The organism is Myroides sp. LJL115 (genome assembly GCF_054871665.1).
In genome coordinates, this window is the sequence record NZ_JBTXLS010000004.1 from 57,672 (window position 1) to 102,037 (window position 44,366).

The 44,366-nt window shown below is 32.8% G+C and carries 34 protein-coding genes, 3 tRNA genes and 1 riboswitch (1 of these 38 only partly in view); of the genes, 12 read left to right on the plus strand and 25 right to left on the minus strand.

Translation table 11 applies throughout. The features are described 5' to 3' along the window. A protein-coding gene (locus ACYSNX_RS01950) for an ABC transporter ATP-binding protein (protein WP_461753011.1) crosses the window boundary here: on the minus strand, positions 1–133 show its start. The gene continues 830 nt to the left of window position 1, outside the view; 133 of the gene's 963 nt are visible here — the first part of the coding sequence; its start codon is at positions 131–133; its stop codon lies off the left edge, out of view. 332 nt (positions 134–465) lie between these two features. Here ACYSNX_RS01950 and ACYSNX_RS01955 point away from each other — a divergent pair, with 332 nt between their 5' ends. The 4 genes from ACYSNX_RS01955 (at position 466) to ACYSNX_RS01970 (ending at position 5,532) form a co-directional block, all read left to right on the plus strand. Then, positions 466–2,256 carry a hypothetical protein gene (locus ACYSNX_RS01955; RefSeq protein WP_461753012.1) on the plus strand — a complete coding sequence of 597 codons (1,791 nt, stop codon included), beginning with the start codon at positions 466–468 and terminating at the stop codon, positions 2,254–2,256. Between the two features lie 448 nt (positions 2,257–2,704). Next, a complete protein-coding gene (locus ACYSNX_RS01960) occupies positions 2,705–3,451 on the plus strand; it encodes an outer membrane beta-barrel protein (protein WP_461753013.1) in 747 nt (248 codons plus the stop codon). Positions 3,452–3,465: 14 nt separating this feature from the next. Next, positions 3,466–5,142 (plus strand): S41 family peptidase, encoded by a 1,677-nt coding sequence (locus ACYSNX_RS01965; RefSeq protein ID WP_461753014.1) that lies wholly within the window; start codon positions 3,466–3,468, stop codon positions 5,140–5,142. A gap of 305 nt (positions 5,143–5,447) precedes the next feature. After that, positions 5,448–5,532, plus strand: a tRNA-Ser gene (locus ACYSNX_RS01970). A gap of 190 nt (positions 5,533–5,722) precedes the next feature. On the opposite strand, the gene ACYSNX_RS01975 is transcribed toward ACYSNX_RS01970, so the two are convergent. Both ACYSNX_RS01975 and ACYSNX_RS01980 read right to left on the minus strand, forming a co-directional pair. Continuing rightward, positions 5,723–5,977 (minus strand): Txe/YoeB family addiction module toxin, encoded by a 255-nt coding sequence (locus ACYSNX_RS01975; protein ID WP_461753015.1) that lies wholly within the window; start codon positions 5,975–5,977, stop codon positions 5,723–5,725. Next, positions 5,978–6,232 carry a type II toxin-antitoxin system Phd/YefM family antitoxin gene (locus ACYSNX_RS01980; RefSeq protein ID WP_461753016.1) on the minus strand — a complete coding sequence of 85 codons (255 nt, stop codon included), beginning with the start codon at positions 6,230–6,232 and terminating at the stop codon, positions 5,978–5,980. It abuts the gene before it with no gap. Between the two features lie 1,090 nt (positions 6,233–7,322). Then, a riboswitch (cobalamin riboswitch) is annotated at positions 7,323–7,516 on the plus strand. Between the two features lie 155 nt (positions 7,517–7,671). Here ACYSNX_RS01980 and metE point away from each other — a divergent pair. Then, entirely contained in the window at positions 7,672–9,975 is a 2,304-nt protein-coding gene (metE, locus tag ACYSNX_RS01985) for a 5-methyltetrahydropteroyltriglutamate--homocysteine S-methyltransferase (protein WP_461753017.1), read from the plus strand. Positions 9,976–11,044: 1,069 nt separating this feature from the next. Here metE and ACYSNX_RS01990 read toward each other — a convergent pair. Together ACYSNX_RS01990 and ACYSNX_RS01995 are read right to left on the minus strand one after the other, a co-directional pair. Then, on the minus strand, positions 11,045–11,674 hold the full coding sequence (locus tag ACYSNX_RS01990) for a hypothetical protein (protein ID WP_461753018.1): 630 nt from the start codon (positions 11,672–11,674) through the stop codon (positions 11,045–11,047). Positions 11,675–12,115: 441 nt separating this feature from the next. Continuing rightward, positions 12,116–12,613: a hypothetical protein gene (locus tag ACYSNX_RS01995; protein WP_461753019.1), complete on the minus strand. Its 498-nt coding sequence runs from the start codon at positions 12,611–12,613 to the stop codon at positions 12,116–12,118. A 750-nt stretch (positions 12,614–13,363) separates the two neighbouring features. Between ACYSNX_RS01995 and ACYSNX_RS02000 the strand changes: the two genes are divergently transcribed. From ACYSNX_RS02000 to yfdV, 3 genes are all read left to right on the plus strand, one after another. Next, a complete protein-coding gene (locus ACYSNX_RS02000; RefSeq protein WP_461753020.1) occupies positions 13,364–15,082 on the plus strand; it encodes a nitrilase-related carbon-nitrogen hydrolase in 1,719 nt (572 codons plus the stop codon). A 564-nt stretch (positions 15,083–15,646) separates the two neighbouring features. Continuing rightward, complete coding sequence (locus tag ACYSNX_RS02005; RefSeq protein WP_461753021.1) at positions 15,647–16,780, plus strand: cupin domain-containing protein; 1,134 nt, start codon at positions 15,647–15,649, stop codon at positions 16,778–16,780. A 105-nt stretch (positions 16,781–16,885) separates the two neighbouring features. Further along, positions 16,886–17,854 carry a transporter YfdV gene (gene yfdV, locus ACYSNX_RS02010; protein ID WP_461753022.1) on the plus strand — a complete coding sequence of 323 codons (969 nt, stop codon included), beginning with the start codon at positions 16,886–16,888 and terminating at the stop codon, positions 17,852–17,854. Positions 17,855–17,943: 89 nt separating this feature from the next. Here yfdV and ACYSNX_RS02015 read toward each other — a convergent pair whose 3' ends face one another. From ACYSNX_RS02015 to ACYSNX_RS02025, 3 genes are all read right to left on the minus strand, one after another. Beyond that, the gene (locus ACYSNX_RS02015) at positions 17,944–18,552 is read right to left on the minus strand and encodes an alpha-ketoglutarate-dependent dioxygenase AlkB family protein (protein ID WP_461753023.1); all 609 of its coding nucleotides are present in this window, start codon (positions 18,550–18,552) and stop codon (positions 17,944–17,946) included. Between the two features lie 185 nt (positions 18,553–18,737). After that, entirely contained in the window at positions 18,738–19,580 is an 843-nt protein-coding gene (locus ACYSNX_RS02020) for a methylated-DNA--[protein]-cysteine S-methyltransferase (RefSeq protein WP_461753024.1), read from the minus strand. 255 nt (positions 19,581–19,835) lie between these two features. Next, entirely contained in the window at positions 19,836–20,066 is a 231-nt protein-coding gene (locus ACYSNX_RS02025; protein ID WP_461753025.1) for a hypothetical protein, read from the minus strand. 985 nt (positions 20,067–21,051) lie between these two features. On the opposite strand from ACYSNX_RS02025, the gene ACYSNX_RS02030 reads away from it, so the two are divergent. Beyond that, complete coding sequence (locus tag ACYSNX_RS02030) at positions 21,052–21,432, plus strand: lipocalin-like domain-containing protein (RefSeq protein ID WP_461753026.1); 381 nt, start codon at positions 21,052–21,054, stop codon at positions 21,430–21,432. Positions 21,433–21,531: 99 nt separating this feature from the next. Here ACYSNX_RS02030 and ACYSNX_RS02035 read toward each other — a convergent pair whose 3' ends face one another. The 8 genes from ACYSNX_RS02035 to ACYSNX_RS02070 form a co-directional block, all read right to left on the minus strand. Further along, complete coding sequence (locus ACYSNX_RS02035; RefSeq protein ID WP_461753027.1) at positions 21,532–21,750, minus strand: heavy-metal-associated domain-containing protein; 219 nt, start codon at positions 21,748–21,750, stop codon at positions 21,532–21,534. 111 nt (positions 21,751–21,861) lie between these two features. Further along, positions 21,862–22,812, minus strand: a complete 951-nt coding sequence (locus ACYSNX_RS02040) for a cation diffusion facilitator family transporter (RefSeq protein ID WP_461753028.1) — start codon at positions 22,810–22,812, stop codon at positions 21,862–21,864. Positions 22,813–22,934: 122 nt separating this feature from the next. Continuing rightward, on the minus strand, positions 22,935–25,346 hold the full coding sequence (locus tag ACYSNX_RS02045; protein WP_461753029.1) for a heavy metal translocating P-type ATPase: 2,412 nt from the start codon (positions 25,344–25,346) through the stop codon (positions 22,935–22,937). 91 nt (positions 25,347–25,437) lie between these two features. Continuing rightward, positions 25,438–26,001 carry a helix-turn-helix domain-containing protein gene (locus tag ACYSNX_RS02050; protein ID WP_461753030.1) on the minus strand — a complete coding sequence of 188 codons (564 nt, stop codon included), beginning with the start codon at positions 25,999–26,001 and terminating at the stop codon, positions 25,438–25,440. Positions 26,002–26,306: 305 nt separating this feature from the next. Further along, complete coding sequence (locus ACYSNX_RS02055) at positions 26,307–27,317, minus strand: LLM class flavin-dependent oxidoreductase (RefSeq protein ID WP_461753044.1); 1,011 nt, start codon at positions 27,315–27,317, stop codon at positions 26,307–26,309. A 226-nt stretch (positions 27,318–27,543) separates the two neighbouring features. Further along, a complete protein-coding gene (locus ACYSNX_RS02060) occupies positions 27,544–28,077 on the minus strand; it encodes a GrpB family protein (RefSeq protein ID WP_461753031.1) in 534 nt (177 codons plus the stop codon). Positions 28,078–28,437: 360 nt separating this feature from the next. Beyond that, positions 28,438–29,319, minus strand: coding sequence for a hypothetical protein (locus ACYSNX_RS02065; protein ID WP_461753032.1), 882 nt, complete (start codon positions 29,317–29,319; stop codon positions 28,438–28,440). A 471-nt stretch (positions 29,320–29,790) separates the two neighbouring features. After that, a tRNA-Pro gene (locus ACYSNX_RS02070) sits at positions 29,791–29,865 on the minus strand. Positions 29,866–30,034: 169 nt separating this feature from the next. Between ACYSNX_RS02070 and trxB the strand changes: the two genes are divergently transcribed. Both trxB and ACYSNX_RS02080 read left to right on the plus strand, forming a co-directional pair. Continuing rightward, entirely contained in the window at positions 30,035–30,976 is a 942-nt protein-coding gene (trxB, locus tag ACYSNX_RS02075; protein WP_461753033.1) for a thioredoxin-disulfide reductase, read from the plus strand. Between the two features lie 295 nt (positions 30,977–31,271). Then, positions 31,272–31,346: transfer RNA gene (locus tag ACYSNX_RS02080), tRNA-Pro, on the plus strand. 170 nt (positions 31,347–31,516) lie between these two features. Here the strand turns inward: ACYSNX_RS02080 and ACYSNX_RS02085 are convergent. The 9 genes from ACYSNX_RS02085 to ACYSNX_RS02125 form a co-directional block, all read right to left on the minus strand. After that, complete coding sequence (locus tag ACYSNX_RS02085) at positions 31,517–32,707, minus strand: serine hydrolase domain-containing protein (protein WP_461753034.1); 1,191 nt, start codon at positions 32,705–32,707, stop codon at positions 31,517–31,519. Positions 32,708–32,774: 67 nt separating this feature from the next. Beyond that, positions 32,775–33,812 carry an ACR3 family arsenite efflux transporter gene (gene arsB / locus ACYSNX_RS02090; RefSeq protein WP_461753035.1) on the minus strand — a complete coding sequence of 346 codons (1,038 nt, stop codon included), beginning with the start codon at positions 33,810–33,812 and terminating at the stop codon, positions 32,775–32,777. A gap of 3 nt (positions 33,813–33,815) precedes the next feature. Next, entirely contained in the window at positions 33,816–34,430 is a 615-nt protein-coding gene (locus ACYSNX_RS02095; RefSeq protein WP_461753036.1) for an arsenate-mycothiol transferase ArsC, read from the minus strand. Positions 34,431–34,445: 15 nt separating this feature from the next. Continuing rightward, on the minus strand, positions 34,446–34,898 hold the full coding sequence (locus ACYSNX_RS02100; RefSeq protein WP_461753037.1) for a DUF6428 family protein: 453 nt from the start codon (positions 34,896–34,898) through the stop codon (positions 34,446–34,448). A 62-nt stretch (positions 34,899–34,960) separates the two neighbouring features. Then, complete coding sequence (locus ACYSNX_RS02105) at positions 34,961–35,290, minus strand: ArsR/SmtB family transcription factor (protein WP_461753038.1); 330 nt, start codon at positions 35,288–35,290, stop codon at positions 34,961–34,963. Between the two features lie 233 nt (positions 35,291–35,523). Continuing rightward, entirely contained in the window at positions 35,524–36,084 is a 561-nt protein-coding gene (locus ACYSNX_RS02110; RefSeq protein WP_461753039.1) for a hypothetical protein, read from the minus strand. A gap of 179 nt (positions 36,085–36,263) precedes the next feature. Further along, positions 36,264–37,394 carry a LuxR C-terminal-related transcriptional regulator gene (locus ACYSNX_RS02115; protein WP_461753040.1) on the minus strand — a complete coding sequence of 377 codons (1,131 nt, stop codon included), beginning with the start codon at positions 37,392–37,394 and terminating at the stop codon, positions 36,264–36,266. 86 nt (positions 37,395–37,480) lie between these two features. Beyond that, positions 37,481–38,698 (minus strand): LuxR C-terminal-related transcriptional regulator, encoded by a 1,218-nt coding sequence (locus ACYSNX_RS02120; protein WP_461753041.1) that lies wholly within the window; start codon positions 38,696–38,698, stop codon positions 37,481–37,483. Between the two features lie 203 nt (positions 38,699–38,901). Next, positions 38,902–39,792 (minus strand): HAEPLYID family protein, encoded by an 891-nt coding sequence (locus tag ACYSNX_RS02125; protein ID WP_461753042.1) that lies wholly within the window; start codon positions 39,790–39,792, stop codon positions 38,902–38,904. A gap of 333 nt (positions 39,793–40,125) precedes the next feature. Here ACYSNX_RS02125 and ACYSNX_RS02130 point away from each other — a divergent pair, with 333 nt between their 5' ends. Then, positions 40,126–44,190, plus strand: coding sequence for a glycoside hydrolase family 2 TIM barrel-domain containing protein (locus ACYSNX_RS02130; RefSeq protein WP_461753043.1), 4,065 nt, complete (start codon positions 40,126–40,128; stop codon positions 44,188–44,190). Positions 44,191–44,366 lie beyond the last annotated feature (176 nt).

Below are 44,366 nucleotides of genomic sequence, written 5' to 3' on the forward strand. Positions count from 1 at the left end.
ATAAAGTACTTTTCCCACAGCCGCTTTCTCCAATTAAAGCCACGTGTACGCCTTTTTCTAAAACTAAATCAATATCTTTTATGATGGTTTTCCCGGGTGTATAACTAAACGATATATTCTTAAGTACTAACATTATTATTTTTTATGAGATACAAATATAATAATAATAACATATTTGAAAACGAAACTAGATTTTAATATCTGTTTTTTTATCCTAGCACTACTATTTTACTACATTTTTATAAAAGCATTGTATTTTTCTTGGTACTTGTCTATGCATTTCTCTACTATAAAATTCCCACTAAAAACACCAAATATCAAAGGTTAGAGCAAATTATAAATTACAAAAACACACCTATACACTTCAAAGCAAATACATTAAAGAAAGCAATTATCCTATGATTTATATCAAGGTTAAAACTATTTTTTAATCCAAACTTACCGAGATTTTAAAAAACTACACCCATGAAAATACCCATGCAATCTTTTCACATTCCTGTAATGGGATTAGCCTATACCATTGATACTCCAATACGAGTAGCCCAATATGGAATCTCTTCTGTGGTTTCTGTAATGGACGATGAACTTATGGAGCAACTCAATTGTTTTTACAGTGAAAAATTCAAATTACCTTATGAGAAAATATCCAGAAAAGTGGAAGATTTCAGAGCTAAAAGAATAACTAATTACCTTAACACTCTAGATACGATTGTAAAAAAGAACATAGAGTCTTTAAAGCAGAACTTATTAAACAACCCAGGGTCCATTACAGACTTTATTGGAATGTTACCTAAGAGTTCTGTAATAAAGGAGCATCTTCAAAAGTACATAGATGGTCATATTTGCTCTAGAAAAATCAAAGATTTTTTAGATACCCACTTACACGGAGGAGATATCGATGTAAATATTATGACCAAAGTAGATAGACAAGCTTTTGATAAAAACACCCCCTTACCTACTTTATACAATGATGCGCATGCTGCTTTAAGGGGATATGCCCAAAGCAATCTGCAATCTAGTGTTGTTTTATCGGCTGGAATGAATCCTAAATTATTTTCTTATTTTGAATCTTTCCCCGACTTTTTCCCGAGTGAAAAAGGAGAGCTCAACAAAAAGATCGTACTTAAAGTAAGCGATTACCGTTCTGCTTTATTACAAGGAAGTTATTTAGCAAAAAAAGGATTATGGGTAAGCGAATACAGAGTGGAATCTGGGTTAAATTGTGGAGGACATGCCTTTGCAACCCAAGGCTTTTTACTTGGGCCTATCTTACAAGAATTTAAAGACAATAAAGAAAAGCTTCAAGAGACTATTTTTGCCCTTTTACAAACGGCATTAACCCAAAAAGGGTTAAGAGTACCAACCCATAAAATGCCAATTAAAATATCTGCTCAAGGTGGAGTAGGAACAAATGCCGAGCATCAACTTTTACTAGACTATTACAAGGTAGACTCCGTGGGTTGGGGTAGCCCCTTTTTATTAGTAGAAGAGGCTACTTCGGTGGATAAAGCAACTAGAGAGCTTTTGCAAAATGCACAAGAGAAGGATCTTTATTTAAGCAACTACTCTCCTTTAGGCATCCCCTTTAATACCATAAGAGGCAGTAGTAATGATTTCTATAAAAACCAACGTATAAAACAAGAAAAACCAGGCAGCGCGTGTACGCGTAAGTATCTTGCTTTAGATACTAGCCATGATGCAAAAGGACTTTGTAGTGCTTCTTCTAAGTTTCAGAAAATTGCCCTAGAAAAGCTCGAGGCGCAAAGAAAAGAATTTAGCCTAATGGTCTATCAAAACAAAAAAGAGGCCATCACCCAAAAAGCCTGTCTTTGTATTGGATTATCTAACCCTAGTTTAATGGAACATAACCTTGATATCAAAGGTCAAAAACAAGGAGTGGTTATTTGTCCTGGCCCTAATATGGCTTACTTTAATCAACAAGTAAGCTTAAAGCAAATGATTGAACATATCTATGGTCAAAGGGATCTTATCAATCACCCCAATCGTCCCAACTTCTTTATCAAAGAGCTTGGAATGTATGTAGATTACTTTAAAGAAGAATTAAAAAATACAAGCCCCGCTGATACTAAGCAAAAAGCAAAAAAACTACAAAGCTTCAAGGACAATCTGCTCCAAGGCATTCTATATTACCAAGAACTTATTCAGCACAATGTGGTTTACTTTGATAAACAATTACAAAGTAGCATACAGGCCTTATCTAGCTATAAGAAAGAATTACTACTTATAAATTTATAAACAACTCTATTAAGCCTTATATAACTTATAAAGGATTAATGCTTTATAAGACTTCCCTCTATTTATTTAAAATAGAGGGATTTTTTGTTTTAGCAACTAGTCTTTTATATGGATTGAAACTGCATAATAATCTGCATATGTTTCTTTAAAAAACACTCCTTTTTGAAAGCTCTTTCAACTTATATACCAAAAAAGTTTCTTGATGCAATTATACCTTAAACTTCAAATTAAAATAAAGTAGCAAAAGACCAACTGCTTAACACAAAAACAAACAATCTTTACTATTTAAACAATAAATAAGTAAATAAAATACATTTTAACCAAAAAATATCACAATAACAACTTACATACATTTAAATTACGAAACAGATAAATTAACTTTATGTTAATTTTAGTTTAAAATTAAGTAAAATTGTACTATTTTGGAGTAATCAAAAAATAGTAAATTATGATTTCTTCAAAATTTAGTGGGCTAACCGCTATTATTCTGTCTGTGTTCAGCTTGTCAATGCATGCACAAACACAACCAAATGATCAAACAGATCAAAAAGCCAAGCGCTTTAAAGTTGGGCTAGATGCCGGGTATACTAATACCTCTTTAAGTGCAAATATTTCTAACCTTATAGACTCTAAGTACACTTCAAGAGGAGGTTTTGCTATTAACACAAGCTTTGAGATGAATGTGTATAAAGACCTCTTTGTAGCTTCTGGTATTTCTTATATGCAAAGAAACTACGACTTTGAAAGAACTAATTCGCGTGAAGGTTGGCATTCAAAGTACAATAATGATTTTATCTCTGTTCCTTTATCTATTGGAGGGTATCTATTAAACAACCCTTATACCTCAGATGGAGTTTGGATTAAAGTTGCAGGAGGAATTTACGCAGAATATTGGGCTAAATCAAAAGTAAAAGGTACCTACCCTTTATTTGCTGAATTACAACCTGATGGAAGTTTCCCATTAGTGGATGCTTCAGAGAAATATGACTGGAAGAAAAATGAAAACCAATACCATAGAATATCTATGGGATTACAAGGGCAAATCCAACTCGGATATTCCATTAAGGAACTTGACTTTTATGCAGGCTATAGTTACCTGCATGGTCTAACAGACACCTATAAATATGATCATCCAGGGTCTAAAGTAGTAAGAAACACTTACATGGTTACTTTAGGAGCAGCGTATAAATTTTAATAAAATCATCGACAATGAGAAGAATAAAACATAAAATAGCAATCGTAGGGTTTTCCCTTTTAGCCTTATCCTCTTTAACGGTATTAAATTCTTGTTCTAGTGATGATTCTACCATTACAGACCCAAGAAGATTTACTGCAGCAGATGTACAATCTTACGAGGATTTATTTGTAGTATTTTGGAAAACAATGGACCAACAATACAATTACTTCTATGAGCAAAAAGAACAAGGTATGGATTGGGATGCTATATATAAAGAGTATTTACCAAAATTCGCAGCCCTAAAAACTTATGGAAGACCAGATGAAGACGACGGACAAATTAACGAGGATTACCTAACAGCAGAATCGTATTTTGAACAAATTATCGACCCTATCATCGACCAACACTTTAATGTAAAAATTCAATTTCCTGCAACTAATAAAAATATTATTAGAACAGTTACTTTCTATGGAGGTATGTTAGCCGAAACAAGACCAACTAATTATCCTTTCGCTCCGAAGTTTAACTATATGGTAAACAGGGTTGACAAAGATGCCTTTGTATTAAACAATGCAAACTTAGGTATCATTGCTGGTCACTTAAAAGCAAACCCTGAAATTTTCTACTTGACCTACAATCAATTTAACGTAACAAGTACTTTACAAATAGCTTTAGCAGAGAATTATTTAAATCCTGACCCTGGAAATGCTTTATTGTTAACCCAAGATATTTTAAACGCTTTAGAATCTTTAAAGGCAATTGAAGACCAATCAGTAAGAGAAAACATCAGAGATATTACCTTTGGTATTTTAGAGACATATAATTCTTATCCTAATACGGAAGTTTTTGCAAATTATATGGCAGAGGTAGCTAAATTCAATGCTACAGAAATTGTAAGTGACGAACTTATGATAGCTGCTCAAAGAGCCTATGTAGCTTATATGCAATTACCACAATTCAATACTATTGGTCCTTATGGACCTTCTTATAATGCTCAAACAGCAGATTATGTAGGCGATTTTATTGGATTGATGACCAATCACGTAAATTTCGGATATAACTTTACCCAATTCAACAATGGTCTTGTTCAAGTATTAACCAGAGGGGAATTTTACCAAGTATTCTTAAACCCTTTACATAAAGGAGATATTAAGAAAATTGTTATTGACTTACGTTCTAATGGCGGCGGAGCTGTAATTGATGCCCGATTTATTTCAGATAGATTTATTACCACTAGTGAAGTATTTGCTTACCAAAGAACAAGAGAAGGTAATGGTAGATTTAATTACACGCCTTGGGTAGAGGCTACTACACATCCACATGAATTTGGAATACCTGCAAATATTCCTATTGCTATCTTAACAGACAAAGGAAGTGCAAGTATGTCAGAGATTACAACGTTGATGCTTAAGTCTCAAGGAGATCAAGTTGTAAGTGTTGGAGATTATAGTGCTGGTGCAACTGCTGGTTTAGGAACAACAGACGACTTCAACGGTGGTACAAGAGATGCAATTGCAGGAGGAAAACTATCTTTCTACATGCCTCTTCTAGCAATGAAAGATGCTAAAGGAGTAGTAGTAGAGGGAATTGGAATTAAACCTGAGTTCCCTGTAACTCCGTTAACTCCAGAGGAAATGTCTCAAATGAACTCTGTTGATTTTGATGACAAAGTATTAAATCAGGCAATTGAATACTTAAACTCTAAATAATTAAAACTAAAAATAAGAGATGGATTTTCCATCTCTTATTGTTTTTATAGAGTTTTTATCATAATTCTTACTACAATTAAAGTGGTAAGCTTATAAAAAACCGGGAGTTACACTATTTAGATTACTTATTAGAAGAGAAAACCATGCGCTTTCAAATTTTATAAAAAAAATTATAAAATTAAGTTCCTCATATAAAATAACTTACAATACCACCTATTAAAAAAATGAATTTTATTTGATTTTAGTCTTGTATAGTGCTATAAATATTATATATTTGCACCCAGTTAGACCAAAGGTATAACCTTGGAGAAATGGCAGAGTGGTCGATTGCGGTAGTCTTGAAAACTATTGACTGTAACAGGTCCGGGGGTTCGAATCCCTCTTTCTCCGCAAAGAAAAACCGATAACAATTGTTATCGGTTTTTTTTATGTCAATAAATTATTAATATTCCTGTCTAAAGTTTGGTTACGAATCACATCTCACCTGTGCACTTTGATTAGAATACATAATTAGATATTACGATCTACACCATTTTGGTATACTTTTGCTAGAATGTCAAGTCATAGTTTAACAATTTAATCAGTAATGAAAACGGCACTTTGCTATTAATATTTGTCCATCTTCATACCTATAAATTAAACGATGTTCCTCATCAATTCTACGTGACCAAAAACCAGAGTATTTATGCTTTAATGGCTCTGGTTTACAAATTCCCGTAAAAGGTGTATGTGAAATATCTTTTAATAAATCATTGATTCGCTTTACTTTTTTCTTATCAGTCTTTTGCCAAAATAAATAATCTTCCCAAGATTCATCTACGAAAATATATTTCATTTATTCTTCTATTAATTTTTTTTCAAAAGACTGATTAGTTTTTAATTTTTCGATAGCTGAATCAAGCCTTAGTTCATTGATTCGCGAAGATAGTTCATGATTTGTTGCCATTAACGAATTGTATTCATCTAACGACATAACAACAATCCCAGAATCTTTTCCCCTGTTGATAATTAAGGTTTCAAAATTCTTTGAAACTCTATCTAAATAAGATTTTATATCTTTTCTAAAATCTGACACACTTGCTACTAACATAAACTTGTATTATATTTTGTACAAAATTAAGTACATTATTTTGATTTACAAAATATATTTTCAATTCTTATTTACCAATAATCATATCTTAATCAATAATTTACATTACTTTTTAATCAAATTCTTCTTAGGTCTTTCTCACAACGATTTAGATTACTACTATAGTAAAGTAACCTAGTAGTTTAGATACACACAGTCCAAAAGATCCGTCCTCCCCTACCCTGTTTTGTTTCAACAAAATAATGTATAATCATTTTATCAAAAAAAGCTTTCCTATTTGCAACAAATCTTGGTTAGCATCTCTAAAGTCACTTAAACCATAAATAGGTTCTTAACCTTGCTTTGGTGCCCAAGGTGTATCCTCAGGTTTGGGATATAAGTCACTATTAAAAGTAATGCTTTGCTTTTACTCTACTTATATCTACACCTAAAACACTCATTATATTAATTACACTTTGCTTTATTTTTCATCTATTTTGTAAGAACTTTATTTTTCTTTTTTTATCTATTACTTGACTTTTATAAGCAGTAAAATAACCTACACAAATTAATTTACTTACAATAAAACAAAAATATATATTCAAAGAGTTGGTAAAAGCCCTTTAGTAAACTACTTAGCAATTCAATTTTTTAAGTATAAAACAATACAATTATAGAAACCAAAACTACTAGAAAACACCTACTAAAAAATACAATAAACCTAAATATTTCTGTTTTTATAATCCCTACTTCTCTCTCATTTTAGTTGCTGTTCATCTTGGACTGGAATACTTAGCTGTTTCTTAGGTATTACTATTTACATATTCACGTGGATTACAAAGGAAAAAACACTATCATTATTTTAAAATCAACTAAATTCATCTAAATATCCTATCAAATGTTCCATATAATCAATTATCCACTCTCTAACACAAAGGGATTTGATAGAATTTTTATCTTTCAAATAGATAAAAATAACCTTTAAAAAGAAAAATATTTTTAAATAGAAATTTATATAGTAATTTATCCCTAAAAAGAAAGAACCTCTTGGAATATTACCGGTTGTCTCTACATTTGAAATAGAACTTTAACCAATTCATATTGTTCTTTTAAATACTTCTCTCAACAAGGTTTTACTTAAGGTAGATTAATAGGGAATCGTGTGCAAATCACGAGCTGTCGCGCAACTGTAAGTAACCATAGAAAAGTTTTTATCCTAATAATCCACTGTTTTATTGTACTAAAATGGGAAGGGGGGATAGGAATGTTATAAGTCAGGAGACCTGCCTTTGTTGAATAGATTTAGCTTTCGCGAATTTAAAGCTTGAAATCTCATGGGAACATACTTCTTATATATTACCAAATATATAAAAGTACCCATATGTCTATTTTCAGCCTTGTAATTCGTTTGCTATTAAAAGAATGATGAATTTATTATTCATCCTATAATTTATTACAAAATGAAAACACACAATCTTGGTTACCCGCGTATTGGTAGTCAACGTGAACTAAAAAAGGCCTGCGAACTTTATTGGTCTGGACAAACTAACTTAAATCAGCTACTTGTTACAGGAGAAAATATCTGTAAATCCAACTGGAAACTTCAACAAGAGGCGGGATTAGATCTAATTCCTTGTAATGATTTTTCTTTTTATGACCAGGTTTTGGACATGAGTTTAACCCTTGGTGCAATACCTGAAAGATACAAAGAAATTGCCTCTAATAAGAATATTTCTACTTTAGAGCTATATTTTGCAATGGCACGTGGTTATCAAAAAGACCATATAGATATTACAGCAATGGAAATGACTAAATGGTTTGATACCAATTATCATTATATTGTACCTGAATTCACTAAAGACCAATCTTTTAAACTAAGTTGGAATAAAATTTTCGAAGAATTTGACAATGCAAAGAAATCTGGTATTAATGCTAAATGCGTGATTATCGGCTTGGTTACCTACTTACTATTAGGTAAAGAAAAACAACAAGACTTTGATAAATTAGATTTAGTTGATAATCTATTGCCTATTTATATTGAAATACTAAGTAAACTACAAGACCAAGGAGCTAAGTATATCCAATTTGATGAGCCATTTTTAGCTTTAGATATTTGTGATAAAACAAAGCAGGCTTATGAAAAAGTGTACAATAAACTTAAAGAATTATTCCCTGATTTAAAATTCATTATAGCTACTTATTTTGAAGGTCTTGAAGATAACCTTGACTTAGCCACTAGTCTTCCTATTGATGTCTTACACCTTGATTTGGTAAGAGCCGCTGAACAGTTAAATCAAGTGATTGATAAAGCTGGTGAAAAACTAATTCTGTCTCTTGGGGTTGTAGATGGAAGAAATATTTGGAAGACTGATCTTGAAAAATCACTAAACATTATTCAAGAAGCTAAAAATAAATTAGGTAAAGAAAGGATTTGGATTGCACCTAGTTGCTCTCTACTTCATAGCCCATGTGATTTGGATCTAGAAAACACATTAGCGCCTGAAATTAAAAATTGGCTTAGTTTTGCAAAGCAAAAAACAAATGAAATTATACTTTTAAAAGAGTTAGCTACTGACAACAAAGAAGAGAAAATCCTTCTGGCTTTACAAGAAAACAAAAAAGCATTGCAAAGTAGAAAAACCTCTACTTTAATTCATAATAAGGCTGTTAAACAAAGAGTAGAAGCTATTACGGCTAAAGATTCTCAGCGTGAAAATGTTTTTGCAATAAGAAAATTAATACAACAAAAAGTACTTAATTTACCTTTATTCCCAACCACAACTATAGGCTCGTTTCCTCAAACAGCACAAGTAAGAACTTGGAGAGCCAAGTATAAAAAAGGAGAACTGTCCAAACAACAATACGATGAGTTACTTAAAGAAGAAACCAAGCGAACTATCGATTGGCAGCAACAAATTGGTATTGATGTCCTTGTTCACGGAGAGTTTGAACGAAATGACATGGTGGAGTATTTTGGAGAACGTCTTGAGGGGTTTGCATTTACAAAAAACGGCTGGGTACAAAGTTATGGAAGTCGTTGTGTGAAACCTCCAATTATTTACGGTGATATTTCTCGCGAAAACCCTATGACAGTATACTGGTCACAATATGCCCAATCCATTAGTGAAAAATGGGTAAAAGGGATGCTAACTGGGCCTATTACTATTTTACAATGGAGTTTTGTGCGTGATGATCAACCTCGTTTACAAACCTGTCAACAAATTGCATTGGCTATACGTGATGAAGTTATTGATTTAGAGAAAGCTGGTATAAAAATTATTCAAATAGATGAACCTGCTATTGCAGAAGGACTTCCGCTACGAAAATCCCAATGGGATACCTATTTAAAATGGGCAGTGGAGTGCTTCCGTATTTCGGCTTCTGGAGTGAAAGATGAAATTCAAATCCATACTCATATGTGTTATTCGGAATTCAATGATATTATTGAACATATAGCTGCAATGGATGCCGATGTTATTACTATTGAATGTTCCCGCTCTCAAATGGACTTACTAGATGCATTCTATAAATTTAAATATCCTAATGAAATTGGACCAGGTATCTATGACATACATTCCCCAAGAATACCAACTAAAGAAGAAATGATTAAGTTGCTAGAAAAAGCCCAAAGAGTAATTCCTGCTCAACAATTATGGGTAAACCCAGACTGTGGATTAAAAACACGCCATTGGGAAGAAACTCAGAAAGCACTTGTTGAAATGATAAAAGCTGCCAAGGCCATAAGACAAACAGTAGAAGTTTAACCTTTTAAAACAACTAAATAAAATAAGCCATACTATTAAGCCTGCTTGGTTGCACAAGCAGGTTTTTTTATTTAACAATCTTCTTCTTGGATCTTATGCAACATTTTCACTCCATAAATTAGTATTCAACCAGGCACTGAAACAGCCCCTTTCTAAGACGAAAACTTAAAACAAGAGCTACACTATTGAAAGCAATTACTTTAAATAGTGCAGCTATTTGTCTTTATATTTACCTGATTTGTCTATATTGCCACCTCAGCAATCTTTGTCCTTAAACCATTAGTCTAGTTTATATGATTTAATTATCCCTAAGGATAATATCCAGGGTAAGGTTACTAATTTGCTAGACTTTCTTTTGTTCATAATGAACTAATAAATAAAAGCAATCTAATAGAACAACAACTGAGTCGCCAATTAAACTATTTATACAACTTTTATTAAAAACATATACGCTATCTCTAATACTGCTGCAGTAGAGCCCATCTGGCTTTTCTTTGTCTTTCAAATACTTCTTAGACATAATTCCAGAGCTTGATATTATAAACCCTAGTATACTTACTAAGTTTAGAAAACTAAGATAATTGGATATCTATTTTTTAAAAGCACTTATTGCTGAAACAGTTTTATTGGTTATGGCACAAGAAAACATGAGGATATATTTGATTACAATAAGGGTGCGAATATATACCAATGTTCTACTGACACCTAGCCATTAGAAAGTCAAAACACGAACAAAAAAACGTAGCTAATAATTTAGTAACTACCTATTATTTTCATATAGAAAAATATAAAATTTGCTTGTTAAAAGAAGGGTATTGTAAACTAGGAGGTAAACCAAACTTTGTTGAATTAATATTAAAAGTCAAACGTATCAAAATCAATTAGAATTCTAAAACTCAGAAGACTTCAAGTACCAATATAATCTAGAGGAAAAAATGCAGAGTTAAAGAATGTACATGATTATAAGTAATCGGGCTCTTATAGCCTTTCTTGCAAAAAAATGTTAGGAATCAACACAATTTTTATCGCAAATTTTAAAGAATATTCAAAATGGTGAATACTCCTTGTCCTATTCACCTAATGCTTTATCTACTATACCAATTAACTCCTCTGGCGTTAAAAAACTATGCATAAACTCCTGTAGGTTTCCCTCATAGGTTATTTCACAAAAGAATTCTTCATTATCTGTGCCAAAGACAGTTGGATTTTCTTGATTTGGATCTTCTAAGCAAATATAGTAGTGATCAGGAAAACCGTAACTATAAAATAGCTGTATCATTGTAGGAGTTTGGGTTCCACTTATTTTTTCAATTGGGCTTAAATTGACAACTTCCGGGTCAGAGAAATCTTGGTTCCACTGCTCATAATCCTCTGTCCCTTCTTGAAAAGGAGTGAAAAGCTTCGAAGTCCAAAACATCTGTCCTCTACCTTGTTTTGTATCAACAAAATAATGCTTAAGCATTTTATCAAAAAAAGCTTCTCTATCTGTTTGTATCAAATCTTGGTTAGCACCTATAAATTCACTTAACCCGTAAATAGGTTCCTGATCTTGCTCTAATGCCCAAGGTGTATCTTCTGGTTTTGGATATAAAACGCTATTAAAAGTAATGCTTTGAATATCTTCTTGTAAAGATCTTCCCTTTACTCTACTTATATCCGCACCTAAAGCGCGCATCCTATCTAGTATTATTTGTTTCATTTTGTCTTGCAATTCTTACGATTGTAACTTTTGTTATTTGCAGTTATATCCCTTATAAATCCCCTTACTTAAATGCTTTTAAAAAGTAAGCTTTCTATAAAAACCAATGACACCCAGTTTACATCTAATAACCAACTTATCTATAGGTGTTGCTAATCTACAGTTCTACAACATTTTAACCCCTTTGAATATCCCCTTATTACCTAAGTAGATTATTGGACTAAATATAAAAACACTGCTGTTATTGCACAACAAATAGATAATAAAAATGATGTAACACTCTATTGGTTGCATTCTAAAACTTCTATTTGCTTTTATCCAATACCTAGCTATAGACCTTTTTGTATTGAAACCCAATTATATCTTCCATTTATTATAAAATAAAATGAGCCCGGTGTCCTACCGAGCTCATTTTATTTTAAATTCCAATATAAGCGATGCTTAACTGTTTTTTATTCTTTTATATGCGCGAATTAATTCTTTTAATTGGCGATTTGAACTAACATCCACGTCTTTATCCGATAAGAAATGCTTAAAATTAAAAGTACTTCTATAATTTTTAACTAGGATCTCTTGATCAATGGCTAAAAGTTCACTTCTTAAATGTTGCTTCTGCTCCTCTATTGAACCAAGCAACTGAAATTTATCACCAAAATCTCTTCTAAATGTATTAGTATTAAACGGAATTGAGTTTAAAATTTGCATTTGTTTCTTCGATTTTAGGTCTAAACTAGCAATGATTTTTACTGCAAGTTCATCAATTTCACTCTTTGACAAAAGATCTAAATTTTCAGGAAGAAACGATTCGAATTTTTGTTTTTTCGTCTGTTTTTTGTGATTGGTCATTTTTTCCCCCATTGTAATAGAAATAATTCCACTTCCAAAACATTTTTCACAATTGCTATTAAAGCCTTGACAGCTACAAATTTCAGATCTCATTTATTTTGTTGTTGTTTTTAATATTTATATAAGTATATAATTCATTTGTAAAGTAAATCTAAAGTTGTATCCCTACATAGCCATTCACTAGTTAACAAACACAATAATGTTTGTTTATTGCTAAAACACAATAGGTATACATTTTTGTTTTTAAGCCCGTTCTACGTTTATAAGTTTCCTTAGAAACATTAAATATATGCTTGGGATTTACAAATGTTATAAGGGGCAAATATACAACAAATCAAATGGAGTAAATACTGTTTTATTGGCGATGATTTTTTTCACTAATCCGATATTTCTACCTATCTCCTTTTAATTATTTCAACCTATCTCCTTTTAATTATTTCAACCTATAAGAAGGCTATCCCCACTACCCTAGTACACCTGGTTTTATTTATACATTCCTTACAATACCCTTTACTACTTTACACTTATATATAGATTCACATAAACACCTATCATTATTATGTACTTTTAAGTTAATTAAACTTTTATTTTAAAATATTTTATACATATATTTATATAAAATTATTATAATAATATACTTGTAATATTAACAATTAACAGCTAGGTAGAAAGATACATACACATAAGTCGACTAATGAAGAGATTTCCAATTTGATTGCATTGCTTTTCTCTATAAATAGAAAAAGCAATGCAATAAGGTAAAATTGCCATTGATTAAAAGGTGATTTTGATGTGTACTATTTTAGTTAGGTAAATACTCATATATAACCATAACATCGAACAATGAAAGATCAAATTACAGTTGCAGCAGTGGACTTTGTTCCTGCTTGGGGAAGTGTACAGACCAATATCTCCAATTTAGTACAAGCTGTGGAAAAAGTTGCCCAGCAAGGCGTAGATTTTGCCGTTTTCCCTGAAACTGCACAAAGTGGCTATCTATTTACAGATAGTGAAGAACTAGCTCCTTTTCTAGATACTATTCCAGGAAAAACAACAGATGCAATTTTACCTTTATTAAAAAAGTATAATATGTATATGAGTGTTGGTATAGCTGAAAAAGATGCTCAAACTAATATTCCATACAACTCTGCTGTTTTAATGGGTCCTGAGGGAATTATTGGTACCTACAGAAAAATAGGATTAAACTCTCAAGATCGCAAAGTTTTTGGACCTGGAAATACAGGCATCAACGTATTTGACACTCCTATTGGTAAAATTGCACTACTAATTTGCTATGATGATACTTATTGGCAATATGCCAGAATAGCCATGTTAAAAGGTGCCCAAATTATAGCTTGGCATTCCGTTTCTGATCGCGTTATGCCAAATGCAAGTGTAAAAGAAAAACTAGGGGATCACTCCACTGTTGCTCACGTTCAACATATGAGCGCTTTAAACGGAGTGTGGGTAATAGGAGCCACAAGGAGTGGTATTGAAACAAATCCAAACAATAATAGTCAAGTATACTACAATGGAGGCTCTAGTATTTGGAATCCTTCGGGGGAGAAAATCGCGCAAGCACCTGTAATTGGTCCAATAGTACTACCAAATGGATTACATGGAATATATACAGCTCAAATTGATGTTTCTAAGGCCGATACAGCCAGAGAAAGAATTCTTAAACGTCGCCGCCCACATTTATACAACCCATTATTGGCCTTACACCGTGTACCCACAGATGCTAATGCCAGTACAACTGTGGTAGAAACTAGCTTAAAAGCTATACAATGGACAAAATCACAAACAAAACTTTCTAGCATTGAGGTGCAAAAACAAGAATTAGTGGTTTTACCAGAGTTTGCAGGCTTTGAATACACAGATGACCCTACTATTATAAAAAGTAAGGCAGAGAGCAAAGATGGGCCATTTGAAAAGCAACTTTGCCAAATTGCCCTTAAAGGACAGGCCTTTATAGTGGGGAGCTATCCAGAGGTAGATAATGGTAAGTACTACCATACTATAGTACTAGGAGATCCTAGTGGAAAAATTATAAGTAGATACCGCGTAACACATTTAAATGAAAGAGATGCTAAATGGGCTAGCTCTGGAGAAGAAATGGTAGTTACACCAACTAGTATTGGAAGAATTGCACTTGCTGCAGCTTATGAATTAGAAATTTCAGAAGTTGGTGGAATGCTTTGTGCTTTACGTGCAGATGTCTTAGCAGCCCCGGCTGGATTACCATCAACATTAAAGGTACAAATTGATAAAGATCTTTATTCTATTGCAAATCCACCAACAGGTAAAGCCGATTATTTTTCTTACGCCGCTGCAACCCTTAATCAAATGTGGGTAGTTTGTGGAGGTAGATATGACAATGAATTTACTTCTTGTGGTATTTACGGTCCGGAGCCTGTAGTTTTCACACCAACTCTTTTAGCAGAAAAACAAAAAGAGACTGTGCAGTCCATCTGTCAGATTCCAGCTCCTTATACTTGGATTAATCAAGATCAACTAATAGCTGGTCAAGCAGCAATTTGGTTTCCAATTATTGTCAAGTAAGCCGTTTACTCATTTTTTTACTCCAAGAGGATATTTAAGTAGTTAAAGGCTATGAACGGTAAAATTTACTTGTAAAAACAAATTAGAAAGAATACCTAAATCCAGAACGATTATGTATGATACCCCATTAATAAAAGCACAAATTATATTACTTAATGGTAAAGACAACAAAAATACAAATCCCCTAGAAGGCTATAAAGCATCTTCTAATATAGGTAATTGAAAAAAACTAAATACGTCTTAGTTAAATAGAGTTAGGAAAATAAAAACTCTAACTATCAAGTTTTCAATATTTAAGCAAACACTATATATGTACAATTAGAGCTAAATAGTTTTATAGAATACGTCAATAAAAAAAAAATTCAATGTTTTATTAAGACAATTTTATAGTTGAAACTACTAAAATATATAAGGAAAATATACAATTAAGCTAATAAATAAACTATATTTTTATTTTTTCACATTAATAATAATTAATCATCAAAATATTTTGAATCTATTTCATTTTTACTTATTTTAGTATTTCATTAACGATTCGAAAATCATAAAATTTATATTTTAATTATGAAAAACAAACAACCTATTCGCGGAACAAAGGGTGCAGATATTATCGGACCACGTAATCTTGCTGTTGAAGATAAAAACCCAGATATTTTTTTACCTCCTGAAACAGACAGTGGTGGAATTCCAAACTTAAAGTATCCATTTGCAATGGCTCATAACCGTTTAGAAGATGGTGGATGGGCTCGTGAAGTAACCCAAAGAGAAATGGGAAGCTTAAAAGAGTTAGCTATTGTAAATATGCGCCTTCCAGAAGGAGTTATTCGTGAACTTCACTGGCATAAAGAAGGAGAATGGGCATATGTATTAAAAGGAAAAGTAAGATTCTATTTAGTAGACGATCAACGTAATGTACTAATTGAAGATTTAGAAGAAGGAGACATCTGGTATGCACCTCCAGGATTCCCACATGCTATTCAAGGATTAGAAGGAGAAGGAACAGAGTTCGTTTTAGTATTTAGTGATGGTAACTTCTCTGAAAACCAAACATTATTAGTAACAGAACTTTTTGCTCATACTCCTAAAGAAGTTTTAGCTAAAAACTTTGGAGTGCCTGAGTCTGCATTTGATGGTATCCCTGCAGGTCAAAAATATATTTTCCGTCTTCCTGTTCCAGGACCTTTGGAAGATGCTCGTAAGGAATTAGGAGCAGTTAATTTCACTAGCAAATATGTATTTAGAGCTTCTAAAGAGGCTAAGAACAAATTTGAAGGTGGTGCAACACAAGTAGTGGATAATGTAAACTTTCCGGCTACAGATCTTGCAGCATTAATCATTGACTTAGAACCAGGTGGAATGAGAGAAATTCACTGGCACCCAGATGCAGATGAATTACAATTCTACATCAAAGGAAAAGCTCGTATGACGGTATTTGATGCAGTAAATAACGCTAGAACATTTGATTATGAAGCTGGAGATGTTGGATATGTGCCAAGAACATTATCCCACTATATTGAAAACCTAGGAGACGAACCTGTAAAAGTATTAAACGTTTTCCATACAGGTAAATATAAAGATGTTTCTCTTAATAACTGGCTAGCTCTTACGCCAAAAGAAATTGTAAGTGGCACCCTTGATATAGATGAACCATTTGTGGACTCTTTACGTCAAAAATACCAAACAATTGTCAAAGGTTAATCTAATTTTTGCTGATTAAAAATTAGATAAATGACCTAGCACTAACCTTTAAGCTACTGCTGGTTCACTTATCTTATAAATGTTTAACATTATATATATAGATATATGGAAGAGTTTATGTCTAAAATGATATTCAATGACTTAATACCCATCTTGGCTATTTTACTCATTGGATATGTCAGTGCTAAAAAGAATGTGTTTGCGCAAGGTCAATCTCAAGTTTTTAATAAGCTAGTATTGGATTATGCTCTACCAGCGGCTTTATTTGTTTCTATTGTTAGAGCAGATAGACAGATGTTATTTGAAAATGCAACTTTGAGTATAATTACTGTTATAGGACTAGTAGTATTGTTTATGCTTTCTTACTATACTATACAGAAATTCTTCAAGCGTACAAAAGCAGAGGGGGCTGTATGTGCTTTAGTAGCGGGATCACCCACTATTGGCTTTTTAGGTTATGCAATTTTAGATCCATTGTACGGAACAGGAATAGAAACAGGGTTAGTTATTGCCATTATTGCAATAGTGGTAAATGCAGTAACCCTTCCTATTGGACTATATCTGTTAAATGCTGCTGGCTTAAATACAGATAAGGATGGTAAGAGCCCTTCTAACCTAAGTGCAATTATTAGTTCATTAAAACAACCAGTTGTGTGGGCCCCAATTCTTGCAGTTATTTTTGTTCTTGTTGGAATCAAAGTACCTGCTCAAGTTGACCCAACCTTTGAATTACTAGCACAGGCCAATTCAAGCGTAGCTGTATTTGCTTCTGGTCTTACCTTAGCTGCTTACAAATTTGAATTAGATTGGGAGATTGCATATAATACCTTTTTCAAATTAATTGTAATGCCAGGAGCTTTTCTAGTTGCAGGTTTGGCTTTTGGCTTAAGTGGAACTGTATTACAAATGCTTGTTCTAGGAGTTGCCTTACCTCCAGCATTCTCGGGTGTAATTATTTCTGGAAAATATAATATTTATACTCGTGAGGCTACCTCAAGTTTAACAGTAAGTGTGATTGGATTTATTATAGCAGCACCACTATGGGTTTATCTTGCAAAAACATTAAGTGCTTAAACATTTAATTTAAACAAAAAATACTCTAGTACCTCGCTTAATTTTATTGAGCGAGGTTTTTTTATTGCCAATCTCTTTATATTTACTTGTTAAAACTCAATTGTTCTAAAGGTTAGGTTTACCCTTAAGCTATCTATTTTTGTAGTTGGAGGCAGACGGTGTAACCAATTGCTTTGGGTAGTTCCTTTCATAATTAAAAGGCTTCCATGCTCTAAGAAAAGATCTATTTTCTCTTTGGTTTGTTTGTGCTTAAAAGCAAATTTTCGCTCAGCTCCAAAACTTACAGAAGCAATAGCACCATCTTTCTTTAAATCCTTTTCCCCGTCACTATGCCAGGCCATTGCCTCTTGACCATTGTGGTATAAATTAAGCAAACAAGAATTAAATGTTTGTTGACTTTGCTGTTCTACTATCTTTTTTAATGTCAATAATTCATTAGTCCAAGCTAAGGCACATTTAGTGGTATTGGAGTAAGTATATTTAAAACTTTGATCACCATACCATGCAACCTTTCGCTTAGTAATGTTTTTCTTACCGAAAATAATTGCCTGATCGTGCTCCCACTCAATTCCCTGTAAAAGCTTGTTTAAAAAATAGTCTGCTGTTTCTTGGTCAAATATCTTACCATAGTAATAAACCTCTCCTTGGTAGGGTAGCCAATTTTTTGCTGGATCACTTTCAAAGTCAAATAATTTCATTTTAATCTAGTATTATATAATAATTCCACACAAAATTCATTCCAATAAAAAGAATTCATAGCTAAGCTCCAAAACCATTTAATTGTGCAAAAACTTTACAAAGTAATCCTTTTTCTATTGTACTTTTACTAATAAGCACCCCAGGATATATTTTAAAATTTACAACTAATGGCTTACTTTTAAACTTATTCATTTACTTGGGCAGCTTCCCACCCAATTAAAGCCGTCTTGCGATTGGGTTCCCATTTATAGCCTCCAAAGTTACCAGAGGATTGAATCACTCTATGACAGGGTATTAAAAATGCTACGGGGTTACTCCCTACTGCAGTTCCAACAGCTCTACAAGCCTTTGCATTGCCAATCTTTTGGGCAATACTACCATAGGTACACAAAGATCCTAACGGAATTGTAAGTAGACTCTCCCATACTTTTAACTGAAACTCTGTTGCTTTTAAATGCAATTTAATTTGAGGTAATTCCCTCCAATCTTTATGAAAAATACCTAAAGCATTGTTTTGTAATTCGTCTGTTTTGTGGTGTAATACAGCATTAGGGAATTCTGATTTTAAGTCCTGTAAAGCATTTATTTCATCTTGTACAAAAGCCATGTAACAAATTCCTTTTTCTGTGGAGGCTATAAGTAGATTGCCGAATAAACTAGAAGAAAAACTATAATTAATACACAGGTTGCTTCCTCCATTTTTGTATTCCAATGGAGTCATTCCCTCTATACTAATAAACAAATCATGTAAACGACTTGTACTAGAAAAGCCAGTTTGTATACTTGTAGTAAGTAAGGTAGCTTGTTTTTGTTTTAATACATTTTTGGCATACTGTATGCTTATATATTGCAAGAACCTTTTAGGAGTGGTTCCAGCCCACTTAGTAAAGATGCGCTTAAAATGGGAAGCACTAAGATGTATGCTTTGAGCAATCTGCTCGGTAGAGGGCTGTGATTGGAAATTTTCTATGATATAGTCAATTGCCTTTGCAATCCTTTGATAATCTATAGCATCCTGAGGTTTCATAATAGTTAGCTTTATACTACAAAGGTCTGCAAAAAGGATCAGTTGTAAAATCCGAAATAGATCATTTATTGCATAAAAAAGGTGATATTCAAAAAAATAATTTTATTATCTAACCTCTATATTGTAATACATAAGTACACCACAAGGTCTTAATAATTAGCCAAACAGATAATTTCGTTACAAAATACTTCGCATGAGATACCCTTAATTGTAAAATCTCAGTTTATCTAGCCGTTGTGTAAGAGGCAAAAAAAGTCAATCTCCTTTATTTTCCTGGGGTAAATTCCCCTCTAAGCCACCTTTTTTAAAGAAAACCTTAGCCACAAAAACGCAGAAAGCTATAAAAGCTATAAAAATAACAATACAAAAACCCGCTTTCCATGCTAAATCCCAAGAAACCAAAAACATATCCCATAGGGAAACAATCCCTAAAACAGTTCCCATTAAAACGATTAAAATAACTGCTACTCCAACAATGTACTTCATATGCTCATCCTGATTAAAAATAAAAACAAAACTAAATACCCTTAATTTTATAATACTATCACTTTAACTTAACGCAGTGTTTCTAACTAAAGATAGTGTTTTTTCTTGATATTATATCTTTATTTACTTATAATCAACCATAAAAAATAGGCTATGAAAAACAAGTAAAAGCCTAATAAATGGAGCTTTTACTTATTTTATTCTTTTTTAATGTGTATAAGGTTTTTATCTAAATTCATTACTTCTCTTGGTTATAAGCAGGTTTTTTAAATATTTACTAGATTACAAAGCTGCCTTTAACTATAAGAACAGCTTTATTATTGATCTAAGTGATTTACAATAGTGGTATAATACTCTTTAAAATACTCCAAATAACTCTGGGTTGTTAATTTTTCTAAAATACTAACCTAATGCTCGACGTAGAGCCAAATAAATAAACCATAAGAAGAATAACTACAGGAAAAATATTTACTCTAATAACCGTTCAACTAAACTTCCTAACAAGTGAGCTTTACCCAGAAGAAATACGCTTCTCATTTATATTGACTTTATGACTATCTAGGATAAAACAAGAATCACATTTACTACAAAGAAAGTAAAATTGTACTAGAGCAAACGACCGTGCGCTTTTACATTTAGGCATCTTATTACCCTTATATCCCAGTCACTTTATTTTAATAAAAACATCCGCTTCTAGGTCTTATAAGATAAGGCTAATAGTTTTTTTTAAAAGATCTTGGTGTAATTCTTACTTTTATGAAGTTCAAAAAAGGTTTTATCTGATTTTGCCTATTAGTTAATAAGATTCTAAAATTAAGTTTTTTATCTAAATAGTAATAAAAATAGCTAAAGCTCTACTTTTCATTAGGGGGTATTAAACTTTTTTTTAAAAACTTTCTGATTAAGAAAAACTTATAGTAGAAATGAAAACAAAATATTTTGTATTTTTAACTCTAGTAAAACTCTCCAATAAAACACAATGAAAATGAAAAAACATCTATTTCTCCTTTTAGTTTTTATATGTTTTATTTCTTGTAAACAAAACAACCAAAATACAGCCCAAGACAAACAGGAAAATGTAAAACAAAGTCAACCCTTAGTAGGAGATTGGGTAGAACCTAATCCAATTGATCAAAATCAAAACCAAGGTGTTAGATTGTTTAAAGATGGTACAGCAGAGTCTATTAATATGGCTACTTTACAGTACAAGAAATGGTGGCAAAATAAGGACTCTTTATTTTTAGTACAAGAGAGTATTGGCAATAGAGTATCTAGCACAGATACCATTGTTTGGCAGATTGTAAATCTTAAAGGTCAAGAAATTATTCTAAAAAACAATCAAAGCACCTTAAGACATCAAAAATAACACCGCTTCAAAGCGCAAGGAAAAAGTAATTACATCTGTTATATTTATAAAAAGCCTATTGCAAAAATGCAATAGGCTTTTTATAAATAGATTTAGCTCTTATGCTAAAGGTTCGATAGTAAAACCTTTTTTCTTAACGATATCCATCACTTCTTGCTGTGAAATCCCATTAGAAACAACCGTTAAAATTTTACCTGGATTAGCAGTATCTACCTCCCAAGAGCTAATTCCTGTATTTGCATCAAAATCTGCTTGTACTTTAGAGGTACATCCTCCACAATTAAGGTTTGTTTTAAATTTAAATTCTATATTTCCCATAGTGTTTGTTTTTTCGTGTTTTATATTAATACAAATTTCATCTTTTTATTTCTAAATAGTTTTACACTATTTCCTGTTTATTTAATGACTTTTACAGTTTTTAGAACTAGATTAATGACATACATGCCCTGTTTTTAAGGGGATAGCCTTTGCGCTACATAAAATAGAATGTCCTTCTTGCTTTCCTTGGGTGCTTACTTGTATAGTAACGTGATCTATATGATAGTGCTGTAAATCATGTTCTATCTTTTCAAGTAATTTTTCACTCTGTACAATGGTCATTTCTTTATCTACTGCTATATGACAAGTTAAGGCATTTAATCCACTTGTAATAGTCCAAACATGCAAATCATGTACTTGCTTAACTCCTGGAGTTTGTAAAATTATTTGCGTTACTTTTTCCAGTTCCACATTCTCTGGAGTCCCTTCCATTAGTATATGAACCGAAGACTTAGTCACTAAATATCCACTCCTTAAAACAAGAACCGATACCAAAATACTAGCTACAGGGTCTGCCCATTGCCATCCGAAAAACATAATAAGTAAAGCTGCAATAATGGCTCCTGCAGAACCAAGCATATCGCTAATGACATGTAAATAAGCACTACGCATATTTAGATTGTCCTTTACATCAGCTCCTTTAAACATAATCCATGCAACTAAAACATTGACTAACAATCCAATAAAAGCAATAATAAGCATTCCTTTAGATGCAATAAGTGTTGGATGAGTAAATCGCCAAAAAGCTTGGTAAATAATATAAGCAGAAATTACTATCAAAGTGGCACCATTGAAGACGGCTGCCAATATTTCAAATCTTTTATAACCATAGGTTTTTCCATAATCGGCTACTTTACCACTTAATGAGAAAGCAACTAAGGCAATCAGTAAAGAAGCCGCATCACTTACCATATGTCCTGCATCGGCTAGTAAAGCCAAACTATTGGTAAGTAGTCCTCCTATGACCTCAACGATCATATAAATAGTAATAATAACAAGGCTAATAATTAAAGTTTTTTTATTGGCATCGCTACCAGTGGCATGCCTGTGATCGTGTCCCATATTACTTTGTTTGGGCAAAATTAAAAACCAAGGCTATGCTCTTGGCTTTTAACTGCCTTAATGTATTTTTAATTTTTAATTTTATTATTATTGACGCTGAAAAAAAGTTTTTAAATCCAGTTCTATTTTTTCCATTTTAAGCGCAAACTATTACTTACTACACTTACGCTACTTAAAGCCATTGCTGCACCAGCAATCATAGGATTTAGCAAAAAGCCATTGATAGGGTAAAGTATACCTGCAGCAATTGGAATACCAATTAAGTTATAAATAAATGCCCAGAATAAGTTTTGTTTAATAGTAGCTACGGTCTGTTTAGAAAGGCGTATAGCTTGTGGTATTTTAGTTAAATCAGAAGAAATAATAGTCATTTTTGCTACGTCCATAGCAATATCGCTTCCTTTACCCATAGCTATACTTACATCTGCTGTAGCCAAAGCAGTACTATCATTAATACCATCTCCTACCATTGCTACAATCTTACCTTGGCTTTGTAATTCTTTGACAAAGTCTGCTTTATCTTGAGGCATTACCTCAGCTTTATAATGCTTAATACCTGTTTGCTCGGCAATGGCTTTAGCTGTTGCCTCATTATCTCCAGTAAGCATATATAAATCAATCCCCATTGCCTGTAGTTCTTGTATTGCCTCAGCAGATGTTGCTTTGATTTGATCGGCAATTGCCACAACAGCTAATGCCTTTTTACTATCTGCAAACCAAATAACTGTCATGGATTGCCCTGTCCATTTTTCTCCTTGCTCTTTTAAAGAAGCATCAATAGAAATAGAATTCTGTTCTAATAACTTTTGATTACCTACATAAAAAGTTTCCCCTTTATAATCAGCCTTTGCTCCTTTTCCAGTGATACTCTCAAAACTGTCAAGTTCTATATCTTGGGCTGTATCAAGATGTTTAATTACCGCTAAAGCAAGTGGATGTTCGCTTTGTTTTTCTATGCTGTATAAGATATTCTGGGGTTGCTGATCATTGTCTAACCATTGCATCTGACTAACCTCAGGCTTACCTTGTGTAATAGTTCCTGTTTTATCTAAAATAACTGCATTGATTTTTTGAGCTAACTCTAAACTCTCCGCATCTTTTATTAAAATACCATTTTCAGCCCCTTTACCAACACCTACCATAATAGCAGTTGGAGTGGCCAAACCTAGGGCACAAGGACAAGCAATTACTAAAACCGTTACTGCGGCTAATAATCCATGAACTAGACCACTTTGCCCGCCCAATATAATCCATAATATAAAAGTTAAAACAGCAATCCCCATAACAACAGGTACAAAAATACTAGCTATTTTATCTACTAATTTTTGTACTGGAGCTTTACTACCTTGGGCATCTTGTACCATTTTAATGATATGAGCAAGCATGGTTTCTTTTCCTACCTTAACCGCTTTGAATTGAAAGCTTCCCTTTTGGTTAATAGTACCTGCAAACACATTTTCGCCTTCGATTTTTAAAACAGCAATAGGCTCCCCACTTAACATACTCTCATCTACGTAGGAATTACCAGAGACTACTACTCCATCTACGGCAATTTTCTCTCCTGGTTTTACAAGGATAACATCTCCTACATCAACCTGGTCTATGTCTCTTTGTGTCTGTGTACCATCCTTTTCTACTATAGTAACAGTTTTAGGTTGAAGCCCCATTAGTTTTTTAATAGCAGTAGAGGTATTTCCTTTAGCTTTTTCCTCTAATAGTTTACCTAATAAAATAAAGGCGATAATAACAGCGGCAGCTTCAAAATACACGTGAGGTTCTAAACCTCTTTTAATCCAAAAGTTAGCAAAAAGCATATTAAAAACACTAAATACATAGGCTATACCCGTACTTAAGGCTACTAAAGTATCCATATTAGCTGAGCGATGCTTAGCTTGCTTAAAGGCATTGATGAAAAAATCTCTTCCAAACCATAATACAACTGGAGTAGAAAAAGCCCACATAATTTCATTACCATATGGCATGTTCATATAGAACATTCCTATTATTACCACTGGTAAAGACAAAACAACTGCCCAAATAGTTTTATTTTTAAGTTTTTGGAATTTTTCTTCTTGGATGGTTTCTAAAGTTTCTTGTTGCTTACTTTCTTCCTCTATCAATATATCATACCCACCTTCTATAAGAGTATTTTTAATCTGCTGTGTAGTTAACATATTTGGAAGATATTCCAAAGTTAAATTACCTGTTCCATAGTTTACTGAAGCATCTACCACCCCCGGAATTAACTTTACGATACTCTCTGCACTACCTGCACAAGAAGCGCAACTCATTCCAAGAAGTGGAAAAGTTTGTTTTACCGAAGCAACTCCGTAACCAAGATCCTTAATAGCATGTACAGCTTGTTGTACAATACCATTGTCCTCTACAGTTATAACTGCTCTATTGTTATTGAGTTCTACTTTTGGGGTATCAACACCCTTAACCTGTGCTAGTCCTTTTTCAACGATCATCGCACAGTGCTGACTATCTACATCCTCTAAAGGAATATAGATTAATTCTTTATTTGTTGCCATATTATGGGTCGTTTAAATTCTATAATACAAAATTGAACAATATTTAGTGTAACCTTGTTATAAAACTATGGATAGGTTTTGTAACTTTTACTTATACCTGATCTAAAGGTCTTCGTTTGTCCTGCTTAATTTGCTTAAATTTACTAGGTGTTAATCCTGTCACCTTTTTAAACTGATTACTTAAGTAAGCTACAGAAGAATAATTTAAAGAAATAGCTATTTCACTAAGGGTCAATTCATCATAAACTAGTAACTCCTTTACTCTCTCAATTTTCTGAGCAATGAAATACTTCTCAATAGTGGTGCCTTCCACTTCGGAAAATAAATTAGATAAGTAATTATAATCATGATTTAGCTCTTTACTTAGAACTTCAGATAAATTAGTCTTGATCTCACTATTTTGATGATGTACCAAATCAATTATAATGGTTTTAATTTGTTCAATAGCTCTGCTCTTTTTATCATCAAGTAGCTCAAATCCTAAAGATTCTAAGCGGCTTTGTAGAGCGGCCTTCTTCTCAGGGCTTAATTGACCTATAATACTTACTTCTCCTAGTTTAATATCTTTTATGTCTATACCTAGAATTTTCATTTGATCCTCTACCACCATTATACAACGGTTACAGACCATATTTTTAATATATAATATACTCATTTTTTATTTAAATTTTACAAACGATATGCTTTTAACAAATTTACAATTAAAATTATTCATGCATTTATTTAAATACAACTAGTATTTTACAAAACATTACATAAATAAACTTACATTAGGTAAAACACAAAAAAAGAGACTATCTCATAAAGGTTACCTAGCTGTCATTCAGGAGTAAATTATTAGGTATAATTTATATTTCAGATTAAATAATTAAATTATACTAAGTAAAGCACGATATTTATTAAGTAAAAAAGGGGCTGTCTTCAATTGTGAGACAACCCCTTTTCATTTTATTTATATTATTATTCTTGATTTATTTCTTGCATCACCTGGGCGAATAAACGCGCTGATTTTAAACGATCCTCTATATCATACATGCTGGATACAACAATTAATTCATCCACTTGAGTTAATTCTAAGAACTCCTTAACTTGTTTTTTAACGGTCTGTTTACTACCAACAAAAGAATATTTTAGCATCTGATGAATTTGCGGGTGCATAAAAATACCCTGCAAATCCTGGGTATATTCCACTGGGGGAAATAATCTTGTACTTCCTCCTGTTACTAAGCCATAGAACATTCTAATTAAAGAGGTAAACAAACGCTGAGCTTGCTCGTCAGTATCAGCAACAATAGCATTTATCCCTGCAATAACATAAGGAGACTCTAAATGCTCAGAGGCCTGAAACTTATTGCGATAAATTTCTAAAGCATTTAATAAATGATTAGTTGCGAAGTGACTAGCAAAAGCATAAGGCAATCCCTTTTCAGAGGCTAAATGAGCGCTGTCGGTACTAGAACCCAATATATAAATAGGAACATTCACTCCTTCAGCTATAGGTACGCGTACTTTAGCTGTACTGTTTTCTTTGGAAAAATATCTTTCAATAGCATTTACCTCCCCTTTAAAATTATGAGCTGCTTGCATAAAGTCAGATCGAATTGCTTGTGCAGTTAGTTGATCTGTTCCAGGAGCTCTACCCAAACCTAAATCAATTCTATCAGGGTAAAGTTGGGCTAAGGTACCAAACTGCTCGGCAATTATTAAGGGAGAGTGATTAGGAAGCATTATACCTCCTGAACCAAGGCGAATACTACTTGTATTATCAGCTACAAAACCTATAAGAATAGAAGTAGCACTACTCCCAACAGAATCAGAGTTATGGTGTTCTGCAAACCAATACCTTTTATAATTTGTTTGTTCGGCAACTTTTGCCAAAGCCAAAGAATTATCTAAGGTTTGTTTAAAAGTACTGTCTTGTGAGACAATAGCTAGTTCTAAAATGGAATGGGCTACTTTTTTTTTCATTATATGGTTGTTTTTTATATTAGTTAGCTCAAAGGACTAACAAAATTCGACAATAAAAATCCAAGTAAGAAGCATATAAAAAGTACAGCATAGGAATCCACCTACACTATTAAACAATTTAAAAACTCCTATTATTGTATAAAAACAAAGTTACAAAACCTTTAGTACTATAATAGATGTCTTTTAACAGACTAACTAAAACTCAAAGACCGCCCATTTCTATGGTAGATTATTTCTTTATTTTTTTAAAAATATCCAGAATAAATTTTTCCTTAGCCTTGGTATATTCTACTCTATTGTTTGCATGAGTAGTTTGCAAGGCTTCCTTTAATCTTTGATAGAGTTTTGCTTGCTCAGGGTTTGCATTTAAATAATCTCTGAAATTAATATAATTGTTCCACAACTGACTTTTATATGCTATAATGTGGATATGGTGTGTTCTTATTTTTTGAGGTACACTGTCCTTTATAAAAAACTCGTCCCTATCACTTAATGGTCGATATATGTAGTTTTTTTCTTCTAATTTTTCCCTAAAGCCTGCAACATCACTTAAAGTCTTTACTCCAACAACTATATCGATAATGGGTTTGGCCTTAATGCCTGGAATAGCCGTGCTGCCAATGTGTTGAATATCTAAGGCGCAATGACCAAATATCTCCTTTAATTCAATGATGGTTTCTCTAGCATATTGTTTCCATCCTTGGCTATGCTCCAATAATTCTACTTTACCTTTTTCCAATCCTAAGTCAGCTACTTGCTTCATATTTATCTTTACTTATATCGTTTTAGAATTACATTATCCTTATTAGGTAGAACTCGAAATTACCAAAATAAAAGAAATAGTACACCTCCAGTATAATTAGCTGCTCCCCAAGAGAAACAGTTGTAAAAACAAGTATACTAAAAAAGTAAAAAAATGCGTTATATTTTTGTATTATAGATGTTTTTTGCCTTTTTTCTGAAAATTCTCCTCCTGTGTTTCCCTGATAATTGTTGTTATAAACTTTTCAATTTTGACCTTTGAAAGTGCTATATCTATTTTTTTTTGCAATACGACCATATACAAGTTCAGTATAACAAATGTACTGTAGAATTACTTTTTTATAACTCATGGTATGTACTTTTAAGGTAATTGGCCTGCCTCAACTGTTGTTTTATAGGAGATTGGCTGTTCAATAATCCACTGCCCCTTTATTTGCTTTTCTTCTTTAGTACGATTATTCACTAATGTTAGTATATAGTCATAGGTCTGTTTGCTATATTCAATATCTACATATACCTTTAATTGCTTAAGTGGTGGGCAATCAAGGCTAAAGTTTATTTCACTTAATGGACTAGTGTAATTAGCAGGAGTTGTTTTGTAAAAATGGTTTTCACTAGAATCTACAGGTACCTTTACTACAACTTGCTTTTCACCTACCCAATTAAAGGCTCCTTGTTGTTCACTTATAAAGTACGATTTCTGCCTTTCACCCGAATAAGGGTATATGACAACTGAATTAGCTTCTGGGGAATAATTATTATAAATAAGCTTATCGGAGCTTTGGGTTGTATAGAAAGTAGATTCTTGTTTCAAATAATACTCTATTTCTTTAAATTGATATCCCTCAGAAGTTAATTGAGTAATTTTTATTTTTTCGTTATGCGTCCCATTAGCAATCTTGATTATCATTCCACGCTGCATCTGGTCATAATTTTCAAAAACATCTACTTGTAAACAACAAGACAAATCGCGGGTAATTTTAAACCAATTACTAGTAAGAGTACCTGTACCTGTAAGTTGAAGTGGCTTACCTCCATCGGTTATAGCCTGCCCATTTAGGGAGTAAACACCTGTAATTACCCAATCATCTTGGTTCATTTTTACATCAAGGGTACTGTGCTCTGCTTGCAGCAAAACATCCTCTATAGAAGATATACGATAATGAGATTGTTGAGAATCATCACTGCAGGAAAAAAAGCTTGTCAGTATAACAAAAAGTATAATCAGTTTAGTTGAATTCATGGTATATCTATGGTCAAAAAATGAATTAATTATAAGTTTTTGGACAAGAAATTACATCAAGTCTAAAATATATTCAAGTGAATATAGCTATTATGTTTCATATTTTTATATGAATTTTAATTATTCGAAGTTCTGATAAATAGATAAAGAGTATGAAATACGATTATAATAAAACTCTTCTGCCCCTTTGTTTCACGATAACAGATTTGTTTTTTGACAGTATATTACAATCCTTTCCTAAATTACTTTAATAAAAGAAGCATAAATGTTTATATAGAATCCTTTAATGTAGAAAGCAGGCACTATAGAACCATTTATAGGGGAGTTAGAAATACGGTTTTTCTCCTAGTCTGGTTAACACAACATTTTAGATAGGCTATGAATTTTTATGCTAGAACTTACTTAATCTACGAAAAGGATTTTATTGGGTTTACATCAAAAAAAAAAGCCACCGAAATATCAGTGGCTTTGTCGGGGTGGCAGGATTCGAACCTGCGACCTCCTGGTCCCAAACCAGGCGCGATGACCGGGCTACGCTACACCCCGAGTACGGTCTTTGTTTTAACGAGTGCAAATATATAAACATTAAATATTCTATACAAGAAAAAAAACAATATTTTTTATTTATAAGGCTATTTATAAAATTATGGTGTTCTTATTTCATTTAGAGTATAAAAAAACTATTTTTGTTCTAATAACAAATAAAGATACAATTATGTCTACTATAGAAAGAGTAAAGTGTTTGATTATTGGATCAGGACCTGCCGGATATACGGCTGCTATTTATGCTGCACGAGCTAATATGTCACCGGTGTTATACCAAGGGATGCAACCTGGGGGTCAATTAACTACAACAAACGATGTAGAGAACTTCCCTGGATATCCTCAAGGAATTACAGGACCAGAAATGATGATGCAGTTCCAAGAACAAGCTAAAAGATTTGGTACGGATGTTCGTGATGGATGGGCAACTAAAACAGATTTAAGTGGAGATGTAAAAAAAGTATGGATCAATGATACCATTGAAATCCACGCTGATACAGTTATTATCTCAACAGGAGCTACAGCTAAATATTTAGGATTGGATTCAGAGCAACACTACCTTAATTTAGGTGGAGGGGTTTCTGCTTGTGCGGTTTGTGATGGATTTTTCTACAGAAACCAAGAAGTAGTAATTGTTGGGGCTGGAGATTCCGCATGTGAAGAAGCACATTACTTATCTCAATTATGTAAGAAAGTAACTATGCTTGTTCGTTCTAATAAATTTAGATCTTCTGTTATTATGGAACAACGTGTTAGAAATACGCCAAATATCGAAATTCTAATGAACACAGATACAGTAGAGGTTCTAGGAGACGGTCAAGTAGTAACAGGAGTAAAAGTATTAGACAAAGAAACTAATATTGAATCTGTTATCCCTGCAACTGGATTCTTCGTAGCTATTGGACACAAACCTAATACAGATATTTTCCAAGGACAATTAGAAATGGATGAAACAGGGTATTTAATTACATCTGGTAAGAGTAGTAAAACATCATTACCTGGAGTTTTTGCTTGTGGTGATGTACAAGATTCAGAATACCGTCAAGCTATTACAGCTGCTGGTAGTGGATGTACAGCTGCATTAGATGCTGAGCGTTATTTAGCTAGTAAATAATAGACAATCTATTTAAACCATATAAAATCCCCCTTTGTAAAATTACAACGGGGGATTTTAATTTTAATACAAACTATTAAATAAGTAGTAGAAAGTGTTTTCCTGGAAATAATTGCACACATAGATTATAATTCCCAACAATATCACAAATCATATATCATTAATTAACACTTAATAAATAAACTTTTGTTATTCAGCAACAAAGAAAACACATAGTGTTAAAGTATATATTATTCTTTTTTAAATTTATTTTGTGGTCTATATTTGCATCACAATAAAACAAAGAATGACCAATCGGGGTGTAGCGTAGCCCGGTCATCGCGCCTGGTTTGGGACCAGGAGGTCGCAGGTTCGAATCCTGCCACCCCGACTTTTTCCGCATCAAAACATGCCTAAATCCGTAAGTATCATCTACTTGCGGATTTTTTCATATATCATAATAATCCATTGTAAATCAAGAATCTGGCCTGTTGGAATAATAATAACTTTAGAATACACACAACCTACTAGTTTAAATCCAATTCAAACAATCCTTATACTTTACAAATTTAGACTATATCTTATAAGCTCTGTCTCAACTCTATTATATAATTCCTCCCAGTTGTCTTGAGCAATTTCACTGGTATTATTCATAATTATAATCATACCGTAATGAGAGTCTGGACAAATCAAGATGCCACTTTGTACGCCATTAGAGGTTCCGGTCTTACCATAATAAGCTCCTTCTGTTTTACCATATCCTACATCCCAAAAATACCCTTTGTCATCTCCTTGTTCTAGATCCACAAAAAGTAAGCGAGAGGATTCTTTGATCCATAATGGGCTAGCTTCTAATTGAAATACCATAAATTTAGTAAGATCCTCTAAAGTAGAAATCATACCATAAGAACCTCCAAGTAAGGGGTTTCTTAATAAGGAAGCGATATTACCACTAGAATCAAAGCTCTTTGCTATTGGTTTATCTTTATAATTTTCATCTAATAAAAACGTCTGATTTAAATCTAGCTCACGTAGGAATTCTTCTAACAATTCTCTATACGGTTTATTATATATCTTTTCTAAGATATAAGCCATTAATTCAGGTCCTACCGAATTATACTCATAAACTTCACCTGGTAGTTTATCCAGCTTTATATCTTTAATCTCTTGTAGAAAATCCTCCATAGTGTAATCAAAGGCTTCATCTTGGTAATAACCTTGTGATACCTCTTGGTATACTTGAGCCAATTTCTTAGGCGCTTTACTGTCCATTCCCATAGTATGGGTTACTAAATTCTCAATGGTAACTGGTTTACCTTGAAAAACTAAATGAGTATAATCCGGTCCTAAATAAGTAGCAATATCATCTGCCAATGTAATTTTGCCTTCCAAAACAGCTTTAGCCGTTAAGGAGCCTAAAAATACTTTGGAAATAGAAGCTATTTCATATAAATTATTCTCATCTGGTAGGGTCTCACTATTAAAGTCTACTACACCATAATATTGCTGATAAAAAAAGCCATCACTATAAATAGCAATGGCTAAAGAATTTATATTTCCTTTTTCTAAAGTGTTTTTAGCTAAATTATCTACTTTATTACTAAGTGCTTTAAAAGACAAAGTATCTGCCTTATTCTCCCAAGCTATAGAGCTAGAGTATTTCTTAGCTTCTAAAGGAATCGCGAACTTCTCAGCAAAGCTATTTACTGAAAAGCACAGAAAGACAAGTACAAAAACTACATTATTATTCATGTTAAAAGCATTTTAGTGCTACTAAAATAAAAAAAAAGTTCTTGTTATAACTAAATTAACTTAAAACTCATTTTTTAATTGAGTATTTGGTTTTTAACCAAAGACTAACTCTTACTAGTAAAATAAGTACTGGAACCTCCACTAAAGGACCAATTACCCCAACAAATGCCTGAGGAGAATGAATACCAAATACCGCAATAGCAACAGCAATGGCTAATTCAAAATTATTACCTGCTGCAGTAAAGGAAATAGCAGCATTTTTATCATAATCCACCTTCATTGCTTTGTTTACGAAAAAACTAACAAAGAACATAAGTACAAAGTAAATAACAAGCGGAATTGCTACTTTAACTACTTGCATTGGCAATTGAATTATTTGTTCTCCTTTTAAGCTAAACATAAGTACAATAGTAAAAAGTAAGGCATATAAAGTAAAAGGAGAAATAAAAGGTATAAAGGTACGTTTGAACCAATCCTCTCCCTTGATTTTTATTAGATACTTATGACTTAAAAAACCAGCCAAAAATGGAATACCCAAATAAATAAGTACACTTTGCACTACATCACTCATATTGATAGAAATAGCATACTGTGCAAATCCAAAATAAGAAGGCAATACGTTGATAAAAAGCCAAACAAAGAAACTGTAAAACAACACCTGAAACACGCTATTTAACGCAATTAGAAGGGCTGCATATTCCCTATTTCCCTTAGCCAAGTCATTCCAAACAATTACCATAGCAATACATCTAGCCAAACCAATTAAAATCAATCCTACCATATAATCTGGCTGATCCCTCATGAAAATAATTGCCAAGACGAACATTAAAACAGGCCCAACAATCCAATTTAAAAATAAAGATAAACTAAGTACTTTTTTATCTTTAAAAGCAATTGGCAATAGATTATAATCCACTTTAGCTAGTGGTGGGTACATCATAATAATTAATCCTGCAGCCAAAGGAATATTGGTTGTTCCAATAGAAAGCTTATCCATAGTAATAGAAATACTTGGAAATATATTACCTAGTAAAACGCCAATACCCATAGCTAAGAAAATCCATAGGGTTAAGTACCGGTCTAAAAATTTCATTCTAACTTGCATAGCTTATTTTTTTATTTGTGATAAGATGTAAAACATTTCCCTGGCTATTTCAAAGCTTCGCTTAAAATAGCCTTCTTCTTGGTTTTTGGTTGTATCGAAGGCTTTTGGATCCTCATAGGTTATGGGAATGCGCTTCTCTGCCCCTACTATAAAGGGGCATCCATGATCAGCCTGTGAACAGGTTAAAACAGCCGCATAACCACTACTTGGATTAAACGTATCCTCATACTTCTTAGAAAAACAAATAATAGGAACTGCATTATCACTAGACTTTATAGCATAGATCGGATTTTGTGTTTCTGTAATTTTAAACACATTAAGCCCTTGCTTTTTTAAAACCGTAGCAACCATGGGATACAAGGCTGTTTGCTGGGTACCTCCCGAATAACATCGGAGCTTTGGAATGTCATAATAGCTTGCGGCTACTTGCATCCAAATCTGACATAAATGACTCCTTCTAGAATTGTGGGTACAGATAAAATTTAAATCAATAGGTAAACCCTTATTTACCTTATCTTGAATAAAGTAAATAAGAGGTTGAACTAGTTCGTTACGCTCGTGCTCTATTGGTACAGATCCTAGAATAGCGTCTATAAAGGTGTAGAGTTTAGGATACATCTTGGCTTTTTTAAATTAACAACATCCAGATCCAGGCGTACAACTATTGCTTTGCTCTTGAATTACATTTGGCTCAATGCCACAAGCATCCTCTGCTAAACAAGCTGTCAATGTGTTTTTCAATAAGAAATGAGTCCCATTAAAGGCTAAAAGGTATTTGCCAATAGTTTCTTTTCCTTGTACTTCTACTTCAATTTCTGCATCAACAATACCCAATTTTGTTTCTGATAAACGGATAATATTAAGTAGTTTACCTGGTTTTAAACGGTGCTCATAATCCTGTGCATTCCACAATTGAAAACTCACCTTAACCTCTTGTCTTATTGTTCCTCCACAATCAATAAATCTTTTAACTACTTGACCTACTTCTGTTACATGGAAGTTTTCCGCAACAAAGGTTCCATCTTCAAATTGAAAATCTACTCTTTCCAGATTTTCTAAAACTGTTTTTACTTCAGATAATTTCATATTATATTATTTTAAAAAGGTTTATACATCATCGTAATACTACGATGATGTAGGTTAAAATGCTAGCAGCATTGATTATTGGATGTATTTTGAGCAAAAAATAATTGGAATTGCTCAGAGAAGTTTTTCCAAACTACCTCATCAATACAATAACACACCGACTTACCTTCAATACTCCCTTTAATTAGCCCACTGTTTTTCAGCTCTTTCAAATGTTGAGAAATAGTAGCTTGAGCAAGGCCCAGTTCCTCCACTAAATCACTACAAATACACGCTTGTTGATCAATTATATATTGTAAAATTGCAAGTCGAGCTGGATGAGATAAAACTTTGAACATAGTAGATAAATTATTTTTTTTATCACTAAATAACTCTGATTTGGTAATTCCCATTTTCTAACTAATTTTAATATCGTAATATTACGATATTAAAAAAAAACTGCAAAACTATTTTTAATTATTTTAACAAACCTGCCATTACTACATTTAATAAAATCATAGAGAACTCTATAAAACTACTCCAGGACAAAAAACACGTAAAGCACTCTATAACTAATAATTATAAAATAAAAAAACCACCCTATATCTGGTGGTTTTCTATTTTATTACTAAAATTTATTTGAATTTTAGTATCTATTTTTCATTCTCTTTAAAGCTTCTTTATCTCTTTTAAAAATAGCTTTTCGAACTTCTTTTTCTCTTTTCATAGCTGATTTGTCGTATTTGTATTTTCTTTCAATACGATCAATATCTCTTTCATACTGATCCTCTAAACGATCAATCTCATCCTCAATTCTATCTTTATAACGGTCTTTACGATCTTCATAGTAATCGCGACGATCTTCGTAATAATCTTTGTGGTATCCTTTAGATTTTCCCCTCCAATTATTATATTGGGTATCCCCTAATATTAAACGAATATCTTTGTCTATTTGTATAGATAATTCCCTTTTTCTAACTCCTTTTTCGTAACCGGACAAACTTCTATCCTTCCCAATAGCTGCATATTCTCTTCCTATGCTGCGTTTTCTCTGGATTAGCTTCTCTCTTTGCTGATCGCTCAATCCATAGTAGGCACTTTTTTCTACTAATTCATCAATTTCAATTGGAGTTTCTTGGTAATCTTTACTCTGAGCCACTGCACTAAGACCGGCAAAAAGAGCAATAATAAATACATATTTTTTCATAGCATTGAAGTTTTATGTGTTCCAAACTACTACTTATTGTACCCATGCCCAAAAATTCAACCTCAATTAACGTAGATGTATCTAAAATATAACTATTTTTAACAATAAAAGGACTAAATTCTACCCATTGCTAAACTATTACCCATTGTTAACCTTTAAAATGCAATACCAAAAAGTACTTATATCTCTCTTCGGTTTTTAATTCCCAATATTCCATAAATGGTCTTTAAATGATATTTGACGGTATTTTCAGAGATATCTAGTTTTTGAGCTATCTCTTTATTTGTTTTGCCTTTTTTCACTAAATCTATTATCGATTTTTGACGTACACTTAGCTTAGTAGGATTAATACTATCTTGAATATTTTTTTGTTTTAATTGATCTAGGGTATTTTTTAAGGCAATATTCTTTTGCACTAAGTAGTTTTTATTGGCAGTATTTTTCCTTTTACCTTTAAGTAAAAAATAAAGCATTATAACTATTCCTATAAGAGCCACCAAGGCAAGAGCTAATAGACGAATCTCCTTAGTTCGCTGAGCTTGGGCTTGGGCTTGGAGTAACTGCTTTTCTAATAGGTTTAAATTACTGCTAATATTTACCGTATTAAATGCAGTAGCTTTAGTTAACACTACCTTACTAAGGGCTGAACTTTTTTCATATTCTCCCATATCTGTATAGTAAACAGCCATAATACGATGGGTCTGTAATACTTCACTTTTCCAGTGATAAAAAGTAGCAAGTTCAATGGTTTTATCGTATATCTGCTCTACTTGACTACTTTGCCCCATTGCAATATAATTGCGCAACAATTCCTTATAGACTACCACTAAGTACATAGGATCAGCTTTTTCAAAAATCCCAATAGCCTGGTTTAAATACTCTATAGCTTTCTCATGATCATTAGACTCACTAGCCACAATTCCCTTTAAATACAGCCAAATAGCATTAGCTCTACTCTCCACAGGAAAATCCATAGTACTAGCATCTACTTGGTTAAATAATTCTACTGCTTTACTATACTTAGCTTGTTCGCAATGTATCATGGCTATTTCAAAGAGAAATACTTTATCTAGATTCTGGGTTTCTTTGGTTTTAACTGCCTTTTCATAGGCCAATTCCATATTGGCAATAGCCTCAGGATATATCCCCAATTGACGTAACATCCTGGCTTTTAAAAAATAAGCATTACTCTTATCCCTATAAGTAGCTTTAGGACTATAGATGATTTCGCATAAGGATAATATGGACTGTTTATACTCTCCATTGTTGTTATTTTCCTGAATTTTAGTAGATAAAACAACAAAATCCATATCTTTAGAAAAACATACACTAACGCATAATAAACATAAAAAAAAATACAGCTTACGCATAGATTTATACTATTTCATACAACAAATTAAAGTTCTTCTCTTGTGGAAATATCCAATATTCTAAAAATATTTTTTAAGTGATACTTTACCGTATTTTCGGTAACAAACAAGAGTTCAGCAATTTCTTTGTTTGATTTTCCCTTTTTGACTAATTGTACAATTTCTTTTTGTCTGGGATTCAGTAAGCTCATCTGTTGCTTTGTAAAGGAGCGTCCACTAACATAGGTCTTTAATAAAGATAAATTTTCCCCTAAAAGTTGATTCTTTTCTAAAACCTCTAAAGCTATACGTTTAGACTTTTTATTTCTAAAGTAGATCACTATACTAACCATTACTAAAAGAACAAAAACACCACTAAGAATAAGAAGAATATATTGGTTTTGTTTGGACTTTTGTTCGTACATTTTCTTTTGCAAACTACTCTCTAAAACATTTAGCCTACCTAAAGCTCCTTTCTCATCGTATTTATAAGTTAACTCATTGGTGATTTGCTGGGCAATTGCTGCTTTTTCAAAATCTTGGATCTGATTGTAGTAGTAGGTAATATCCATATAAAGATTGGCTATATACATATCCATATTATACTTTTTAGCATAATACATACCCTTTTCAAAGCTTTCAATGGCATTATCGTATAATCCCATCTGACGATAAAAATCGATTTTCTTCCTATAAAGTAAAGGTAAGTCTACCTGAGTCCCTTTTTTAAGAATTTCTATTGCTTGGTCTAAATAATCAACTGCCCTTTGGTTATCCCCATCTTTACTATAAAGGGTACCAACTACAGAAAGGTACATAGCATGAGTATAATCGGGAATAAAAGCAAAATCCCCATCTTGAATATGGCCAATAAGCTCCCTCACTGTATGAAATTGCTGTAGATCGAAGGCAACAAAAACTTTCTCAAACTTTATTTGAGATGTAACCTCTTGAGCATATTGTGGGCTTTTAAGGCCATTTTCAAGAGCAAGATCAAGATTAACAACAGCCTTATCATAGCTATAAAGCCTTTTATAGGTTAAGTACTTAAGGTAATAGCTTAAATATTTATCATAGTAATCACTGGTAGGAGTAGAAATAATTTCTTCTAAGATTATAATAGAATCTTCGTATTGCCCATTGGTATTTAATGTGTGAATCTGTTCAAAAAGACTTTCCTTATCTATGCTTTGTGCCCTTAGAGTTGTAACACAACCAAAGACAAAGAAGAGCATACAAAAGAGAGGGAAAAATAAGCGTAACATATTTTAGGAAAATATAACACTCCAAAAGTATAAATTTTGTTAACATTTTCTTTATACATTAACACAAAAAATCACACAGTTTACAAATTCCACACCTTACCACCTACCACAACCTATTTTTACACATAAAACACATTGTTTTATAAACAAAAAAACAGCCAAAATGAATCATCTTGGCTGTTTTATTAAGAACTAATTCTAACTTATGGCTCCCAAATAATACGAGTCATAAAGTCCATTTTAACGTCTTCATTTGCCGACAAAGGAATACCAGTCACAAAACCTACTGCAAGGTTATGTAACAAAGCTACTTTTATTTGCGGACGCAACATATAGTGAAATTTTTCCTTATCAAAATCTAAGTTATTCTCCAAACCAATAAAGTTTCTAGTACCAGGTAATACATAAAATGCACTATAGTTAATGGTTCCTAAAACCTTTGTTCTACCATTAGAAAAGTGATTCTCAATTACAGGTCCACCAAAGATCATCATATTGAAATTTCCAAAATTCTGGGCAGCAATCAAAACAGGATTCATTCTCATTCCTGTAAAAAATGGTCCATTCCCATCTAGCTTTTTGAAATAATTCATCTCAAATTCATGGATATAAGCCACAGCTAAAGAAGTTTGCGTTCTCTGGTTTACATAAAAAGTATATTGAGAGGCTAATTTAATCCCCTCTATACGGTTGTTAGGAATACTTGCATTACCAATACCTGTTTCTTTATTAAAAGAAAAAGGAATCTCTACTTCTAAACCTAATCTATTTGCGATAGCAAATTCATATTCGATAAAACCAAAATACTCATTGTAATTTTTATGGTCGGCTACACCAAAACCGGCATTCCACTCCTTTTCTCCTTTATGAGCACCTAAATCACGCATTAAATCGAAAAACAATGGTTCTGCGTGTAAAACCTTAGGTGGTAGTGGCTTTTCTTGGTCTTTTATTAATGGTTCTTGTTGTAACACCTCTGAGGAAATACTCTTATCTGAAAGCTCTTTTTCAGATAGGCCTTGAGCCAAAGTAGCACCACTGATAAAAAGTGTAATAACTAAAAACACTTTTACTGTTTTTCTAAAAAAATCCATAGTTTTAATTTTTAAAAGCAAATTAAATCATTTAAAACAACACATATTAGCACAAAACACCATTTTTCTTACATAAAACACTTTGCACTATAACATTAGAAAAAAAGTCATTTCCTAGGAAAAAAAACAGTATCAAATAACACTCTAATCTTTTAAGGGATCTTTCTACTTATAAAGGTAGAAAAAAAAAAGCGAACAAAAGGATATTTTTATCCAATTAACACCAATAAAAATTTAGTTAATTTTAAGAAAAAATATCTTTTAACCAAGTAATAGATTTTGTTTTAATGTATATAATTCTATTTTTGCTTTACACTAAAACCAACCTTAACAATGAATAGTACGTTTAACACAAAGCTACTACTACTCTTAAGCTTACTAAGCTTTAGTAAAATAAGTTTTGCTCAACAATTGCCTTTTGTAGAAAAAGTGCCAGGCTATGCCTATGAAAAACATCCGAAAGAAGTTAAAAAAACATGGGAATCACCACAGGAAATTGCTTTAAACAAAGAACTTCCAAAGGCCTACCAATTTTCTTTTGATAATTTAAATCAAGCATTAAAAGTACACAAAGAATATTCAGACAACTATTTAAGCCTTAATGGTAGTTGGCAATTTAATTGGGTGAATCACCCTGATAAAAGACCCGTAGATTTTTATAAAGATGATTTTGACACCTCCATTTGGGATGTTGTTCAGGTGCCTATGAACTGGAACGTGGCAGGTATACAAGACTTTGGTAAACTAAAGTATGGAAAACCCATTTATGTCAACCAACCAGTTATCTTTCAGCATAGTGTTCAAGTAGATGACTATAAAGGCGGAGTAATGCGTACTCCTCCAGAACATTGGACTACTTACCAAGATAGAAATGAGGTGGGCTCATATAAAAGAGAATTTAATATTCCTTCTAATTGGCAAGCTAAGGAAGTGTATATACAATTCGATGGAGTAGATTCCTTTTTTTACCTATGGATTAATGGGCATTATGTTGGATTTTCTAAAAATTCCCGAAATCAAGCAAGCTTTAATATCACCGACTATCTACATACAGATAAAGTCAACACTGTTAGCGTAGAGGTATATAGAAACTCTGATGCTTCCTTTTTAGAAGCCCAAGATATGTTTCGTTTACCAGGAATTTTTAGAGAAGTTTCTTTGGTAGCAAAACCAAAACTACAAATCAGAAATCTAGTGGCTTTACCAGATTTAGATCAAAATTACACCAATGGGAGTTTAAAGGTGAGCTCCGAGATACAAAACTTGGATAAAAAAGCTCAAAAAGGTTTTAAATTAAAGTATAACCTATACTTAAATGAGCTATATAGCGATAATAGTACAGAGGTAAAGAATGTAGAAAAAACTACTGACTTGCCTAGTATTGCAGCAAATACTACGTATTATGCCCAAGCAGACATTGAGGTAATGCACCCTAAACTTTGGAATGCAGAGACCCCATATCGTTACACATTAGTGACTTCTTTAGTAGACAAAAACAATAAAGTGGTAGAAATAGTTTCTACTTATACTGGTTTTAGAAAGATTGAATTAAAACAAACTCCGGCTAGTGAGGATGAGTTCAACTTGGCAGGAAACTATTTTTACATCAATGGAAAACCGGTGAAATTAAAAGGAGTTAACCGCCATGAAACTAACCCTAACACAGGTCATGTGTTAAGTAAAGAGCAAATGGAGAAGGAGATTATACTCCTAAAACAAGCCAATATCAATCACGTAAGAAACGCACATTATCCAGATGATCCATATTGGTACTATCTATGTGATAAGTATGGTATCTACCTAGAGGATGAGGCTAATATAGAAAGCCATCAATACTACTATGGAAAAGCTTCTCTATCTCACCCCAAAGAATGGGAAGATGCACATGTGGCGCGAAATATTGAAATGGTGCAAGCAACCATTAACCACCCAAGTATTGTAATTTGGTCACTAGGTAATGAGGCTGGTCCTGGAGATAACTTCGTACAGGCTTATAAAGCAATTAAACAATTAGATACTTCTCGTCCTATACAATACGAAAGAAACAATTCTATTGTGGATATTGGCTCTAACCAATACCCTTCTATTGCATGGGTACAAGAGGCAGTTAAAGGAGATTATCCTATTAAATACCCTTTCCATATCTCTGAATATGCTCACTCGATGGGTAATGCAGCCGGAAACCTTATTGATTATTGGAATGCTATAGAATCTACTAACTTCTTTATTGGAGGAGCCATTTGGGATTGGGTAGATCAGTCCATTTATAGTTATGACAAAGAGACCAATGAAAAATACCTAGCCTACGGGGGAGATTTTGGAGATACTCCAAATGACGGAATGTTTGTTATGAATGGTTTACTATTTGGGGATTTAACTCCAAAACCTCAATATTACGAAGTAAAGAAAGTGTATCAAAACGTAGGTGTAACCCCAGTGAATATGGAAAAGGGGGAAATTGAAATTTTCAATAAAAACTACTTTACAACCCTAGATGATTACCGTCTAAAATGGCTACTTATCAAAGATGGAGTAGCTATTGACTCGGGATATAACTTTAAAGGTTCTATGGAAAACTTAGGCCCAAGACAGCGTACAGTTTTACAGTTACCTATTGATAATAAAACCTTAGAAAATCAAAGTGAGTACTTTGTTGACATTGAGTTTATAACTAAAAACGATAGTTTTTGGGCAAAAAAAGGATTTGTCCAAATGCAAGAGCAACTTGCATTAAAACAAGCTAACAAAGCACCTATTGCAATAGCAACAGACAAAGCAAACAAGCTACATTTACAGCAACAGGGGAATTTTACTACGATACAAAACAACTTATTTAAGGTAAGTTTTGACCAAAAAACAGGAAGTATCTACTCCTTAGATTATGGTGAAAATCAAGTAATAACTCCTGGAAATGGTCCTGTGTTAGATGCCTTTAGAGCTCCAATGGACAATGACAACTGGGCCTATAAACAGTGGTTCAGCAATGGATTACATCAATTAAAACACAAGGTAGTTTCTAGCGAGCACTATAACACAGATAAAGGAGAGATTGTATTAATTTTCCAGGTTGTTTCCCAAGCAGATTTCCCAAGTGAAATCACAGGTGGATCTTCTGGGAAATACAAAATAAAAGATCTAGAAGATCAGAAATTCACCCAGGAAGACTTCCATTTCAATAGTAGCTACATCTACACCATTTACCCAGATGGCTCTATAGAGTTACAAAGTAGTATGCATTCCAATAATGCTAATCTACCTTTACCTCATCTTGGCTTCTCTCTTGGGGTATCGCCTATGTTAGATAACTATACCTACTATGGAAAAGGTCCGTTTAACAACTATATCGACAGACAAAGTGCTGCCAATATTGGACTATATACCAGTAAGGTAAAAGACTTATATGTACCTTGGGCAAAACCACAATCTACTGGTAATAGAGAACAAGTTAGATGGTCTTCCTTAACGAATGACAATGGAGATGGTATTGTCTTTATAAGTAAAGATGGCTTTAGCGCTTCGGCTTTAGAGTTCAGTGAATTAGAACTTACCTTAGCTGCACATAGTTATGAGCTTCCTAAAAGCCACCTAACTCATGTACATCTATTGCATTCCTCTACTGGATTAGGAGGAAATAGCTGTGGACAAGGTCCACCACTGGCTTGGCACAGAGTAAAGGCTGATGCACAATTATTTGGTTTTATGATTCGTCCTGTTTACCACAATGACCAACAAAGTAAAACTAAAGTGGATTTAAAAGGAGCTAGTCCAATTTTAATACAAAGGGACAACAAAGGGATGGTAAATTTATTTAATGCCTCCTACGCCCCTATGATGGTTCAAATCGATGATGCTAAACCATTTTTGTATACCAAAGAGTTTGAGCTAAAGAATAAGGCAAAGGTAAAGACATGGTATAAAGACAACAAAAAAATTGTCAATACAGCGGAATTCCCAGCTATCGACCATGTTGCTCTAGAGGTAGTGGCTAGTTCAAGTGTAGAACAAGGTTATGGAGATCCTATCAATTTACTAGACAATGACCCATCGACGATTTGGCATTCTATGTATTCGGTAACAGTTGCTCAATTTCCACACTGGATTGTATTTGAAATCTTAGAAGATAAACCAATCACTGGTTTTACTTATTTACCTCGTCAAGAAGGAGTAACAGGGGATGTAAAAGCTTATCAAATTCAACTAAGTGATGATTTAGACAATTGGTCGCAACCAATTATAAAGTCAGAGTTTGAAAACAGTAAGAAAATACAAAAAGTCTTTTTTGACTCCGCTAAAAAAGCTAAATATATTCGCTTTACAGCTCTTAGTTCTCAAAACGGACAGGACTATGGCTCTGGAGCTGAATTTAGTGTATTAACTAGTGCACCAGAGGAGCAATAGAACAACTATTTTAAAAATAGTTATATAAAAAAACGGACTGTATTTTTACGAGGGCACTGAAAAAGTCCCTTTTTAAAATAGAAGCTTAAAGTAAAGAGGTAAACTATTAAAAGCAATCGCTTTTATAGTTTACCTCTTTCTGTTTATATTTACCTGTTTTTTAAAATTCACAGGTT

What these genes read in the sequence shown, in the direction of transcription:
- ACYSNX_RS01980 (WP_461753016.1), bottom strand. Translation starts at nt 6,232, where the DNA reads ATGTTAGTAGCAAGTGTGTCAGATTTTAGAAAAGATATAAAATCTTAT.
- ACYSNX_RS02015 (WP_461753023.1), bottom strand. Translation starts at nt 18,552, where the DNA reads ATGAAATTATTTGACTTTGAAAGTGATCCAGCAAAAAATTGGCTACCC.
- ACYSNX_RS02100 (WP_461753037.1), bottom strand. Translation starts at nt 34,898, where the DNA reads ATGAAATTATCTGAAGTAAAAACAGTTTTAGAAAATCTGGAAAGAGTA.
- ACYSNX_RS02110 (WP_461753039.1), bottom strand. Translation starts at nt 36,084, where the DNA reads ATGAAAAAATATGTATTTATTATTGCTCTTTTTGCCGGTCTTAGTGCA.
- ACYSNX_RS01965 (WP_461753014.1), top strand. Translation starts at nt 3,466, where the DNA reads ATGAGAAGAATAAAACATAAAATAGCAATCGTAGGGTTTTCCCTTTTA.
- ACYSNX_RS01960 (WP_461753013.1), top strand. Translation starts at nt 2,705, where the DNA reads ATGATTTCTTCAAAATTTAGTGGGCTAACCGCTATTATTCTGTCTGTG.
- ACYSNX_RS02095 (WP_461753036.1), bottom strand. Translation starts at nt 34,430, where the DNA reads ATGTATCCTAAACTCTACACCTTTATAGACGCTATTCTAGGATCTGTA.
- ACYSNX_RS01990 (WP_461753018.1), bottom strand. Translation starts at nt 11,674, where the DNA reads ATGAAACAAATAATACTAGATAGGATGCGCGCTTTAGGTGCGGATATA.
- trxB (WP_461753033.1), top strand. Translation starts at nt 30,035, where the DNA reads ATGTCTACTATAGAAAGAGTAAAGTGTTTGATTATTGGATCAGGACCT.
- ACYSNX_RS02000 (WP_461753020.1), top strand. Translation starts at nt 13,364, where the DNA reads ATGAAAGATCAAATTACAGTTGCAGCAGTGGACTTTGTTCCTGCTTGG.
- ACYSNX_RS01995 (WP_461753019.1), bottom strand. Translation starts at nt 12,613, where the DNA reads ATGAGATCTGAAATTTGTAGCTGTCAAGGCTTTAATAGCAATTGTGAA.
- metE (WP_461753017.1), top strand. Translation starts at nt 7,672, where the DNA reads ATGAAAACACACAATCTTGGTTACCCGCGTATTGGTAGTCAACGTGAA.
- ACYSNX_RS01955 (WP_461753012.1), top strand. Translation starts at nt 466, where the DNA reads ATGAAAATACCCATGCAATCTTTTCACATTCCTGTAATGGGATTAGCC.
- ACYSNX_RS02115 (WP_461753040.1), bottom strand. Translation starts at nt 37,394, where the DNA reads ATGGATTTTGTTGTTTTATCTACTAAAATTCAGGAAAATAACAACAAT.
- ACYSNX_RS02005 (WP_461753021.1), top strand. Translation starts at nt 15,647, where the DNA reads ATGAAAAACAAACAACCTATTCGCGGAACAAAGGGTGCAGATATTATC.
- ACYSNX_RS02020 (WP_461753024.1), bottom strand. Translation starts at nt 19,580, where the DNA reads ATGAAACCTCAGGATGCTATAGATTATCAAAGGATTGCAAAGGCAATT.
- ACYSNX_RS02045 (WP_461753029.1), bottom strand. Translation starts at nt 25,346, where the DNA reads ATGGCAACAAATAAAGAATTAATCTATATTCCTTTAGAGGATGTAGAT.
- ACYSNX_RS02085 (WP_461753034.1), bottom strand. Translation starts at nt 32,707, where the DNA reads ATGAATAATAATGTAGTTTTTGTACTTGTCTTTCTGTGCTTTTCAGTA.
- ACYSNX_RS01975 (WP_461753015.1), bottom strand. Translation starts at nt 5,977, where the DNA reads ATGAAATATATTTTCGTAGATGAATCTTGGGAAGATTATTTATTTTGG.
- ACYSNX_RS02040 (WP_461753028.1), bottom strand. Translation starts at nt 22,812, where the DNA reads ATGGGACACGATCACAGGCATGCCACTGGTAGCGATGCCAATAAAAAA.
- ACYSNX_RS02050 (WP_461753030.1), bottom strand. Translation starts at nt 26,001, where the DNA reads ATGAGTATATTATATATTAAAAATATGGTCTGTAACCGTTGTATAATG.
- ACYSNX_RS02030 (WP_461753026.1), top strand. Translation starts at nt 21,052, where the DNA reads ATGAAAAAACATCTATTTCTCCTTTTAGTTTTTATATGTTTTATTTCT.
- ACYSNX_RS02025 (WP_461753025.1), bottom strand. Translation starts at nt 20,066, where the DNA reads ATGAAGTACATTGTTGGAGTAGCAGTTATTTTAATCGTTTTAATGGGA.
- ACYSNX_RS02105 (WP_461753038.1), bottom strand. Translation starts at nt 35,290, where the DNA reads ATGGGAATTACCAAATCAGAGTTATTTAGTGATAAAAAAAATAATTTA.
- arsB (WP_461753035.1), bottom strand. Translation starts at nt 33,812, where the DNA reads ATGCAAGTTAGAATGAAATTTTTAGACCGGTACTTAACCCTATGGATT.
- ACYSNX_RS02060 (WP_461753031.1), bottom strand. Translation starts at nt 28,077, where the DNA reads ATGAAGCAAGTAGCTGACTTAGGATTGGAAAAAGGTAAAGTAGAATTA.
- ACYSNX_RS02035 (WP_461753027.1), bottom strand. Translation starts at nt 21,750, where the DNA reads ATGGGAAATATAGAATTTAAATTTAAAACAAACCTTAATTGTGGAGGA.
- ACYSNX_RS02120 (WP_461753041.1), bottom strand. Translation starts at nt 38,698, where the DNA reads ATGTTACGCTTATTTTTCCCTCTCTTTTGTATGCTCTTCTTTGTCTTT.
- ACYSNX_RS02125 (WP_461753042.1), bottom strand. Translation starts at nt 39,792, where the DNA reads ATGGATTTTTTTAGAAAAACAGTAAAAGTGTTTTTAGTTATTACACTT.
- yfdV (WP_461753022.1), top strand. Translation starts at nt 16,886, where the DNA reads ATGGAAGAGTTTATGTCTAAAATGATATTCAATGACTTAATACCCATC.
- ACYSNX_RS02065 (WP_461753032.1), bottom strand. Translation starts at nt 29,319, where the DNA reads ATGAATTCAACTAAACTGATTATACTTTTTGTTATACTGACAAGCTTT.
- ACYSNX_RS02130 (WP_461753043.1), top strand. Translation starts at nt 40,126, where the DNA reads ATGAATAGTACGTTTAACACAAAGCTACTACTACTCTTAAGCTTACTA.